The 43,130-nt window shown below is 45.9% G+C and carries 32 protein-coding genes and 2 pseudogenes; 22 read left to right on the top strand and 12 right to left on the bottom strand.

Going from position 1 to position 43,130, the window contains the following annotated elements:
* Window positions 1-213: pseudogene (locus OM95_RS15295) on the top strand (F0F1 ATP synthase subunit beta); the annotation flags it as partial.
* A gap of 58 nt (window positions 214-271) precedes the next feature.
* Entirely contained in the window at window positions 272-685 is a 414-nt protein-coding gene (gene atpC / locus OM95_RS15290; RefSeq protein WP_041875684.1) for an ATP synthase F1 subunit epsilon, read from the top strand.
* A gap of 112 nt (window positions 686-797) precedes the next feature.
* Here the strand turns inward: atpC and OM95_RS15285 are convergent, their stop codons facing one another.
* Window positions 798-1,703, bottom strand: coding sequence for a hypothetical protein (locus OM95_RS15285; protein WP_041875682.1), 906 nt, complete (start codon window positions 1,701-1,703; stop codon window positions 798-800).
* A gap of 245 nt (window positions 1,704-1,948) precedes the next feature.
* The gene (locus tag OM95_RS15280) at window positions 1,949-3,493 is read right to left on the bottom strand and encodes a glycoside hydrolase family 3 protein (protein ID WP_291516589.1); all 1,545 of its coding nucleotides are present in this window, start codon (window positions 3,491-3,493) and stop codon (window positions 1,949-1,951) included.
* Between the two features lie 181 nt (window positions 3,494-3,674).
* On the opposite strand from OM95_RS15280, the gene OM95_RS15275 reads away from it, so the two are divergent.
* Entirely contained in the window at window positions 3,675-4,403 is a 729-nt protein-coding gene (locus OM95_RS15275; RefSeq protein WP_041875680.1) for a hypothetical protein, read from the top strand.
* On the opposite strand, the gene mfd is transcribed toward OM95_RS15275, so the two are convergent.
* A complete protein-coding gene (gene mfd / locus OM95_RS15270) occupies window positions 4,400-7,924 on the bottom strand; it encodes a transcription-repair coupling factor (protein WP_041875678.1) in 3,525 nt (1,174 codons plus the stop codon). The genes OM95_RS15275 and mfd overlap by 4 nt on opposite strands.
* 121 nt (window positions 7,925-8,045) lie before the next feature.
* Between mfd and OM95_RS15265 the strand changes: the two genes are divergently transcribed.
* The 10 genes from OM95_RS15265 to OM95_RS15220 all read left to right on the top strand — a co-directional run bounded on the left by OM95_RS15265 (window position 8,046) and on the right by OM95_RS15220 (window position 19,276).
* A complete protein-coding gene (locus OM95_RS15265) occupies window positions 8,046-8,414 on the top strand; it encodes an NADH-quinone oxidoreductase subunit A (protein ID WP_041875675.1) in 369 nt (122 codons plus the stop codon).
* 3 nt (window positions 8,415-8,417) lie between these two features.
* A complete protein-coding gene (locus tag OM95_RS15260; protein WP_041875672.1) occupies window positions 8,418-9,575 on the top strand; it encodes a complex I subunit 1 family protein in 1,158 nt (385 codons plus the stop codon).
* Window positions 9,576-9,585: 10 nt separating this feature from the next.
* Window positions 9,586-10,122, top strand: a complete 537-nt coding sequence (locus OM95_RS15255) for an NADH-quinone oxidoreductase subunit J (protein WP_041875670.1) — start codon at window positions 9,586-9,588, stop codon at window positions 10,120-10,122.
* A complete protein-coding gene (gene nuoK / locus OM95_RS15250) occupies window positions 10,112-10,435 on the top strand; it encodes an NADH-quinone oxidoreductase subunit NuoK (protein ID WP_041875668.1) in 324 nt (107 codons plus the stop codon). Before OM95_RS15255 ends, nuoK begins: the two co-directional genes overlap by 11 nt.
* A gap of 28 nt (window positions 10,436-10,463) precedes the next feature.
* Complete coding sequence (nuoL, locus tag OM95_RS15245) at window positions 10,464-12,377, top strand: NADH-quinone oxidoreductase subunit L (protein WP_041875666.1); 1,914 nt, start codon at window positions 10,464-10,466, stop codon at window positions 12,375-12,377.
* A gap of 3 nt (window positions 12,378-12,380) precedes the next feature.
* Window positions 12,381-13,934, top strand: coding sequence for an NADH-quinone oxidoreductase subunit M (locus OM95_RS15240; protein WP_041875664.1), 1,554 nt, complete (start codon window positions 12,381-12,383; stop codon window positions 13,932-13,934).
* Window positions 13,934-15,394, top strand: coding sequence for an NADH-quinone oxidoreductase subunit N (locus tag OM95_RS15235; RefSeq protein WP_041875662.1), 1,461 nt, complete (start codon window positions 13,934-13,936; stop codon window positions 15,392-15,394). Before OM95_RS15240 ends, OM95_RS15235 begins: the two co-directional genes overlap by 1 nt.
* Before the next feature lie 162 nt (window positions 15,395-15,556).
* Complete coding sequence (locus tag OM95_RS15230) at window positions 15,557-16,471, top strand: AAA family ATPase (RefSeq protein ID WP_041875660.1); 915 nt, start codon at window positions 15,557-15,559, stop codon at window positions 16,469-16,471.
* On the top strand, window positions 16,407-17,351 hold the full coding sequence (locus tag OM95_RS15225; RefSeq protein WP_291516586.1) for a DUF58 domain-containing protein: 945 nt from the start codon (window positions 16,407-16,409) through the stop codon (window positions 17,349-17,351). Before OM95_RS15230 ends, OM95_RS15225 begins: the two co-directional genes overlap by 65 nt.
* On the top strand, window positions 17,348-19,276 hold the full coding sequence (locus tag OM95_RS15220) for a DUF3488 and transglutaminase-like domain-containing protein (RefSeq protein WP_041875659.1): 1,929 nt from the start codon (window positions 17,348-17,350) through the stop codon (window positions 19,274-19,276). The genes OM95_RS15225 and OM95_RS15220 overlap by 4 nt, the downstream gene beginning before the upstream one ends.
* Here the strand turns inward: OM95_RS15220 and OM95_RS15215 are convergent.
* On the bottom strand, window positions 19,273-20,472 hold the full coding sequence (locus tag OM95_RS15215) for a patatin-like phospholipase family protein (protein WP_041875657.1): 1,200 nt from the start codon (window positions 20,470-20,472) through the stop codon (window positions 19,273-19,275). The two genes, OM95_RS15220 and OM95_RS15215, sit on opposite strands and share 4 nt — an antisense overlap.
* Window positions 20,473-20,743: 271 nt before the next feature.
* Here OM95_RS15215 and OM95_RS15210 point away from each other — a divergent pair, with 271 nt between their 5' ends.
* Both OM95_RS15210 and OM95_RS15205 read left to right on the top strand, forming a co-directional pair.
* On the top strand, window positions 20,744-21,235 hold the full coding sequence (locus tag OM95_RS15210; protein ID WP_041875655.1) for a hypothetical protein: 492 nt from the start codon (window positions 20,744-20,746) through the stop codon (window positions 21,233-21,235).
* Window positions 21,236-21,338: 103 nt separating this feature from the next.
* On the top strand, window positions 21,339-21,962 hold the full coding sequence (locus OM95_RS15205; RefSeq protein WP_291516584.1) for a L,D-transpeptidase: 624 nt from the start codon (window positions 21,339-21,341) through the stop codon (window positions 21,960-21,962).
* Between the two features lie 83 nt (window positions 21,963-22,045).
* On the opposite strand, the gene lon is transcribed toward OM95_RS15205, so the two are convergent.
* From lon to hemW, 7 genes are all read right to left on the bottom strand, one after another.
* Window positions 22,046-24,451: an endopeptidase La gene (lon, locus tag OM95_RS15200; RefSeq protein ID WP_041875652.1), complete on the bottom strand. Its 2,406-nt coding sequence runs from the start codon at window positions 24,449-24,451 to the stop codon at window positions 22,046-22,048.
* Window positions 24,452-24,591: 140 nt separating this feature from the next.
* Window positions 24,592-24,963, bottom strand: a complete 372-nt coding sequence (locus OM95_RS15195; RefSeq protein ID WP_041875649.1) for a TraR/DksA family transcriptional regulator — start codon at window positions 24,961-24,963, stop codon at window positions 24,592-24,594.
* 117 nt (window positions 24,964-25,080) lie between these two features.
* Complete coding sequence (locus OM95_RS15190; protein ID WP_041875646.1) at window positions 25,081-25,452, bottom strand: TraR/DksA C4-type zinc finger protein; 372 nt, start codon at window positions 25,450-25,452, stop codon at window positions 25,081-25,083.
* Window positions 25,453-25,559: 107 nt separating this feature from the next.
* On the bottom strand, window positions 25,560-27,236 hold the full coding sequence (locus tag OM95_RS15185) for a penicillin-binding protein activator (protein WP_041875643.1): 1,677 nt from the start codon (window positions 27,234-27,236) through the stop codon (window positions 25,560-25,562).
* The gene (locus OM95_RS15180) at window positions 27,233-28,243 is read right to left on the bottom strand and encodes a DnaJ C-terminal domain-containing protein (protein ID WP_041875640.1); all 1,011 of its coding nucleotides are present in this window, start codon (window positions 28,241-28,243) and stop codon (window positions 27,233-27,235) included. Before OM95_RS15180 ends, OM95_RS15185 begins: the two co-directional genes overlap by 4 nt.
* A gap of 9 nt (window positions 28,244-28,252) precedes the next feature.
* A complete protein-coding gene (gene grpE / locus OM95_RS15175) occupies window positions 28,253-28,777 on the bottom strand; it encodes a nucleotide exchange factor GrpE (protein WP_041875637.1) in 525 nt (174 codons plus the stop codon).
* A 73-nt stretch (window positions 28,778-28,850) separates the two neighbouring features.
* Window positions 28,851-30,023 carry a radical SAM family heme chaperone HemW gene (hemW, locus tag OM95_RS15170; protein WP_041875634.1) on the bottom strand — a complete coding sequence of 391 codons (1,173 nt, stop codon included), beginning with the start codon at window positions 30,021-30,023 and terminating at the stop codon, window positions 28,851-28,853.
* Window positions 30,024-30,039: 16 nt separating this feature from the next.
* Here hemW and OM95_RS15165 point away from each other — a divergent pair, with 16 nt between their 5' ends.
* From OM95_RS15165 to OM95_RS15140, 6 genes are all read left to right on the top strand, one after another.
* Window positions 30,040-32,643 (top strand): pitrilysin family protein, encoded by a 2,604-nt coding sequence (locus tag OM95_RS15165; RefSeq protein ID WP_041875631.1) that lies wholly within the window; start codon window positions 30,040-30,042, stop codon window positions 32,641-32,643.
* A gap of 150 nt (window positions 32,644-32,793) precedes the next feature.
* On the top strand, window positions 32,794-33,429 hold the full coding sequence (locus OM95_RS15160) for a hypothetical protein (protein ID WP_041875628.1): 636 nt from the start codon (window positions 32,794-32,796) through the stop codon (window positions 33,427-33,429).
* An 18-nt stretch (window positions 33,430-33,447) separates the two neighbouring features.
* On the top strand, window positions 33,448-33,762 hold the full coding sequence (locus OM95_RS15155; RefSeq protein ID WP_041875625.1) for a twin-arginine translocase TatA/TatE family subunit: 315 nt from the start codon (window positions 33,448-33,450) through the stop codon (window positions 33,760-33,762).
* A complete protein-coding gene (gene tatC, locus OM95_RS15150; protein WP_041875622.1) occupies window positions 33,759-34,520 on the top strand; it encodes a twin-arginine translocase subunit TatC in 762 nt (253 codons plus the stop codon). Before OM95_RS15155 ends, tatC begins: the two co-directional genes overlap by 4 nt.
* 69 nt (window positions 34,521-34,589) lie before the next feature.
* Window positions 34,590-35,279, top strand: coding sequence for a hypothetical protein (locus OM95_RS15145; RefSeq protein WP_041875620.1), 690 nt, complete (start codon window positions 34,590-34,592; stop codon window positions 35,277-35,279).
* Between the two features lie 163 nt (window positions 35,280-35,442).
* On the top strand, window positions 35,443-36,351 hold the full coding sequence (locus OM95_RS15140; RefSeq protein WP_291516582.1) for a hypothetical protein: 909 nt from the start codon (window positions 35,443-35,445) through the stop codon (window positions 36,349-36,351).
* A 76-nt stretch (window positions 36,352-36,427) separates the two neighbouring features.
* Here the strand turns inward: OM95_RS15140 and OM95_RS15135 are convergent, their stop codons facing one another.
* Window positions 36,428-39,478: a hypothetical protein gene (locus OM95_RS15135; RefSeq protein WP_041875618.1), complete on the bottom strand. Its 3,051-nt coding sequence runs from the start codon at window positions 39,476-39,478 to the stop codon at window positions 36,428-36,430.
* Window positions 39,479-40,177: 699 nt separating this feature from the next.
* Between OM95_RS15135 and OM95_RS15130 the strand changes: the two are divergent.
* Window positions 40,178-43,130, top strand: a pseudogene (locus OM95_RS15130) (hypothetical protein); the annotation flags it as partial.

Here is a 43,130-nt window from a genome sequence, read left to right as displayed (position 1 = left end):
CGTTCTCGTAAAATCCAACGTTTCTTGTCTCAGCCATTCTTCGTTGCTGAGCAGTTCACTGGTTTGCCAGGTCGCTACGTTGATATCAAAGACACTGTTAAAGGTTTCCGCGAGATCCTTGATGGTAAACACGATGCTCTTCCAGAGCAGGCGTTCTACCTTGTTGGAACTATCGAAGACGTTATCGAGAAAGCGAAGAAGTTGCAGGCGTAATACCTGCGCTTCCCATCGGCAGGCTGCCTAAAGCGTCTGCCGCTTGAAAGGGCGAGATATGTTTAAATTAACGATCGTGACTCCGGAAAAGCGCATCCTCGTAGGCCAAGAGGTTGAAGAGGTCACTGTTCCTGCATTTAAGGGAGAGCTAAATATTCTTCCTGGTCACGCGCCTTTGATCACGACATTGGAAACAGGCGTGATGAAATGGAAACTAAAAGGAAAAGAACGGCAGGAACTGGCTGTTATCAGCTGGGGGTATTGCCAAGTAAGTCCTGAAGGCGTGAACATTTTAGCGAATATCGCTGATTTGCCAGAAGAAATCGACCTTGAAATGACTAAAGCATACCTTGCGGAGTCAGAGAAGAAAGTGATGAATGAACTTATCACTGACGAAGACTGGACAGAGTTCCAACGTGAGTGGGCTCGCGCAAGAGCGAAAATTGAAGTTGCTTCGCAAGCGAAGAAGTAACCAAGGTCCCAGCCTCTGTTTGCCTTAAAGGGCCGTCAGTCGCTGCCGATATTAAAAATAAAAAAGGCTCTCTGAAAAGAGGGCCTTTTTCTTTTTAGGTTGCCGCATTCGTTTATTTTTGAGGACGTGGCATTGGCGTCGGAATCCGCATTTGCGCTTCAGAAGATGGAGTGGCCGCGTCCGCAAGGTCGTCGCTACCTAAGAAGCTAGGTTTTGGTTTGGGGATAGGAACCAGCTCAGGAAGAAGTGTTTTAAACTCTTTGCTTTCGTCAATTTGTTCTTCGTCTGAATCTTCAACGGCGTTGACGTCATCATCGTCGTCATGATCCAAAATAGAATCCGGATCTTCACAAGATACGTTAAGTGCTTCGGGATTTCTAAAAAGCTTATTCTTGAAATAGGCGTAGGAATCAGGACAGTGTTTTGCCAGGAAGTCGGGATTAACGATATAAGCTTCAAAGACCTCGGCAAACTCTTCATTCAGACTTTTTCCACAATAAGTGGTAATCATACATTTTTTACCGCGCATGTGCTGTCGGTACTCATTGTAATTTTCATTGTTATTGGCGTGACCGAAGCGATGACCTAACTCGTGCATCATTCGTCCCGTAAGCTGCCCCTTTGGTGAACCACGGGGACGCTTGACCGTCACAAAACCGCGACGGGAAATTCCAGAGTTCCATGCGCCAGAGGCGTCTATCCATTGATAGTCGTATTGATAGTCACCTGGAATCGGCTTACCGAGCAGACGCTCAACCTGTGCGATACCTTTAGCTAAGGCGATTCTTTCTTGTTCAGAAGCTTTGTGAGTATCAATACCGTTTCTATCCAAAACTTGATCCGCAGACTCGACTAGGCGAGGTAAGCATTTTCCATATCCAAAAAGAGGGTTCTGATAAAGAGCAAAAACACCCGCCGGCGTCCCCTTGTTGGCGGACTTGCGGCTTTGCTTTGGAGCTGCTTCCGAAGTCCCTGCGCAGAAAACAAGTCCCGCGCAAAGAGTCAGTGCCAGAAGCAAGAAATGTCTAAAAATTCGATGTGTATGAAATGATAAGATTTGTAGTGGGTTTACAGTCACGTTACCGCCTCACTTGTTCTTAGCTAAAGACCAATGCAAGATTGAACCCAGGGTCGAGGCAGTATACTGAGTTTTAGACGACTTGATATGCTTACGACCTTGAAAAAAAGAAAGGCCTCGGGGACGAACGACAATCAAGGGCCTTCATGTCTAGAATATAGTCAGAGAAAATAAGAGACTATGATTCAACGAAGTACATAGCTATTTGAACTAGAGGCCAAAATATCATCAAGATGCTCGGCAACTCTTTGCCCAGAATCTTGGTGATTAAAATAGAGCTGTAAGACACGAAGATAACCTTTTTCACTCGAGAGAAGTTTAGGAGCTCCCAAGTTGACGACGATGACAGACTTTTTTTCCACCGAGTTCAAACGTTTAACAAGACCGGCTGTTTTGGGACCCGTGATAGCAATAACTGATAAAGGGCACTTTGAGGTTTTAATCCAAGTGGCAGCTGATTCCCGATCAAAGTCACCCGTAAGATATTTCGCCGAAACCATACGGCCCGAGGCTTTCTTAAACGACTGAATAAATAAATTCGACGGAGCTAAGACACAGACCTTTTTCAAAGAAGCCACCTTGCGTTTTTGCGGAGTCTCTTTTCCGGGAAGTGATCTTGGTAAGAGGTTGGTCCGAAGATTTTGAGCCAAAATGTTCGCTTCAACTTCTGAATAGTCTTTCGAGGTCAACGTCAATCCCTGTGTTAAAGAGGGCTGACTAGGATTTTTTCGATAGAGGTTGGCATAGGCCTTCACGGTAAGGATGCGCTGAAGTTTTTCATTTAAGTAGGACTCTTTCATCTCACCGGTCTCAACGGCTTTGCGGACGAATTCGAAAGCCTTTCCCTGATCCGCAAAGGACCACGTTAGCATGACCATGTCTGCGCCAGAAAGTAGAGCCTTCAGAGCGGCGGCCTCGGGACGTAGAAGCTGCCTTGATCCCTGCATTTGAAGATCGTCAGTAATCACTAGGCCGCGGTATTTCATCTCAGAGCGAAGCAAGTCATGCGAAATAGGTTTGGAAAAACTGGCTGGCTCTCGCGCTGGATCGAGGGCAGGATAAATTAAGTGGGAAAGCATTAAAGCTATGTTTTCACCGAGCTGTGTGTAGGCCATGAACGGCTTCAAATCAGTTCGCTTAAGATCTTCGAGGCTTGAGTTGTTCAACACGACACTGACATGAGGATCCGCTTTTAGATTTCCAGTTCCGGGAAAATGTTTTGCGGTCGGAATAACCCGCGCCTTTAGAAGGCCCTTTGAATAGGCCACGCCTAATTCACTAACAATATCGGGGTCGGCTCCGAAGGAACGAACGCCAATAAAACTGCTCACCAAAGGATCGGCAACGTCTAAAACGGGCGCAAGATTCATGTTGAAACCGACTTCCCGCAAGAACAGTCCTGTTTGATAACCCATTTCCTCTGCAAGAAGTGGTGATTGTGTTTGTCCAATGGCCAACGCATTGGGCGGGGCCGGTGTAATCGGCAGGCGCGAAACTGATCCGCCCTCTTGATCAATTGAAATGAGTGGAGGCAGTTTAGAGTATTTAAAACTGGTTCGATAAAGGGCCGTATTTAAGTCGCTGATTTGGCTGAGTGAAACAATATTTCTTTTGAAAAGAAGAAAGGAACCGGGCTTATAAGTAGCGATGAATTTTTCTAAGTCCGAAGTGACCGTCTTCTGCGGGAAGCCGACGATAAAAAGTTGTCCGACTTTTTCGTCAACGGTCATGGCGGCAATCTTTTTGTCGATTATGCGGCCGAGAGCAGGAGTTTGAGCTGGCACAAGGTAGGGAAAGAGCAAGCAGGGAAGAGTAACGCTCAAAATTCGAATTATTTCCCTGATATACTTGGTCATAGATAAAAGAATATCATTCGCCTCTTTTGAAGGTAGGCGATATTTGAGAGACGACATGAAATTGCACCTAAGTCTGATATCTAAAGTCTGCTTCATCCTTACGATCATTTGTGGTTCGTGGGTACTGGCGCAGGAAGAGTCCGCGACACTTGTTGAAGTTGAAGTCGTTCAAGACAATTTGGCGCCGTACAAAGATCGTCGCGAAACGCACGGAATGTACATCGGGGTCGACTACGAAGGCTTGGATTTAAAAAACTACATATCCACACTGGACAACTTAGGATACGCGGACCTTTTTGGGTCCGATCCGATCCCGTTGATTCGTTTCAATATCGACTACAAGTACAACTTCGCATTGGGGGCGGTGGCCTTGGGTGTGGATTATGGAATGGGCAAAATTGAGGACAATCGTTCTGGCACAGATCGTTCCCTGGAAGTCACCAAATACGGCGTCGGAATCAAATATGTAATCGACAACATAATGCCAGAGCCGTATCTAGCCCCTTACTTGGGTCTTAACATTTGGCAAATGAGTCTTGCAGAGTCTTCACCTACGGATTCTTTTTCCGCAACAACGCAAATGGGATATAACTACACGCTGGGGGTTTTGCTTCAGTTAGATTGGCTGGACTACGATACGGCAAAACAGACGACTTTCAATTGGGGCATGGAAAATACGTTTATCGATTTGTACGCCACCCAGTACGCCGCCACCTCAGCCGCAGATGATCCAGACACCACGACAGACTTCCTGTATGGCGCGGGTTTGCGTATTGAATTCTAAATAAGCTTTAGTAAATTTTCGAGTTCCTCGTGGACCGCAGACCAAGAGATATTTGCCAGCTTGATGTTCAAGCGGTTGTCTGGCGTCAGTGAATATTTCTTACTTTCGCGTACAGCCAACTGGATGACAGTCTCGGGTTTCAATTTGGTCTTTTCAGTGAAGATCAATGAGACAGATTTTAAGCCGGCGCTGATATCACGAACGCCAAGCTCTTTACACTGACGACGAATCAGCATCAGTCCCATCAAATTCACGGTTGGATCTGGAATCGGACCAAACTGGTCGCGCAATTCTTCTTCGATACGATCCAAGTCTTCATTAGATGTGATTTCTGCCAAAGCTTTGTAGTAGCTAAGACGAATGCGAATGTCAGAAATATAATTGTCCGGGATCATCGCAGGGATTCGCAAATTGATTTCCGGATCCAAATCCATATCATCAACAGATTCACCTTTGGCCTCTGCCAGAGCTTCGTTTAACAGATCCATGTACATTTCGTAGCCGACGGAATTAATATGGCCCGACTGCTCTTCACCCAAGATGTTGCCGGCACCACGAAGCTCAAGATCGTACTGAGCGATCTTGATTCCGCTTCCCAGGGCGGTGTTTTCCTGAATGATTTTTAGTCGTTCCTGCTGTTCTTTGTCGAGCTTGCGATTTCGCGGCATCATCAAATAACAGTAAGCGCGAGTCTTGCTTCGACCAACCCGGCCCCGCAATTGATAGAGCTGTGACAGACCAAACATGTGGGCAGAATCGATGAACATAGTGTTGGCGCGCGGAACATCCATGCCGGACTCAACGATCGCCGTACAGATAAGAACGTCGATTTCGTGGTGGAAAAACGCCAACATGGTTTTTTCCAACTCATGTTCTTCCATCTGTCCGTGGCCAATACGAATACGCGCTTCCGGTACGATGTTGCGAATTTCATCGGCCAGCCCGTAGATGGATTCGATACGATTGTGAATAAAATAAACCTGACCGCCGCGCGATATTTCGGCCGTGATGGCTTTGCGAATCGTCTCTTCGTCAAACTTAGTTACAAAGGTCCGTGTTGGCAAGCGATCGACGGGCGCTGTGTTGATCAAGCTGAGGTCGCGAATTCCCACTAAGGCCATATTTAAAGTTCGTGGGATGGGTGTCGCCGACAAGGTCAAGGTGTCGACGCTGACCTTCATCTTCTTGATTTTTTCTTTGTGAGTGACACCGAACTTTTGCTCTTCGTCGACAATCAAAAGACCCAGGTCTTTGTATTGAATGGCGGAACCCAAAAGTTTATGTGTACCCACGATGATATCTACTTTGCCGTCTTTTAGATCCTGCAAGGTCTTTTTAGTCTCTGACGGCGATACGAATCTGTTTAATACGCGAATATCAACCGGCCATCCTTCAAAGCGTTTCTTCAAAGTTTCGAAGTGCTGGAAAGTCAAAACAGTCGTCGGCGCCAGCAGGGCGACCTGACGTCGTGCTTGAACTGCGAAGAAAGCAGCTCGCATAGCCACTTCTGTTTTCCCGAAACCGACATCGCCGCAAACCAAACGATCCATGGGCTTTGTCGACTTCAGATCTCGCATAATATCATTAATGGCGCGCATCTGATCGTCTGTTTCCTCGTAAGGAAAGCTGTTTTCAAACATTTGAATTTCGCTCTCTTTAAAAACAAAAGGCGGACGATGAAGTTCTGCGCGCTTTGCATAAAGAGCCAGCAGATCAGCCGCAATATCACGGACGTGGGCTTTAACTTTGGCTTTGGTTTTTTCCCAGGCGGTGCCGCCCAGCTTATCAAGAATGGTGGTGTTGGCGGCGCCTGAAAACTTTTGCAGCTGGCCGACACGATAAACCGGAAGATATAGTTTATCTTTATCTTTGTAGCCGACCTGAATGTATTCAGATTCGACTCCGCCGATATTCATGATCTTAAGGCCTTCATATTGACCAACGCCATGTTTGACGTGAGCGACGAGATCGCCGGGCTTCAAATCACCGAAGGCCAGACGCTTTGCCTGCTTTTGAAAGTCTTGGGCCCCGGAAGACTCTCGGGATCTTTGTTTTTTTCCGTAAAAATCCTCATCCCTAAGGAAGATGACTTTTTCTTCTTCAAGACGAAGACTTTCACTGAGATAGCGGGGCACGACGTGGACAAGATGGCTGTCGCGCTCTTGCTCCATCAGCCACGAGTCCCAACGATATTCATCTTCGTTGGCGCGGGCGACTTTCAAGCCCAGCTTGTCGAAGATTAATTTGAGGCGTTCAATGTGCGACTGATTTTTCGTACCGATAAAAATGCGATACCCATCATCGCGCCACTTGTTCAACTTATGGGTGGCCGCCTGCAACCACATCTCAGATCCGACAGCGTTATTCAGGCTGAGATTTGTAAAGTCTTGGGTAAGAGCTGTGCGATACTCCACTCTTCCATCTTCACCGACGTCCGCATCCTCAAGATACTCTAAGGAAGAAAAATAGATTTCCCGGGAACCTGGCGGAAAACTTAGTTTTTCAAATGGCGTATAAAGTAAATCTAATTCGGGACGAATCACATGCTGAGTGCTTGAAGCATAGTCGGCTTTAATCTCGGCCCAGACTTCATCACTCCATCTAGATATTTCGATTGGATCTAGGAACCACACGTTCACCGAAGAAGAGAAATGCTCAAGGGGACTTGCCAGCTCACCATAAAAATATGGCAGTAGAAATTCAATTCCAGGAAAAGAGTTTTTAAGAACCAGTGAACGCAGGGTCTCTTCCGCCTCTGCTTTATCAACCTCGCGACCGTCAATCATGGTACGAACTCTTTGCAGAAGCCGTTCGTGATTCTCGTCCCTGAAAAGAATTTCGCGCGCGGGAGTCAGAACAAAAGAGGTAACCTCTTCAGTACTTCTTTGATCTGCAACATTGAAGTGACGGATGGATTCAATCTGATCGCCAAAAAGATCTAAGCGCACCGGCTCGTCTTCAGTAGGAGGAAACAGATCGACGATACCTCCACGCAAGGCATACTGTCCCTTGTCTTCAACCATGGGCGCAGAGACGTAACCTAAAGAATTCAAATACTCGGCGATATCTTCTGGAAGTTCGTCGCCGGATTTCAGAAGACGTGAATATTCTTTCAGAATTTTCACCGGCAAAGTTTTTTGCGTCAGCGCGTCAGAAGCAGAGATGAAGATTTCACCGGCCTTCGCTTGTTGGGCCCGGGATAGAAAACGAATGCGATCGCTGACGACCCGAGAGTTTGGATAAAGTCCCGAATAGGGTGAAACATCGAAAGCAGGCAAAATAGTGCTGTGACGAGATGGGTCAAAGAACTCCAAGAGCTGCTGAAGCTTATTGGCTTCGGAAAGACTACTAACAACAACCAAGTGCGGCAAGCTGTTGATTTTTTTAGAATAAGTCTGCGACAAAAAGTAAGCAAGCGCGAGCGGAGATGCAGCTCCGGTCACTTGAATTTTTCCGCGTGTAGTTTCGAAGGCCCTTTCCAGAATGGATTCAAGCCTTGTATGAGTCATTTCGGCTTTCATTTGGTGGGCTCATCTTGCCATGCTTATCGCCTTGTTTCCATTCATATTTCTTGGTTTTCACAGACGACACATATATAACTAATTGAAATCCAAATAATAACGACAACTTTGGAGGGGTACAGTGCCACTCGGTGGAGTCATTTTCATCGTCATCTTCATCGCTCTATTCGGAGCATTTTTAGTATGGGTCGCGTCCAAAACAGGCGGCAAACCCGTTTATAACTCTATCAAGTATGAGCCCTATGAGTGCGGTATTCCTGCTCTTGATAAGAAAGATACGAAGGTTTCAGTAAAATATTATCTTACTGCAATCCTATTCATCCTTTTCGATATCGAGATCATCTTCATGTATCCGTGGGCGACATCTTTCCGTGATTTCTTAACATCAGGACAGGGTTTGTTTGTGCTTATTTCGATGATGGTCTTCATCGGAATCTTCATCTTCGGACTTTTCTGGGAAGTTAAATCAAAAGCATTGGAATGGGACTAAGCAATGGGAATGGGTAAAGATCTTTTTGAAATTACCGTTAACGGTTTAAAACTTGTCGTCATCTTTTTGTTGATGGTTCAAGCGGTACCTATTCTTGTATGGCTAGAGCGCCGTGGTTCTGCATTCATTCAGAACCGCTTGGGGCCGAACCGCGTTGGACCTTTGGGTTTAATGCAACTTTTGGCTGACGCCGTGAAGTTCTTAACGAAGGAAAACTTTGTTCCTGATACGGCGAAACCATTTTTGTACTACGCAGCTCCTGTGTTTGCCTTGATTCCGGGTGCGGTCGCGTTTTCCGCGATTCCGATGTCGACGCCTATTCAGGTCGGAACATTTGAAATGTTCGGTTCAACTTGGGGCCCTTATACCTTCCTTGTGCAAGGTTATGACATTGGCGTGGGCATTGTGTTCATCTTGGGTATTTCCTCTTTGGCTGCTTACACATTGCTGATGGCTGGTTGGGGATCGGGAAATAAGTACTCGTTGATGGGCGCGCTTCGCGCTTCTGCGCAAACGATCTCTTATGAGCTGGCTTTGGGCCTTTCAATCGTCGGCGTGATCATGCTTTACGGTACGTTCAACCTTCAAGACATGACCGTGGCTCAACAGGGCCCACTTCAATTCGTGTTCTTTGGCCACACAGTGACAGCAAGCTGGCTTCCAAACTGGGGTATCTTCTATCAACCGTTGGCGGCCCTTTTGTTCTTCACAACGGCCTTTGCCGAATCAAATCGTCTGCCATTCGACTTGGCGGAAGGTGAGTCCGAGCTTGTTGCGGGTTTCCATACTGAATACGGCGGATTCAAGTTCAACATGTTCTTCATCGGTGAATATGGTCACATGATGATCGCATCGGGATTGATGGCTTTGTTCTTCTTCGGTGGTTACGGCATCCCGTATGTCTCTGTCGAACAAGTTCAAGAGTGGGCGGCGTCGGTCACGTCTTCAGCAGGTTGGGCAAGTGCTTTGGTAGCTCTTATCCATTTCCTTGTGTTTAATATCAAGTTTGCCTTCTTTTTGTGGGTCTTTATCTGGGTTCGTTGGACGCTTCCACGCTTCCGTTATGACCAACTTATGGACTTCGGTTGGAAGACTTTACTTCCCTGGGCGTTGGCAAACACGATTATTACAGCGCTTGTGATCTACATCGCATCTTTGTGAGGAGAATAACGTGACAGCAGATGCATTTCTTTTTTGGTTTTTAGCGATAGTCACTCTGGTCAGCGGACTAAGTGTGATTCTTTTATCCAACCCAATTTATTCGTCACTTTGTTTGGCGATGACGATGGTGGGTATCTCGGCTTTATTCGTGACGTTGAACGCTTACTTTATTGCCGGGGTTCAGCTGATTGTTTATGCCGGCGCCGTGATGGTTCTATTCGTCATGGTGATCATGCTTTTCGACTTGAAGAAAGATCTTCAAGCTTTTACGAAGGGTAAGTTTTCAGGGGCCGTGAAAATCGCCTCTGTAGGATTGCTAGCTGGCTTGGTGGTTGGGGCCATCGCAATGTCTGTAGGTCTTTTGAATGAGAAGACGACAGACAATCCAGTGACCGCAGGAACGGGGATGGAATCAACCAAGGCGTTGGGGCAGATCCTTTTCTCTAAATACATCTTCGGCTTTGAAGCATTGGGCGTTCTTTTGTTGGTGATCGCTGTCGGTGCAGTAGCATTAGCGCGCAGTAAAGGTGGAACACATGAACACTGATTTCATTAATAACATTGGCCTGACTCACTATCTGGTTTTGGCAGCACTTTTGTTCATGATGGGTATGGCGGGTGTTTTGCTTCGCCGTAACGTGATCGTTTTATTGATGTCCGTTGAATTGATGCTGAATTCAGTGAACTTGACGTTCATCGCTTTCAGTAAATACCTGGGCATTCTGGATGGTCACATCATGGTTTTCTTTGTCATGACGATTGCTGCAGCAGAAGCGGCAGTAGGCTTGGCTTTGGCCGTTTCAATCTTTAAACGCTTTAACGAAGTGAATATTCGCTTCTTTGAACACTTGAAAGGATAAGGGAGCAGCCGTGAATCATTCTCTTTTAATGGCCCTTTTGATCCTGGCTCCGTTTGTTGGCTTCTTGATTAACGGAGTTCGTTATAAAAAGCACTCGGCCAATGTGGCTGGTGTGATTGCCACTTCCGCAATTGCGATTTCTTTCATCAGCGCGATCTTGCTGGTTTTGGATGTCGTGGCGATGCCAGCGGAATCCCGCAAAATTGCCGTGAGCTTTTTTGAATGGATGGCCGTCGATAAATTCAAAGTCAACGCGGGTTTCGTCGTCGACCAAATCAGCTCTATCATGATTCTCGTAATCACGGGTGTGGGTACTTTGATCCACTTATTCTCGATCGGTTACATGCACCACGATAAGGGTGCTGCAAAGTACTTTGCTTACCTTAACCTGTTCATCTTTAATATGTTGTTGCTGGTTCTTGGTGACAGCTTGCTGGTGATGTTTGTTGGTTGGGAAGGCGTTGGTCTTTGTTCTTACTTGTTGATCGGTTTCTGGTTCACAGACAAAGAAAAAGCCGCTGCGGGCATGAAAGCCTTCATCACAAACCGTGTGGGTGATGCGGCATTCTTGCTTGGCATGTTCATCTTGTTCATCACTTTCGGAACATTGAACTTTTCTGAACTAAACGCTTTGGCTCCAACTACAGTGGAAGCTTCTTGGTTGGGCGCGGTGACCTTGGGAACTTTGTTCCTTTTCATCGGTGCTACGGGTAAATCTGCGCAGATTCCATTGTACGTTTGGCTTCCAGACGCGATGGCCGGCCCAACACCTGTGTCCGCACTTATCCATGCGGCGACGATGGTTACTGCCGGTGTTTACATGATCGTGCGTTTGAATCCGTTATTCATTATGGCTCCGAACACGATGATGGTTATTGCGATCATCGGTGCGGCGACAGCGGTTCTGGCGGCAACAATCGGTATGACCCAATGGGATATTAAAAAGGTCTTGGCGTACTCGACAGTTTCTCAACTTGGTTACATGTTCTTGGCTTGTGGTGTGGGAGCTTTTGGCGCAGCGATGTTCCACTTGATGACTCACGCATTCTTTAAAGCCTTGATGTTCTTGGGATCTGGTTCTGTGATCCATGCGATGCACGAGGAACAAGATATACGCAAGATGGGCGGCCTTAAAAAGTACATGCCGATCACGCACGTGACGTTCTTCTTGGGCTGGCTTGCGATCATCGGAATGCCGCCGTTTGCGGGCTTCTTCTCTAAGGATGAAATCTTGGCTTACGCATTTAATTCGCCACTAGGCTCTCCGATCTTGTGGGCGATGGGTGCTTTGGGTGCCACTTTAACAGCGTTCTATATGACTCGTTTAATGGCGTTGACCTTCTGGGGTAAAAGCCGCGTTCCAAGCGACGTACACCCGCATGAATCTCCAGCGCTTATGACAATTCCATTGATCGTTTTGGGCATTCTTTCGGTGATCGGTGGTTGGATTGGTATTCCGCACGTTATCGGTGAACATTTGGGTCACCTTCCTAACGTGTGGGAGCACTGGTTGCATCCTTTGATCTCTCCGATCCCAGGCTGGACGGCGATTGATGTGACGACAGAGTGGACTTTGATGGGCGTTTCTGTTGGTTTGGCTTTGATCTCTGCGATCGTGGCGTACCAATTCTATGTGAAGTCTCCAGAGACTCCGAAGAAAATCGCCGAAAGCATCAAGCCTGTGTACAACCTTGTGTATAACAAATATTTCGTTGATGAAGCTTACTTCGGATTTATCATCAATCCACTTGTTAGCATCAGCAAAAACACTTGGTACTACATCGATGTCAATTTCATCGATAAAGCGACTTACTTGGCTGGCGACTTGGTTCGCGGCATGGGTTCGTTCGTGCGCTCTATCCAAACTGGTAATATGCAACAGTACGCGATGTACATCGGTATCGGTGTTGTTGTGGCTCTTTCATTTGTGATCATGAGGTAATGTATGATCCTGAGTAGCATTGTTTTCCTACCTCTTTTGTTCGCGTTGATCGTCGCTGTATGGCCAAAGTCGAATACGATTCGTCACTTGGCCCTGGGGCTTTCTCTCGTTGAATTTGTTTTAAGCTTGGCCCTTTTCAGACAGTTTGATCCGAACTCTGCGGGCCTTCAGATGGTCGAAAAATTCATGTGGATTGAACGCTTCGGCATTCAATACTTCATGGGTATTGACGGCATCTCGTTGTGGCTGGTTCTTTTAACAACGTTCCTTACTCCGATCATTATTCTGGGTTCTTGGACGTCGATCACAGAGCGAGTTAAAGGCTTCCATGTGGCGATGTTTGTTCTGCAAACAGCCATGCTAGGAACGTTCTTAGCGATGGATGCGATCTTCTTCTATGTGTTCTGGGAGCTTTCTCTTGTGCCAATGTACTTCATGGTTGGTATCTGGGGTGGGGCTCGCCGCATCTACGCGACGGTGAAGTTCTTCATCTATACGTTTGCGGGCTCTGTGATGATGCTTGTTGCGATCATCTACATGATGTACCTGACTCAAGAAGCGACGGGCACGATGAGCGCAAGTCTTCTTGATTTCTATAAACTTAAGATTCCGTTTGTGGGTGGTACTTTCTTCAGCCTGCAAACTTTATTGTTCTTCGCCTTTGCTTTGGCTTTTGCGATCAAGGTTCCGGCCTTCCCAGTTCACACGTGGTTGCCTGATGCCCACGTTGAAGCACCAACACCTGGCTCTGTCATCCTTGCCGGTGTGATGCTTAAAATGGGTACGTACGGTTTCATGCGCTGGGTGATTCCATTATTCCCAGAGGCTTCTGAATACTGGGCGTGGTTGTTCATGTTGATCGGAACAGTCGGAATTATCTATGGTGCCTTGGTAGCGATGGTTCAGCCGGACGTAAAAAAACTGGTGGCGTACTCTTCAGTTTCGCACATGGGTTATATCCTGGTCGGCCTCTTTGCTTTCAACGCTTACGGTATGACCGGTGGTCTTTACCAAATGTTGAATCATGGTATTTCAACGGGTGCCCTGTTCTTGTTGATCGGTATGATCTACGAAAGAACGCACTCTCGCGAAATCAGCAAATACGGTGGATTGGCAGGGGTCTTGCCTTTGTTCACAATCTTCTTCTTCATCATTACATTGTCTTCAATCGCGGTTCCATTAACGAACGGATTTGTCGGCGAGTTCCTGATTCTTCTAGGCACTTACCAAGCTGAACCCGTGTTTGCGTACTTCGCAGTTTCGGGTGTGGTTTTGGGCGCTGTTTACATGTTGTGGATGTTCAAACGCGTTTTCTTTGGCGAAAAGGGAGAACTTGTTAAAGACGAGCATCACCCGCTGCATGATTTGAATGCTCGCGAAATCGCAGTTCTTGTTCCTTTAGTAATTATGGTTTTCTGGATGGGTCTGTTCCCAAATCATTTCTTGAACTACTCCAAGGCAAGTATTGATTATCTTGTGAACAACAGAAGCAACTATAACCTGACTATTGTAGAGCCTGGCGCAACTTCGACTCAGCATGCGCAAGGAGGTAACTAATGAATATGAATATCGGTCTTAGTGATATCTTGTTGATTTCTCCGATGATCGCTTTGTTCCTGGTAAGTTTGATCCCGATCACCGCAAAAGTTCTTCGCGGCAACCGCGAACAACCTCATGCCGTGACTTTGGCACAGGCGCTTATCGGTATCGTGATTGCCATCGGACTTTTGATTGTTTTCGGCGGCGGTGGAAAAACGGCCTTTAATAATGGCCTGATCTTTGACGGCGTGACCCAGTGGATGGGCGTTATTGCTTTGGGTGCCGCTGGTGCCGCGATGGTCATGATGTATGAAAATCCAGCGACGACAGGGAAGCAGTTTTCTGAGCTGATCTTCTTGGCGATGAGTTCGGCTGTCGGAATGTTGATTCTTGTCTCTGCCGTGGATCTATTGATGGTCTTCATCGGTCTAGAGATGATGTCTTTGGCATTATACCTAATGATCGCAATGAGCCACGAAGAGAAGCTTTCTAAAGAAGCGGCCCTGAAGTATTTCATCCTGGGCTCTTTCGCATCAGCACTGTTCTTATATGGTGTTGCCTTTATTTTTGGCTCAACAGGTGGAACAAACATCCTGGCATTCATGGACAGCGCTGCGGAACTAGTTCAAACAAGTCGTTTGTTCTTGTTCGGTATCACGTTTGTGATCCTGGGCTTCTGCTTTAAGGTGTCAATTGCTCCGTTTCATGCATGGACTCCGGATGTGTATCAGGGTGCTCCTACTCCGCACACGGCTTTCATGGCAACCGCGGTGAAGACTGTTTCTTTTGCGGCCTTCTTGCGTGTGATTGCAACGAAGTCTTTGATCGGTTCAGACCACTTGTTTGATATCTTGCAGTGGCTGGCAGTGATCACGATGATCTTGGGTAACACAGCCGCAATCATCCAAAATAACTTTAAACGCATGATTGCCTACTCTTCAGTAGCCCATTCAGGTTACTTGTTGATCGGAATCATCACGGCTGGCGTCAGCGACAATGGCGCCTTCGGTGCTTCAGGAGTTATCTTCTATCTTCTTAGCTACGCATTGATGACTTTGGGTGCTTTTGCTATCGCGAGCATGCTTGAAAGATCTGAAAACCATATTGTAAACGTCGACGATCTTGCCGGTTTTGCAAAACAAAGACCGATGTTGGCGCTTTGCCTGACGGTGTTCTTGTTGTCATTGGCCGGGATTCCACCAACACTAGGTTTCTTCGGTAAATTCTATTTGTTCAATGCAGCCATTGGTGAAGGTCTATTGTGGTTGGCGATCTGGGGTATGATCAGCTCTGTGATCGGCGTTTACTACTATCTGCGCCCGGTTGTTGTTATGTACATGAAAGAGGGCAATGCCGAAGTGGCAAGTCATTCTTTGAATGCGACGACTGTAACAACAGTTATCATGGCCCTTGCCATTATTGTTATGGGCTTTGTTTCTGGTCCGATCTTTTCAGCTGTAGAAAGAAGTCTATTCTAAGTTGGCTACAGTTCGATAAAATACATTTTAAGCCCTGGAGCATCTCCAGGGCTTTTTTATTTTGGGGGCCTTTTGAATTTAACTGCAAAGAACCCTAGTCTTTTATCGTGTCTTCGGGGAATAGCTACACCCGGTCTTTAAGACCTAATATTCTTATTGAGCATGAATGAAAAGTTTCACGAACTCATCAAACAAGCGTCTGCCGTTGTCTTGGATAAAAACGTCGAGATTCGTCTAGCCATGACGTGCCTGCTGGCGGGCGGTCATTTGCTGATCGAAGACTTACCTGGCGTCGGCAAGACGACGCTGGTGCAGGTTCTTGGTAAACTCACGGGGCTTAAAACTCGTCGCGTGCAATTTACAATTGATCTTCTTCCCGCGGACGTAATTGGTGGTCAGATTTATCACCCTCAAGAGCATAAATTTGTTTTTCACCAGGGTCCTTTGTTCTCTCAACTGGTGATGGCGGATGAGTTGAATCGCGCAAGCCCAAGAACACAAAGTGCTTTGTTGCAGGCGATGGAAGAAGGCGAAGTGTCTGTAGAGGGTGTCACTTGGCCATTGCCACAGCCCTTCTATGTGATCGCGACTCAGAATCCTCATCAGCAGACGGGCACATTTCCATTGCCGGAAAGTCAGCTTGATCGTTTTCTTATGAGCCTTGAGCTTCATCCGGCCTCGAAGGAAACAGAGGTGCGAATTTTACAGGGCGAAGACCCACGACTGCTTTTGCAGAAAATTCGTCCGTTATTTAACGAAGCCGAAATTGCAGAAGCTTTGCTTGAGGTCGCAAAAGTTCAGGTATCGGTCACTGTCGCCCAATATATTGCGGATCTGTTGGAAAGATCTCGTCGCGCCGGTTTTGAAGGGGCGCCTCTGTCCACGCGAGCGGGCATGGCTTTGGCGAAGGCCGCTAAAGCTTGGGCATTTTTGGAGGGCAGAAACTACATAAGGCCTGAGGATGTTCAGCAAGTACTAGTTCCTGTATTGGGTCATCGTCTTGGAGGAAATCATGGCATCAAACGCGGCCGTGAATGGGCAGGGATTTTACAAAAAAGCACGCCAGTTCCTGTCTAAGAAAAAAACGCGCACATACATTCTTCCGACAGGATTTGGCATCGCCTTTGGGTTGATGTCTTTGGTTCTGTTTTTTATGGCGGTTGGATATTCCAACAATCTTATCTACATCTTCTTCTTTTTTCTGATATCAGTCGCATTTACGGGAACTTTTATTACAAATAAAAATATCGACGGTGTCGACGTGGTGGAGGTTCATATCGATGAGGCATTTGCGGAAGAAGCCGCGTTGCTCAGTGTGACCTTAAAAAACAGATCGGGGTCGCCGTCTTACCAAGTAGAGTGCTATTGCGAAAAATATCCAGAAGTTTCCTCAAGCGTAGATATTGAGGCGGGCAAAGAAGAAGACGTCTTCACCCCATTTTCTTTCAAAAAACGGGGGCGCCACTCCCTTCCTCGGATAGGCGTTCAAAGTACATTTCCATTTTCGCTATTAAGGTCTTGGCGAGTCTTCAGGATTCAGTACGAGTTTATTGTTTATCCTGCGCGCAAGGGGACTGAGGCATTTCCGGCAGGATCTTATTCGCAGGCCGACAACGAAAAGACGGGTCTTTTTAAAGAACATCGCCGCTATCAAAATACGGATTCGATGCGAAGAATTGATTGGAAGGCGAGTGCCCGTCGACAGGAACTTTTGGTGAAAAGTTTTGAAGAGGCGGAAAAACCGTCTTTGCATTTTTCCTGGAATCAGACGGCGCACCTGAAAAACTACGAAGAGCGAATTTCGCAACTGTGCTTGTGGGTGGACCAGGCATACAGGTTGGGACACGCCTTTTCCTTAACGCTGAGAGCACAGGAAGTTCCCAGGGGCGAAGGGCTTTCGCATCGAAAAAAATGTCTTGAGATGTTGGCCTTGCTCGGCGCGGAAGAAAACACATGAGCAGAAGATTTTACGCCCAAAAAGTTTTAGCAACGTCCTTCATCATCGCCATGGTCATGGTCGCCCTCGAAGTTTCTGCCTGGATCGCCGCCTTTAGTTTGATCATGTTGTTCTGGAAGTGGGGCGTAGAGAATTTGCAGTGGAAACCTCTTTCTAGAAAGGCGACCGGATTTCTTAGTATTCTACTTTTAATCCAGGTTCTGATTCAGTTTCGCACTCTTATCGGCCAAGAGCCCGCGTACACATTTTTGCTCGCCCTTTCTTCCTTAAGAATTATGGATTATCAAAACGATCGGGATCATAAATTCGTCATTCTTCTTGGTTTTCTTTTGATTTCGGTAAAAGCGCTATTCAGTTTAGACATCTATTGGATTCTTCCTTCGGGCGTTGCCTTTATCGGTCTATGGTATTCATTGTTGCCACCAAATTTGCCAGCGCGGGCGAGGGTGCTATTTAAGATTTTCGTTTTATCGGTACCGCTGGCGGCAATTTTGTTCTTTGCGTTTCCGCGCTTCGTTTTACCCTGGGCCATGTCGCGCGGGTCTTCTCAACTGGGCGAAATTGGCTTTACAGATGAAATAAATCCGGGGATGGTGGCCGAGCTTGCCACGAATACGGCGGTGGCTTTCCGGGCAAAAATCGAACGTCTTCCGGTAAATAAATCGATCGATCTGTATTGGCGGGGATCGGTGCTTAATCAATCCCGCGGATTGAGTTGGCGACCACGAAGGCTGGGACTTCGAACGCCCGCACTAGAGGAGTATAAAAATTTACCGAGTTATGAAGTGGCAATAGAACCCACTTCACAGCTGTATCTTTTTGTCTTGGATGGAACGAGGCATGTGGACTTGGATATCAACCAAGTTTTAGCTCTGCCTCAGAGTATATACAGGTCTACTCGTCCTTTGAATAAGTCGTCAGTATATCGCGGTTACTATAAGTCGGAGTTTAAAGATGAAAGCCCCCCTCAAGACGAAGATTTACAAGTTCCTCCTGTTCAAGGGCGAGTGCGAGCTTGGGTTGATGACATCTTAAATAGAAAGCTTTCGACATCCCAAAAAGTCGACGAATTGCAGAAGCTCTTCGTTGATGGTGGCTTTGTGTATACGTTGTCGCCGGGTGTGTATGGTCCGAATGATTTAGAGACCTTTCTTTTTGTAAGAAAGCGGGGATTCTGTGAACACTTCGCGGGTGCTTATGCAACGCTTGCCAGATCCTTGGGAATTCCGGCCCGGGTCGTTGTCGGCTATCAGGGAGGGCGCTTTAACCCGTTGGGTGGCTTTTGGAAAATATCGCAAAAAGATGCGCACGCCTGGGTTGAAATTTTTCATGAAGGCTTTTGGCAAAGGGTTGACCCCACACTGTGGGTGGCCCCTTTGCGTTTGGTAATCGGTGCCGAAGAATTCTTCGGGCTTTCGGAAGAAGATCAGCGAGCCTTTGCTCGCGCGGTGGATTGGCGACCGCCCACGAAGGAGGACTTTCTTTTGTGGGACGAAATCAGCTTCTGGGTGGAAGATCTTAACTATCGATGGACTTACTTTTTAATCGATTTTGATAAAACGTCTCAGCAGAGTTTCTGGAAATCGTTCCTAAATTACAGAATTCAATCTGTATTCTTGATATTAGCAATTGCTTTCGGCCTTGTTTCTATTTTTCGCAGTCTTTTCAATAAGAAAAGAAAGCTTAACGAGGCCCAAGTTTTACTAGAAGCTGTGGAAAAGTGGGCGGAACGGAAAAATATTTCTCGGGAAGCCTCCGAGCCACCTCTGGAATTTTTCAGGAGGCTTCAGTTTGAGTTTCCCCATTTGAAATCGTCTTTGCAAGAGATCGAACTCTTCTACGATCAGCAAACTTATGCAGGCAAGTCGAGTTCGTCGGGAAAAGAAGTTCTAAGAAACTGGAAAAGACAAATGCGCAGTCGTTAAACGTCGTAATGCCGAAGAACGTTGATTGCAGATTTAAAACCGATGCGCACAATGCGCGCTAAAATTTCCGGATTTAAACTGAAGTGATCGACGAAGAACATTTCATAGTTATTCGGCCTTGGAGCAATATAGATATAGTCGACCTCAGGGCGGAAGTTCACACGATTGCGAATGATTTCAAGCAGTTTGTCTTTGTGCTCAGCGGGCAAGTTCATTTGTTTGAAATATCCGTCGACGGCATTGTAGATACCGCGAATATCATTCTTATATTGAATATGGCGCATGATTTTCTGCTGCACGACCTGGTAAAGCGCCTGATTGGCAATCAAAGGGATACCGTAGTTGTGCAATGAGCCCATCTCTTCAGTGTAGTGATAGGGCTGGATCGAAAAAGATGAAATTACCAGATCGGCACCGTAGTCGGCGGCGACATGCGTGGAAAGTGTGTCGCGAATTTCGCCATCATAGTAGTAGATCTCTTTGCCGTCCGGACGCTTAATTCCATAAGGAGCAAAAACGGGCGGCAGAGCCGTTGAACAAGCTACGGCGTCACTGATGGTGGAGTAGTTGATATACTTGGTGTTTTCCGTCTTGGAGGACTCTGGGAAATTCCCGAAGATGGCTTTGCGGGTATGGTTCAGTTGAGTCCCGATAATAAAAAGGCCCACTCCTAAACGGGCAAAGTCATTGTCCAATAGAACTTCTTTGCGAAGGTAGCCCTCGATGCCCTTTGTGGAGAAAAGACCGTTGAGCTTCAAACCATTCTTTAAAAGGGATTCCAGTCCGCCAGTGACCAGGGCCTTTTCCATCAAAGTCCGCGGGATAAACTTCAGTAAGCCGCTTGAGTTTAAGTTGAAAATATCGCGGTAGCTGATGGGTTTTAAATAACGTAGATCCGACTTATCAAAAGAGGGATGGCTGCCAGATCCGATTTGAAAGGCATTGATCAGCGATTCAATGGGGTAACCTGCGGCAAGAATCGACGCCACAAAAGCGCCAGCGCTAGATCCTACATACAAACGAATGGTAAAAGGATCGTCTTCACCGAAGTTCTGACGCACCATCTCTTTAGTGCCTCCGGCAAAGCGAAAGCCTTTTTCTTGTAAAGCTAAGCAAACCCCAATGTGAAAGGCGGCGGCTTTGATGCCTCCACCACTTAAAACCAGGGCCACTTTTTTCTTATCACGAATCCGCATAGTGTTATCTCTTAGTATGAGAGCTCTTGGACTTTCGGGCAAAGAATTCTTTGGATCTTAAGAAAATCCATGACTTAGGGTTGCTTAATCAGACGAAGGTCTAGTTGGATAGGCTAAAAAATAAGTGAATAGCCAGATCAAGGTCCTGAATTTTGTTGAATTTGGATAAGTACTCACACAAAATTTGACAGACCGAAGTCGTGTGTTAATGTTGGATACGCAAGCTGAGTAGGGCGACCACCCCGAAAAGTTTGGCTAGTAAGGAAATTAGATGAACGTAGAAGCAATTGGTTCATGGTTACCGCTAACGGACTACTCTACTAAATACAAAATTAGTGTGAGTACACTCCGCCGTCGAATCAAGGCTGACGACATCAAATTTCGTTTTGAAGACGGCAAGTACTTCATCATGGACGAACCGATGGGTACCCATCAAAGAGTACATCGCCCCTCCCAAGACAGCGACGCCTTGGTGGGTGCTCATCATGGAATGATGAAAGGTAACGACACTATGTCCGCTTCTTCAAAAGACGACCTTATTAAGGCTCAGGACCTTCAGGATAAATCGGTGAAGGCCAACAAAGACGAGCCCATTTTAACTGCGGCTAACAAACTTCTGAACGAACTCAAAAAAGCCTACACTCAGATCCTGCAAGACAAAGAAGAAACAATTCTTCAGCTCAAAGAGGAAGTCGCGGACTTAAAAACTTTGGTTCGCGTACTAGAATCTGAAAACGACCGTCTTAAGGGCTTCAAACAGTAGTTTTTCCAAGATGTGTCATGTAAGAGCAGTGCGTTCTTACAATATCTTCATTGCCAAACAGTAACGTCCCCGCTATTTCGACCTCTGACTTGAAGGGAGTCGAATGCTTAAATCTTTAGCGACAGCACTGTTTCTTATTTCTTCTTTGGCTACGACATCATTTGCGCAAACTTTGGAAGTTGCGGACAGCCAGAACGTGATGGATGAACTTAATCCTTTTGATCCAAATATTGAAAAAACTCTGGAAGAGATGGATCAGCTTTACTTTGATGAAACAGGTTCTTCTCCGTTTATTGAGAACCTGATCGGCCCAATGGGCCCTTCTTGCTATCGCAGTTCTTGTAAGGTGTGGGCGCAGGTTTCAAGATCGCAACAAAAGATGTATTTGCATATCGATGGCATTCACACATACACCTGGGCTGTTTCCACTGGAGCACCTGGCCACGGGACACCTAATTTCGATACGCATCCTAACGGTCGTATTTATGATAAATACACATCGACAAAATATCCCGGCGGAGACTATCAAGGGCTAGGCAATATGCCTTATGCCGTGTTCATTTCAGGGGGATTTGCAATTCATGGCACGGGGACAAGCAATTGGAAAAAGCTTGGTACCAAGGCGTCACATGGCTGCATTCGTGTTCACCCGGACAATGCTTATGTCTTCAACCGCCTGGTTCGCCAGCACGGAATCTATAAAACTTGGATTACAGTCCACGAATAGCTTCGGCAGTTTGCACCAAATAAAAAAGGACCGCTTAAACGGTCCTTTTTTATTTTTAGGAGGGGCGATGGGCTGGGCTACGATTAAGCAGCCAAGCTCTTCGATTTTTTTGGTTCTTTTTTTGTCGGAGCCTTTTTGTCTTGGCTTTTCGCTTCTTTGTCGAAGGCGACCGCGAACACTTCATCTAAGTTTTCAGCGAAGATGAAATTGATCTTGTCTTTGAAGACCTTGGGAATATCTGCGATATCTTTCTTACAGGCCATCGGAATAATGATGTTTGTAATACCTAGGTTCAAAGCAGCCAAACATTTCTCACGGATACCACCGACCGGAAGCACGCGACCTTGTAGTGTCACCTCACCAGTCATCGCGATATCGTGACGAACGGGAGTTCCTGTCATCAAACTTACAAGGGCAGTTGTAAGAGTGATACCTGCAGAAGGGCCATCTTTAGGGATTGCACCCGCTGGCAAGTGAACATGCACGTCATACTTTTCAAAGAAGTCTTCAGGAATACCTAATTCTTCTTGGTGAGCACGAGCGTAAGACATTGCTGCGTGAGCAGACTCTTTCATCACGTCGCCAAGCTGGCCCGTCAATGCAAGATGTCCTTTACCTTTCATTTTCAAGGCTTCGATAGTAAGAACTTCACCACCGGCTTGTGTCCAAGCAAGACCTTGCACAACACCCACTTGAGAGTCGGCAAACTTGTCGTCACGTTGGAAGCGAGGAGGTCCCAATAACTCTGGAACCGTCGCTGGAGTGATTTCTACAAAATTAGCCTCACCCATCACAACCATTTTTGCCACTTTACGGCAGACAGAACCGACTTCGCGCTCTAGGTTACGAAGACCTGCTTCACGAGTGTAACCCGCGATCAAGTATTTGATACCTTCGTCTGTGAACTTGATGTTCTCGTCAGTGATACCGTTGGCTTCAATTTGTCTTCTGATCAAATGTTTCTTCGTGATCAAAAGTTTGTCGTTCTCTGTGTAGCCAGGGATATTCAAAATTTCCATACGATCGCGAAGAGCTGGTGGGATATTCTCCAACACGTTGGCCGTTGCGATGAACAACACGTTTGAAAGGTCGAAGTCGACGTTCAAATAGTTGTCACGGAAAGTTGCATTTTGTTCTGGGTCCAAGACCTCAAGCATTGCTGCTGACGGGTCGCCACGGAAGTCCGAACCTAATTTATCAACTTCATCGAGAACGATAACGGGGTTGTTTGTCTTAGCTTGACGAAGTGCTTGGATGATTTTACCAGGCATTGCACCAACATAAGTTCTTCTGTGACCGCGGATCTCAGCTTCATCCTTCACGCCGCCAAGTGCGATACGGAAGTATTCTCGGCCCATTGCGCGAGCAATAGATTTGCCAAGAGACGTTTTACCTACTCCTGGAGGACCACCGAAGCAAAGGATTGGACCTTTCAGATTCGGCTTCAATTTTCTGACTGCCAAGAATTCCATAATACGGTCTTTGGCTTTTTCCAGTTCGTAATGATCTTCGTCCAAAATTTCTTTGGCACGTTTAAGATCGATCACGTCGTCGGATTTTTTGCTCCAAGGAAGATCCGCCATCCAGTCTAGATATGTGCGAACCATTGTTGCTTCAGACGCATCGGGATGCATACGCTCCAAACGTCCTAGCTGCTTCAAGGCTTCCGCCTCTACTTGTGGCGGCATTCCTGCGTTCACAAGTTTTTCACGAAGTTCATCCATCTCTTCAGATTTAGAATCACCTTCGCCCAACTCATTCTTTATAGCCTTCATCTGCTCACGCAAGAAGTACTCACGTTGAGATTTAGACATGTCCTCCTTGCCACCAGTGCGACCTTTTTGTTGGGTCTGCATGATTTCAAGTTCTTGAGCCAGGATTTCGTTAACAAGCTTAAGTCTTTCTGTCGCATCTGAAGTTTCAAGAACTTTTTGAGCGTCTTGAACTTTAATCCCCAGGTTAGAAGCGATAAGGTCAGCGATACGACCTGGATCAGAAACATCATCCAACACCAACAAGATGTCTGGAGAAAGAGGGCGACCGAGAGCAATGATGCGCTCGATGTGCTCTTTTGCCGTTCTGATAAGTGCTTCATTTTCAACGACAGTTTTCTGTGTTGGGATTTCTTCGATTTTTTCTACAGCCACTTCGAAAGAAGGAGATGTTTTCGTGAAATTCTTAACACGACCCTTTGCTACGCCTTGGATCAAGATTTTCACTCGACCGTCAGAAAGTTTTCTCATTCTCATGATCATCGCCACGGTACCTACCGTGTAGATGTTGTCAGGAGAAGGATTCTCTTCGGAAATGTCTTTTTGGGAAGCTAAAAAGATCAAACGATTCTTCGCCAAAGCTTCTTCCACTGAGCGGATCGAGGCATCGCGGCCAACGAACAACGGAATAATCATATAAGGAAATACAACGATGTCTCTCACAGGTAGCATGGGGAGTGTCTGTGGGATTTCTAGGACTTTATCGTCAAAACTCATACCGCTCCTCCGCGTAATGCGGGAATTTATGTTTCTAGTATGAAACTTCTCGGCATGAGACAGAGGGAGCTTAAATCAAAAAAGAAAAATTGGACTGACATCCATGTCAGTGGACCTCGTCCAATGAGTAAAACTTGAAATTATTGAAAAAGATTCGAATGGCTTTCTTGTTCTTCCATACATTCAATGCAAAGAGCGGTGAACGGTCTGGCCTGAAGTCGACGTGCGCCGATAATTTCACCGCAGGATTCGCACTGGCCATAGGTCCCGTCAGCAATTTTCGACAGAGCTCTTTCAATGGCATAAAGAGCAGTACGATCTCTTTCATGAAGATGAATGGATATATTATTTGAGATATCTTGTGACGCCACTTCAGCCTCGTCCGCAACGTTGCCGATGCTGGATTGTTCAGCTTTAAATTCGTGCGTCTTATTGAGGATCGAGCTTTTTTGGAAAAGCAACGATTCACGCAAATTTTGTAATTCTTGTTCCGTAAGTTCGGTTACGTTCATCTCACCCCCCGATATGATGATCTGGCCGAATGTGGCTTCCTTATTACGGGGGTTTGAGATCATGTCATCAAAAAAGCGCTGCGTGACGTTTTAGTAAGCAGGCCATTGGCGCAGTGCCTATCGCGCAAATTTACGACCAACTGCTTCTCGCATCTCAGCACCTTCGATACTGAGGCGTGTCCAAGGGATAGCTAACAAGCGTTCTGTCTCGATCATTTCTTCCGTCTCTTCGCAGATACCAAATGTGCCCTGTTCAATGCGCGCCAAAGCCATTTCGATTTCGACCAGTTGGTTTCGCATGCGTGCTTGAGTTACTAAAAAAGAATGTTCCGCGATGTGGGCAACGGATTGGTCGGCTTCATCGCCGCCGCGCTCTGTGTGGGCAAGTTCGCGCTGGGCCGTTCTGAATCTATTCAGGACATCCTGTTTGGCAATGAGAAGCTTTTTTCTACACTCCATCACTAAGTTTTCAGAAATACGACCCGTCATAACAACCCCCTTCTTTAGATTCTGCGACTGCGTCGTCGCTGGTGTACCTAAGACCGGCACACCGCAGAAGGGGGTTAAAAAAAAGCCATTAAATTATCTTATGGCACCTATTTAACGAGGGTTTTAAAAGGAATTACTTCGCCTTTTTCAACAGTTAGGGCTGTGACCGGACGCTCAATTTCGCGTTCAGAATTCATCGAAAGAGCCCCTAAGGCGCCAGGGAAGCGGTTTAGCTGGCTAAGCTTTTCCGTTAACTTTTCGCGACTGTCGGCGCCGGCCACGATAAGCTGGCGCAGAATAAGACCTGCATCGTACGCCTGAACTTCGATGAGTGAAGGGTCCTCATTATAGAGCGCTCTGTATTCAGCAACAAAACGTGACTTGTCCTGGGCTGTCGGTGTCAGACTGTCCACGAAAAGCAGGTTGTTAGAAAAGTTACCCGCTCTGCGTGCGACGTCTTTGGTGTTCCAAAGGTTGGTACCCATAAGCTTCACATTCTTAACATCATTATAAGAAAGCATAGCAGAGATCTGTCCCATGGCTTTCACGCTATCAGGAATAAATATCGCATCGAAGTCCGCAATGGGTGGCAGAACATTCTCTAGATTCGACTGACGCACGGATCTTTTTTTGTCACTGTGCTGAAGTTCTTTTAAACGCAAATTGAATTCATCTTGGCGAGCTTCGCCGAAGTAAGTGCCCACGAGTCTTTGAATAACAAGGCGGAAGTCTGTTTCTTTAGTGGAGTAGTTTTGCACGGCCGTGATCTGCCCGCCGCGCGCCAGGACTTCATCCCAGAAGATATTTGTGAACTCGACACCGTAGGCATCGTTTGGATAAAGGATCGCAAACTTCTTCATGCCCAAGTTTTCCATGGCGGTGCGAACTAAAGCACGAACCTGCATTCCGCTGGTTAAAGAGTTTCGAAAAACAGTCGGTCCAATTTCTGTCAGCCCTGATCTTTGTGAAAGAGCTACAGTGGGAACACCCAACTCGTCAGATTTTGCCGCCACGGCAGGGGCCGTCTTGCTTAACAAGCTACCGACAATTGCGATCACATTATCTTCTTTAACCAAACGCTCGACACCTCGGCGGGCCGAGTCCGGATTTCCTTCGCTATCCATGACAGCTAATTTGAAACCCGATCCGGGAATATGAAGACCCAGACCCATCTCAAGACCGCGCAAGGCTCGCTGTCCAACAGGAGCATTCTTGCCGCTTAAGGGAAGAATGACCCCCACGGTTTCGGTATGCACATTTTTAGAGGCATCTAACTGCTGGATCATCTCTTGCGCGCGAATGGCCTGATCTGTTCCTGGGACAAAATCATTTACCGCGGAAAAATACTTTTTTGCGGCTGAAGTGTCTTTTTTATCAAGAGCCAGTTCACCAAGACGGTACATCGCATGGGCGCGAAGATAGCCAAAGTCTGACCCGTCAGCGACTTCTTCCAGTTGATCCTCGTTCAGTTTGTTTTCGACGATATCGATGGCATGCAGGCGATTGGCATCTTGTTCTGTTTTAGTCGGCGCCTGAACGGATTTATTCACAAGGAGTTTTAAATATTCCAACGCATCTTCTGTCTTGGGCTGCTCCGGCAAAGTCAAAGCTTCGCTTTGAATTTGTTCGGGGGTTCGGCCCGCCGTCATGCCCGCCATAGACTTTGGCTTTTTTGTCGTTGAAGTCACCGGTGTAGGCTTGTAGGGAGGTCGCTTTTTTGTTGCGACCGTCGTACAGGAAGCTAAAAGGCATGCGCTTAACAAAAGTGCGAATCGAAACGTCATTTTCTGTTCCTCATGATGTGCGAGACTTTTTCCTGAAAGGCTTTTACAAGAGGCGAGGACTCTGTCGACTTCGCAAGCTCTTCAATAAGTTCTTTTTGTCGTGCTGAAATATGGTGGGGAGTATCGACAAGGACTTTGACCAACATGTCACCGGATCCAAAGCCACCTAACTTTGGAAAACCTTTTCCTTTTAGTCGGAACGTCTGGCCCGAATGAGTTCCCGGCGGAATGCGGATCATCGCCTTGCCCGTTAAAGTCGGAACCTCAATGTTTGTACCTAAAATGGCATCTGTATAAACGATCGGAAGATCCAAGATGACATCATTTTCATGTCGTTTAAATAAAGGATGTTCCTGAATGTTGATGATGACATAAAGATCACCAGCAGATGCGCCAGCCGGGGCGTCGCCTTCTCCGGCAAGTTTCAGTCTTTGACCTTCCTTGACGCCGGCAGGGACGTTGACCGAAAGCTTTGCTGTTTCTTCTTTTCCGCCTTTTTGGCGAACGAAGCTGATAACTTTTTCCGCGCCCAGCGCCGAATCTTCAAAAGAGATATTTAAAGTGTAGCGTAGATCCGTGCCCTTGGCTTGTTGACGACGGCCTCGAGCGCCAGCGCCGCCACGAGCATTTCCAAATATTTCTCCGAAAACATCCCCGAAGATATCTTGAAAGGGATCGCCACCGGAAGCTCCGCCGGCACCACCTTGATTGCCAAAGCCGCCAAATCCTCCGAAGCCACCAGCGCCACCAAACCCGCCAGGTCCGGCACCACCGCCGAAACCTTGAGCGCCCGCATGGCCGAACTGGTCGTACATTTCACGTTTTTTGGCGTCACTCAAGACATCGTAGGCCTGACTGATTTCCTTGAACTTTTCTTCAGCTTTTTTATCGCCGGGATTTTTGTCAGGATGATATTGTATCGCAAGTTTGCGATACGCCTTCTTGATCTCTTCCGCGGAAGCTGATCGAGAGACACCTAATGTGGAGTATAAGTCTTTTTTAGACAATCAACCCTCTTATTCTGGTTTCTTAGCAACCACCACTTGGCCTGGACGAATAACTTTGTCATGAAACTTATAAGGCTTTTTAAAGACACGAAGAATGTGTCCCGGCGCCACCTGTTCGGTCGGCTCGCTGCCCAGGGCTTCGTGATAATTGGGATCAAAAGCAGCACCTTGCGCGGGGATTTCGTTCACCGAATGACGTTGCAACAAAGACTTAAGTTCTTGTGCTGTCATTTCGACACCCTGACGGAACGTCGCAAAATTTTCAGCACTCACAGTGGTTTGCAATGCGCGTTCGAAATTATCAACCACTTCAAGAAGGTCACGGATAAAACGCTCGCCGCCGTACTTAACAAGATCAGAGCGTTCCTTGATGGCGTTGCGTTTATAGTTTTCGAACTCTGCTCTTAGATACAAGAAGTCGTTTTTGAACTTCTCTGCTTGTTCTTGAAGTTTCTGAATTTCAGAAGAGCCGTTTGCGGCTGCATTTTCTGGATTGGCAGAATTGGAATTTTGAGAGTTATTTTCTTCTGACATGACAGTTCCTTTCGCAATACTTAAGATTGTGTATTCGTTTAGGATTGTCAATGTCCCGAGGTGCGACAGGCCTTTAAATATCTTCAGCGAGGAAGGTTAATTCTTGAAAGACTTTATTGCTTAAAACCAAGCCTTCACGTGTAAGCGACCAATGCCCACGGCCATATTGAACCCAGCGCTTTTGAATTAAAGAGTTTAAGATTTCGCTGACTTTTTGCGCGATGTCTGACGGAAACTTTTGCGCCAGCTTTTCCTGACTGAGCCCACGCATTAAACGCATCGAAGTATGACAAAAGTCGGTGAGAGCTTGATGCATCTCCAGAATTTCGTGTTGAGCAGCAGGCAGATGCGTCGCCGGTGAAGTAAACTCTTGCCCATCAAACGCCAAAATTTGCTTTTGGTATTCATTGATAGAGTTGATGTTCCAATAGCGAGTGCCCCAAGCCGATTCCAAACTGTATGAGTGGGCGCTGAGTCCCAATCCCCAATAGGGCTCGTCCACCCAATAAAGCATATTGTGACGCGATTCGAATCCAGGTAAGGCGAAGTTGGATATTTCGTACTGCTGAAAACCGCTGGTCGTGAGTTGATCGGCAATGATGTCGAACATTTCGACCTGCTCTTCTTCCAAAGGACGGCCTTTTGACAGAGGGTGTCCATCAGGAACAGTCAAACAATAGGGGCTGATATGTTTAGCACCTTGTTCTATCGCGATTTTCACATCGTTTTTCAAGCCCGCAACTGTTTGTGAAGGCAGGGCAAATAAAATATCGAAACTGAAGTTTAAATCATGAGCCCGCAAAAGGTCCAGTGTTTCCAGGGTTTGCTTTGCCGAGTGTTCGCGGTGGACCATTTTCAACAACCGATCATCGAAAGTTTGAGCGCCAACACTGAAGCGGTTCACTCCATGATCTAAATACATTTTTAACTTGTCTTCGTTGATTGTTGCCGGATTGATTTCGATCGTAATTTCGCTATCGGGTCCAGTTGTAAATCCGTATCTACCCAGCTCTTTGATAATCGATACAATGAGAGGAGCTGGGATCAAGCTCGGTGTTCCTCCGCCAAAGTAAAGCGTGTCCAACTTTTGCGGGGTGTAATAGCGGTGCTTCTGGCGAATTTCTTTGAAAAGCAATTCGACATACTGATCCGGAGGCAAAATCTTACTTTGCTCATAAGTCGCGAAGTCACAATAAGTGCAGCGCTGAATACAGTAAGGAATGTGAACGTAGACGCCAAATGCCATGGGAGTTATCTAGAGTATGTCTAAAAAATTTCAACTAAAAAACGGTATGAAGGTCCTTTTCTTAGAGAGTCACAAGTCTCCGGTGGTCTCAGTTCAAATGTGGGTGAAAACGGGCTCGGCCGACGAAAAAAAGGGTGAAGAGGGGATTTCACATTTCATCGAGCATTTGGTCTTTAAAGGAACCCGCAAGTACAATGTCGGCGAAATTGCCGCAACGGTCGAAGGCTCTGGCGGGGAGCTTAATGCCTACACATCGTTTGACCAAACGGTTTTTTACGTGACGATCTCGAAGCAATTCTCGGATGTGGCTTTGGATGTTATCAGTGAAATGATGGGTTTTCCGACATTTGACCCGAAAGAAATTGATAACGAGCGAGAAGTCGTGATCGAAGAAATCAAACGCGGCCAGGACAGCCCGGGTCGGCGCGCAAGCCAACTGCTCTTCACCAATGTGTTTAAGAAACATCCTTACGGGCGACCCGTGATCGGCTATGATAAAGTCGTCAACACTGTTTCACCTAAGAAGATTCTGCAGTATTACCACAGTCGTTACGTACCTTCGAACATGTTCCTGGTTGTCGCGGGAGACTTTGATTCAAAAGAAATGAAGAAAAAAGTGGAAGCGCTCTTTGGCGCCTTTGCTCCTTACAAGCTGAAAAAAGTCGCGCGCACGAAAGAGCCTGCGCAAAAATCAATCCGTATCAAGGTTGAACAAGCCAAGTTCGAACAAACTACCGGATATCTGACGTGGCGTATACCCAATGTCAAACATAAGGACATCGCGGCCCTTGAAGTCCTTTCTGCAATCCTGGGGCAAGGGGACTCCTGTCGGTTGATGCAAAGCTTGCGTATTCGTGAACCTTTGACGAACTCTGTAGGTTCCTTCAGTTATTCGATGCAGGATGATGGTCTGTTTGCGATTTCGTTTAACCTGGAAAAAGAGAATCTGGGTAAAGCCCTGGCGAAGATGACGCCGGAACTTGTGAAGCTGATTGAAGAACCGCCCACGTCCTCGGAAATGCAAAAAGCCATTACAAATTTTGCAAGTCACGAAGTGTATTCGATGGAAACGGTGGATAACATTGCGAGAAAAGCGGGAAGCAACGAGTTCTATTATAATGACCATGACTACTATCGTAAGTACATGAAAGAGGTCTACGCGTTAAAGCCCGAAGACATTCAGAAGGTTGCAAAAAAATATTTCAAACCCGATACCTTCGGTCTTTCCCTGATGACCAATATGGATAAGAAAGAAGCTGAAACAATTCTTAAGTCTTTTGCGAAGGATTTAAGAAAAGCTTTGGCGAAGGCTAAGTTTTCTAAAGATATTACCAAATTCAAAGCGAAGAAGTTCAACATCAACACTGGCGCAGTTAAGCATTCTCCGACAACGGAAAAAATAACCTTGTCGTCTGGGGCGACGTTGCTAATTCGCGAACAAAAAGATACCCCCTATGTTGCGATGAAGGCGGCGTTTTTGGGTGGCGTGCGGGTTGAAGAAGAAAATCAGAATGGCTTGACGGAGCTTTTTTCGCGTAACTGGCTTTCCGGATCAAAGAACTTTACCGAAGACGATATCAATCTTAAAGTCGATGAACTGGCTGCGGGCTTAGGAGCTTTCGGTGGCAGAAATTCTGCGGGTTTGTCGATGGACTACCTGTCGCCGTTTGAAGACAAAATGCTTGAGGTCTATGCAGATTCTTTACTTCACCCGCTTTTTCCTCAGGATATTCTAGAGCGGGAAAAGGTCGTTATTAAAAATCAGATCAAAGCGCGCAACGACAACCCCGCGCAGATTTGTGTCTTAAGCTTCATGCAGGAAATCTTTAAGGGCCACCCTTATGCCAGAGACATTATTGGAACTGAGGCCAGCATTGATGCGATCAATTCCGAGCATCTGATGGCTTACTATAAAAAGATCGCTCAGGCTAAAAACCTCACTTTCTGTGTTGTTGGTGACGTCAATAAAAGCAAATGGGCGGATAAGCTTGAAGAGATCACAAAACAACTTCCCAAAGGGGAGCGTATATCCAATAAATTCCCCATTGCGGATTTGAAAAACGGCAAAAAACTTTATCACGAGCTAAAAAAAGAGCAGAGCCATATTATCGTAGGCTATCGCGGTTTGACGCTGAAAGATCCAAACCGTTTCACTCTTGAAATTATTCAGTCCATTCTGAGTGGTCAGGGTGGTCGGCTATTTATCGAACTGCGTGATAAAAATTCTTTAGCCTACTCGGTATCACCTATGCATATGGAAGGTTTGGAGTGTGGATATTTCGGTGGATACATCGGTTGTTCTCCTGAAAAATCTGAAAAAGCCATTCAGATGCTGAAGGCTGAATTTCAAAAGTTGGCCGATGTGAAGATTTCAGAAGAGGAATTGGGTCGGGCGCAAAGGTATCTGATCGGACGTCATGACATTGAATTGCAAAGAAAAAGCACCATCTGTAATGCTCTTCTTTTCGACGACATTTATGGTCTTGATTACAAAGAGACATTGGACGTCGCGGATAAATATTTTGCCGTGACTCCCGAGGCGGTTCAGGATCTGGCGCAGAAGATTTTTGCGCAACCTTCAATCATCAGCTTGGTAGGCCCTTCAGACGTCGATCTTTAAATCGCGTCTGAGGTTTGGCAGAATGGTTCGGTCGGGATGTGAAACGATTCTGTCGAAAAGCTGTATCACTTTGGGACAAATGTGACCTTGGCCCAGAATACAAAAAAACAATTAACCGTATCCCCCCTGAAATTTGTTAAACTCTTAGGTATGAGGGAAAAGCGTTCGACCGACTCAGTAGAACTTTTTGTAAGTCCTGAGGGCTATTTCCAAGAAATGGTCCAAAAGGGTTTAAGCCAAAGAAAGATCCAAACCTTTCCTTTGGTGGAAAACTATCTTGTAAATCTTTTGCAGCACTATCTGGATGCCCGCAATCTTTTTGAAAGCGAATACGCGAACGAAAGTGGGCGGAAGAATCCGACGACTTTGGCTGAAATGTATCTAACAGCACAAAACGCCGATGCCACAACGAAGGCGGAATTGCTTCGAAAGCTGGGCGATCGCACTCTTTATATCAGCGGCTTTTTCGGGGACTCTCTTTCGCGAAAAATTGTGGACGTAGATTACTATGCAGAAATCGGTGGGGCGGCTTATGCCTCTCTGGCTCACTGCACACGGGAAGATACACTGGCCAAAGTTTACAATACGTTTTCCCGCCAGTTCCTGGATTTTGTGGATGTCCTGACATATATCAGCCATCATTCATTTATTAAGAGCGATGAAAGTATTCTTCGTCTCTACGACCGCTATATGCGAACAGGGTCGGAGCTGGCGCGCGAAAAGCTCGTGGAAATGGGTGTTTTGACTCTGCCGCAAGACCAAGTAAAGCTTGGCAAGCAAGGCTGATTCCACTATGCTGTCGCCATGTTTGGCTTAGGCATGTCAGAACTCATTTTCCTTGGTGTATTGGCCCTTATTGTTATTGGGCCTAAAGAGCTTCCAGAATTAGCTCGCACCCTGGGACGTTTCATAAATGAGCTTAAAAGAAGCACCAACGTTCTGGGCGAAGAACTCAAGCAACAGGCGCGCTTTGACAGAATCGACTTCGATGAACCACCGAAAAAAAAGACGCCGCCTTCTTCTGACTCCGCAAGCCCCACACAACCATCTTCTGATCCGCAACAGATGGAACTGACCGAGCAAAAACCCACTGAAGATAAAGAGCACAAACCTTCATGAAAAGCGAAGAACTGGATTCACGAGCGCAATCATTGTATGAGCATTTGGCTGATTTGCGTAAGCGTTTGATCAACTGCGCTTTGATTTTGGTCGTGGCGACCGGAATCTGTTATGGCTTCAGCGATCAGATTTTTAATTTTGTTCGTGCACCGATTGCCCCCTATTTGCCAGGTGGCGGTCTTATCTACACGGGGCCCTTAGATAAATTCATTGCGCATTTAAAGCTGGCTTTTGTGTGCGGTATTCTCGTTTCATGTCCATTTTGGCTTCATCAAGTTTGGCTTTTTGTTGCCCCTGGTTTGTACTCTAAAGAGCGCAAGTATACTCTTGGATTCATCGTTTCAGGAACGGTTCTGTTCGTTCTTGGCGCGGCCTTTTCTTATTACATCGCATTGCCGATGGCGTTCGAGTTCCTGATGCATTTCGGGGGAGATGTCGATAAGCCGATGATCTCTATTGATCAGTACATGGGCTTTTTTACCCAGATGTGTTTGATGTTCGGCGTGGCATTTGAGTTGCCATTGGTCATTGTAGTGTTGGGAATGCTGGGCATTGTTTCCCAATCTTTTTTACGCAAGAATCGCCGTTATGCAATTATGACTATCGCGGTGATTGCGGCGATTATCACTCCACCGGATCTTTTAAGTATGGTCATGATGTTGACACCTATGTGGGTTTTATTTGAAGCAGCCGTCCTTATCGTGGGTGTCTTTGAAAAGAAAAGAGAATTCACTGAACGAGTGAACGAGCGCGAATAGTTTTATGACCAACCGCCCCCAAGGCTGACAAGTGTTCCGCCATAAGGTCAGCTATTTCCAGGGGGATCCATGTCTTTGTTGTTAAGTCTTATTTTTTCAGTAGGTATCGCGCATGCGGCAGATGAAGCCAGTTGTCCTGACTTTAGCGAACTTCGTGATGGCACAAAAATTCAACAGATATTAGCAGGTAATGGAGAATGCTTTTTCTCTGTTACTCCTGACGATGCCTGGAAAGACTTGGTCTATCGCGACCATCTTTTCACCTCTGAAGGAATGTTTATGGTGTTCAATTCGTACGGGCCTGGAGAAGAATCCAAAACCACAGCGGCTCGCGAGTTCTACATGTTTCCCCGAGTCTCGGAAACCTTTTCTTATGAGTGGAATGACGACACCCGAGAACTGACAGTCACTCATGTAACCGGGGATAAATTTGTCTTTGAATCCAAGAAGGCGCGCCTTAAAAGTATTTCCCGCGCGAACGTGTCCGTGGCTGACTATGTTGAAGCGACGAATCGCGGTGGTATCGAGATTTCGAATTTTCAAGGGCTGCTCTTGGATGGGGGCTTCAAAATGGGAAGTTCACCCACGGCTAATCCCAATGCCAACTCTGTCATGAAAGATGTTAATAATTCTGCCTGTACTTTGAAGAACACGGAAATTTTCAAATACACCACGGACGGTGAAAGCTATTTGCGTTACCGTGACCAAGCGTTGATTGCGTTTGTACAGAAACGCTGTCCAAAATTAAAAACTCCCTAAGCTCAGCAGGGCACCCCGACGAAAGTAGGGATGCCTTTCTTCTCCGAAGTCACACAGAACACTTTGAAGTCTGGTTTCATTTTTTAAGTGTTAATAAACAATCACAATTTATACCCTAGATATATTCGTGTTCTAAGAAAATCGAAAATTTATCGGGGGAACAATGTTTATAAAAGTTCTAGGTATTGTTTTGCTTGCTGGAGCTGCGCAGGCGAATTCGGGAATGGGTTATGTCACCGACAAATGTGTGTTGGCTGCGAATGGGACTGTTCAGGATGCGACTTATGGAATGGATCCTGATGGAGCCTCCTTATTTTTCGATGCCAATGGTGCCACTCAAATTTTGCGCCCGGAAAACATTGTTTCTCGTAGTAATAAAGAGGGTCTCGAAACAATCGTTTATAAGACCAAACAAATCAAAATGATTGCCGGTTCTGGTAAGCCCGAGTTTGAAACTGTTCAACGTGTTATTCATGTGAAAAGGCAAGACGGCAAAATTATTTCAGTAAAAAAAGAATTTGACCTTACTGAGCAGCGAAAGATGCGCGATCTGGCCAAGAAAAGCGGATGGAACTATCCTGTTACGAAGGCGGCCGAGACATCTTTTGAGCGCAACGGTTCGGACTGTGATATCAAGCAAAGTCTGATGTATCAAATGCCGGATGATACAAAAGTCGAAGCAAAAGTCACATACGATAAAGATTTTTGCGCAAAAATCGAACCGATGATGAAACAAATCGGCAGCCAAAACGCCAGCCAGTGTGTGGGCTTGATCTCTTCTGCGCAGATGGCCTTTGAACAAAGAAAAAAGGAGCTGGCAAAAGAGGGAAAATCTTTTGTCACTTTTGAGTGGGAAGGCAAGCCGAAGCAAGAAATTGGCGGAAGTATGGATGTTTCGGGTTTCATCACGGCGTGTGCTATGGGTGGTCAGATGGTTCCTGGAATGGGCGTTAGCTTTGGCATGGGTATGATGGTGAGCGGTGGCAGCATGATGGGGCAAGCGGGCGCCATGATGACAGGAGGCCCAAGCATCCCGGCACCTAAGGAAAAAAAATCCAACGGCACAAAATAGTCGTTGTAAAATTGTCAGACACAAGGGGCTTGCAAAGCCCCTGAATAAAGCAACACAGTTGCTCCCGCATAGATTTTTAATCGGTCAATATTAAAGGAATTGCTGCATTTTCAATGCGATAGTCTAAAGCGATGCCGACATGATTAACTGTGGGATTTTTTTCATGCCCTATGCGCCTTACATTACTACCCCAACAATACAGTTCCCCATTACTTTTTGAGGCGCAGATATTATCGTCGACGTCCACATCTGTCGGGACCCAAGAGATAGATACCGGTTTGACCAGATTAATATCGGAAGGGGAGTCGCCTAGGTATTGGCTTAAAAGGCCTGTTCCAAGATCTCCTGTCCAGGTCTCTCCCCAGCAATAGAGTTTTCCGCTCGAGGTTTTCACGCAAACTTTATTTTCGCCAACGTAAAGGTCTATCGGAGTTTCAGCAGCGGGAATCATTGAGACTTTACTTTTTGTTGGAAAGTCGGCAGCAGAGAGTCCAACATTCCCGGTCAGTCCATTGCCATTTTGACCCCGATCTCCTTTGCCGAAGCAATGTACGGAATTATCTGAAAGAAGCACGCAAGTTTTTTCTAAAGCGACACCAACCTTCAGGACAGAGGCAGAGCCAAAATCGACAGGGTTTACCGGTGTGGCGCTTTTTTGGGTTGTTCCATCGCTGGTCGCTAAGGCTCCGGTCGTACTTTTTCCCCAGCAATGAAGTGTTTGAAAGCTTGAGGCATTCGTAAATATTCCACAGGCATGAGTTGAACCTTTCCCGTTCGAGAACGAGATTAAGTCGGGAAGTGTGAAGGGAGTAATAGTGGCCATGGACCCTGGGCTACTTCCGATGCCGTAAGACTGTGTCGCCCAATCAAGACCCCAACAGGCAAGTAAATCATTCGTTTGCAGAGCGCAGTTTGCGGCCGAGGTCCAAAGTTGTTTAATTGTTGAGGGAAGATTGAGGAAGCTATTGCGGCTCTCTGTGGTCAAGCCATTCCCATAGGTATCAGTGTTGTCGTAACCAGTCTGCCCATTTGAGTTTTCTCCCCAACATTTTACCTGATCAGTATTTGTAATTGCGCAATAGGAGCTCGAGCTTCCGCTGATAGATTTAAATGTCAAGCTTGCCCCAAGATCCAGAAAAGAAGAGGCGACGATAGAACCAACTGTTTCACCGATTGCGGAATTTGTTGCTGGGGTGTCTCCCATTGAGCCGGCATCCTGGGTTCCCCAGCATTTGATTTTGCCATTATTTAGAATGGCACATTTATTAAGCTTATTTGTGGCAAAAACGCGATCAGTTGCATTCGCTGGAGAAAGCAAAGGTAAGCCAAGAGGGATTTTACCAGAGGCTTCGACGGAGTTAATACCATCTATATTGTGGGGACTATTGTAGCCTAAATTACCGCGATTCTGAGTTCCTATGCACTGAACAGAATCATCTGTGTATCGAATGCAGATATGTGTATCCCCATGAGCGATTTGATTTGGAATTTTTCCGCCAGGTAAAGTGAGCGCAGAGGACGAAGCCACTGAGCCGGCCTGTGAGCCCACTGTGCCTATCACATCAGTTTTTCCCCAGCAGCGAACACTGTTATTATCAAAAATAGCGCAAGACCGAGACCTGCCTGAAAATAGTTTCGTCACTTTTGTTGTTGTGCCGAAGTCTATGGTGTTTAACGTCGCCATCGATCCTGTCGTATGACCTATATTCGAAGTGGTTCCTAGCCCTAATTGACCCACATCGTTTCGCCCCCAACATTTAACCGTACCAGCCTCGAGAAGGGCGCAAGAAAAATAGATTCCAGCGCTGATGTCGACAACTTTATCGCTTGCTGAAAGCTGAACTGCTGTTGTGGGATTTCCACTGACCCAAACAGAGTTGTTAATGCCCAGCTCACCGTAGGAGTTTTCCCCCCAGCACATGACTTGGCCATCATCGATGAGGGCGCAGTTGTGAGTGTTCCCGCTCGCTATGCGCAGTGCTTTTTTTCCTGCACCAAAATCCAAAATGTGTAACGTGCTCATGCTGCCTACGGTGGACCCCTTTGAGGTTCCACCATTTCCAAGTTGCCCCCAGCCGCCCCAGCCCCAGCAACGTACTTTACCGGTGATGCTTAATGAGCATGTGTGAAAGTCACCTGCACTTAATTGAACCATCGGCTCGGGAAGTGAGACATCGGCTAGATTTTGCAGTTCGTTCGGCTGATCGCCAAGGTCGTTGGTGTTTTCATAACCCAGTTGACCATCTGCCGATCTTCCCCAACATTTGACCTTACCACTTTCTGTAAGGATGCAGTTGTGCTGATTTCCCGAGGTGACCTGAACAATCTTATCACTGCCGAAGCTGAGTCCATTGACAGTTGCCATTTCATTTGGGTCGTCTCCAATGTTATCGGCATGTCCCAAACCTAGATTTCCGTAGGGATTGTTGCCCCAGCATTTTACTTTTGTATTTGATCTGGAAATTGCGCAGTTGTGAGCGTAACCGGCACTAAGGACACCAGAGGATCGCGGATTAATAAGTCGCTTTATGTTTGTGCTGCTGTTGCCAGCCTTATCGATGGTTTTAAATTCAAAAACATAACTGCTATGTTGCCAATTGGCAGAATTGAACAAAGTTCCTATGCCAGGATTTTCGATATCAATCCAGTCGTTTATAACTTCGGATGTTATTTCATTTACAACACGGATCTGATTTTTTCTAACGCCGCTGAGTGTGTCTGAACCAGACACAAAGCTAACAAGAGGCTGGGTGTAAGGATTTGCAATGGAGGCGCCTGACGGCGCGGAGGGAGCTGTCACATCCAAGATGATACTCTGGGAGCTACAGCCAGAAATTGCGCCATCAGCCTTTCTAAATCGTGCAGAAAGGACTTTGCGGCCCTCGGCAGTGTCTGTTAGTGAGAAAGTCCGCGCATTGTTGAATACTTCCCAGGAGCCACCGTCAGAGCAGGTACTTCCTTCCGTTATTTGCATTTCGGTATAGCCAGATACATTCAGTTGAAGGGAGAGAGAGGTTTTGTTCGTAAACTCAGCACCATTTTCGATGACAAATGTTTCAGGTGACGTCGATGGCAGGTCTGTCGCATTTTTCGTAAGAAGACTTACATCAAGTGAGCATCCCGACATTGCGATTCCGAATACAGCCGCAACTATACGGGGACTGAAAGAACTCAACATTAGAACACCACCGAAAGTGAGTTATACAAATCAAACTATATGAATTTAATCGGAATTTTTTTAGAGAGCTTTATAATGCGAGCCCTATAATAAGCATGAAATAATTCTCAGATTTTTAGCGAACACTACGAACACCAGGATGAACTTTAAGGTGCGATGATATCGCGCACGTCACGCGTCCTGTGAAATGGCACTATTAAAAATGGGAGACCCTTTGTGGGGACCCCCATCTTAGAACTACTTTAAAAAACCTTAGTTAGCGCCAAGAATATTTAGGACATTTTTAAGTTTCCATGGGACTGCCACCTGAAGACTTATTGTAAAGTTTTTGGTATTCTTGCATCATGTTCCATTTTTCATTTGGGTTCACGTATGAAACTTGAGCGCGAAGAGTTTCGAGCGCGCCATTACTCCAAGCCGTAAGATATTTTTTGTATTCATGAGAAAGTCTATAGATTATAAAATAGAAAAGGGCTTCATTGCCCCTTTCTATTTTAGAAATCTTTCCGGTAAAAAGCTGTCAAGTCCAGAAAGACGAATTAGTCGTTGCGCAAATAAAACATTATTTGTTTATATAAACTCAAATCCATTTGCTGAGCAAAGAGCTATCAATTACCGTAAATACTATCTAAGTCTTACGAGGTAGCCATGAAAATTTTGTTTTCCATTGTTTTAGGACTTCACATTTCGCTGATGGCCTCTGCGAAATCCGTCAATACAAAACCCTTATCGTTCGCTGCTACACAAGTTTCATCTAAGCTGGCGACGGAATATTTCTATTTTCAGACAGTCTACATTGGAAATAGCAGCGAAGCTGGCGGGGAGCTAAGAAATACCGGCAGTGTTCCATATTCGGTGAGTTGGAGTACGGTAACGGCAAACTCGGATATTACTGTACTTAGCAATACCTGTGCAGGAGGAGTTACTCTTAACCCAGGTCAATCATGCTCATTCACGCTAAGGTTTAAGCCACTGAGTCCTCAAAACTCCATTTCAAAGTATAAAATAGCTATGAGCTGGTTGGATGAGAACGGCGTTGAACAAAATGCAAGTATTGACATGATATTTGAGGGTACAGCCTTGGGATATAGCGAACCCATTGGTGAAGGTAACGAACGCTATGCATGCGGATCGATTATCAATATAGGAGATCTTACCGTAGGAGAGTCGGTGCCGATTTCAGGCACTCCGTTTAAGTGGTATTATTCGTCGGCGAATGCAACGGGCTTCTTTAATCTAACATCAAACCCTAACCGAGTCCCATCGTTCAATCCGTATGGTTGGAGCATGAACGTAGTACATCGGTATAATAAACAGGATCAGAGAATCTTTTTTGGTGACGGACGCTCAGCCGTAAAAAAACATTTAGACTTGGGTGATGGGTATGACTCGGTGCTGAGTGAAAGTGAGTTGTATGTATTTGACGCTTTCGGCAGACACGTAAAAACACGTAGTCAGCTTACCGGCTATACCAAATATACTTTTTCTTATGACTCTAACGATCGTTTAAATAAAATCACCGATCCTTATGGCAATGAAACAACGGTCGTATATTCTGGAACCACAGTTCTTATAACCTCCCCTTATGGTCAAGAGACTCGCCTTCAAATAGGTACGAACGGACTTATAGCTTCTTTCAAAAATCCAAATAATGAGCAACATAAGATAGAATACTATTCGGGCAATGACCTTTTATATAAATTCTATCGTCCGAACGGCCATCATTCAACGATGACATATTCAGAAGCCGGAAAGCTTACAGAAGACAGACACAGTTCCGGATCTTCTTGGAAATTAACATTGGGACAAAGTTTTAATGATAACTTGGTTGAAAAGAAGTCAGCTATGGGGCGTATTTCAACTTATCGTTTTGGTAACGGAAATGACGGAAATGCTTTCTATCAAACCGCCGAAACCAAGCCCTCTGGCGAATTTAATAGCATGAACTCATACGAAGACGGTTCGCTTACATATAATAGTACATCGAACTACGGAAATAGTAAGTACGTAAATCTGGTCACCACCGATGACATCCGATTCGGTGACGCACGAAAAGTGACTTCAAGACTAGAGCAATCTGAAATGGGTAAGGGGCTAATCAAAAATATTCTATATTCAGTGCAGCCTACATCATTATCAAATCCATTTTCATTTACAGAGCTAAAAGAACTACACGAGATTTTTAGTGAAGGCATGCTTCTGACCCAGGAAACAAAATATACCGCCGCGACAAAAAAGTTGACGATCAAAGGTTCCGACGGGGTAGTCGTTTCAGAAACTCTCGACAACTATGAAAGACCAAGTAGCTATCAGTATGCTACAGATATTCCTTGGAGTCTTTCCTACGACATTCGGGGAAGATTAAGTCAGGTAATGCAAGGTACTCGAAAAACCTTCGATTATACATATAACTCCAAAGGACTAATTGAAAAGGTAACAAATATTCGGGGGGAGGAGACCCTTTATCAATATGATCTTGCTGACCGAGTAATTAAACGTGTTAATCCAGACCTGTCGGAAATTGATTTTGAGTATGATAGTAACGGCAATCTTATAAGTATTAAACCTTCAGGAAAAGAAAAGCACAGATTTTCATATGGACTAAATAATTCCCTCGCTTCATATAGTCCTCCGATGTTAAGTGGGAATCGAACGGATACTCAGTATATTTATAATCAAGATGGGCAGATTAAGAGCGTTCAAAGGCCTGATGGAAAAAGGATCTCTTTTTCATATGATCTAAGTTCTGGACTGCTATTGAAAGTTGAGGGTGGTTCGGAAGCGATAAACTATTCCTATTATCCAGAAAGCGATAAAATTAAATCTCTAATTACGTCTAATTATGTTCGAAGTGACTTTTCCTATGAAGGGAACTTTGTAAAGCATTCGACTCTATATTTAGGGCCCTCGGTCTCACGAATATCTTTTGATCGAGATGAGCTCTGGCGGCCTAAAAGAAGAACGATATTAGCCGACTATATGTCACATCCAAGCGTCATCGATTACAGCTATGGGCTAAACACTAAGCTTTCGAGTTTAGGGCCGATGAGTCTTTCTTATGATTCCTCTTCCGCTCGATTGACAGAAACGACACTGAACGGAGTTGTGGATGAAAGAATATATGATGTATACGGAGATCTGAAGTCTTATACCTCAAATTTCTCCTCTTCTGGAATCCCGCCAAAACAGCTGTTTTCTTATGACTTAACACGTGATTCAGCCGGCAGGATAATTAGAAAAGTAGAGACGGTACTAGGCAATACGAATAGCTTCGATTACTTTTACGACGATATCGGTCGTTTAGTGGAAGTGAAAAAGAATGATCGTACAATAAGTACGTATTCATATGATACCAATGGAAACAGAGTTAGTAGTGTTATCGGGGGGAAAACATATAACGCAAACTTTGATAGCCAAGATAGATTGCTCACGTATGGAAACAGTTCATTTGAATACAACAAAAACGGTGAGCTTCTTTCAAAACAAGTCGGAGTTCTACCTAAGACCTTCTTTTCTTATGACATTTTCGGAAGACTACGAAGTGTAAAGAACGGAAGTGGAAGCAGCATAGAAATCACCACCGACGGAATGGGCCGTCCTA

The organism is Bdellovibrio sp. ArHS (assembly GCF_000786105.1).
GTDB lineage: Bacteria > Bdellovibrionota > Bdellovibrionia > Bdellovibrionales > Bdellovibrionaceae > Bdellovibrio.
The sequence above is the reverse complement of the archived record's forward strand: the minus strand, read 5'-3'. Positions and strand labels throughout refer to the sequence as shown.

Bases quoted from the DNA above. Each gene is read 5' to 3' on its own strand.
- atpC (WP_041875684.1), top strand. From the start codon at position 272: ATGTTTAAATTAACGATCGTGACTCCGGAAAAGCGCATCCTCGTAGGC.
- OM95_RS15280 (WP_291516589.1), bottom strand. From the start codon at position 3,493: ATGACCGTTGACGAAAAAGTCGGACAACTTTTTATCGTCGGCTTCCCG.
- OM95_RS15275 (WP_041875680.1), top strand. From the start codon at position 3,675: ATGAAATTGCACCTAAGTCTGATATCTAAAGTCTGCTTCATCCTTACG.
- mfd (WP_041875678.1), bottom strand. From the start codon at position 7,924: ATGAAAGCCGAAATGACTCATACAAGGCTTGAATCCATTCTGGAAAGG.
- OM95_RS15260 (WP_041875672.1), top strand. From the start codon at position 8,418: ATGGGAATGGGTAAAGATCTTTTTGAAATTACCGTTAACGGTTTAAAA.
- nuoK (WP_041875668.1), top strand. From the start codon at position 10,112: ATGAACACTGATTTCATTAATAACATTGGCCTGACTCACTATCTGGTT.
- nuoL (WP_041875666.1), top strand. From the start codon at position 10,464: ATGGCCCTTTTGATCCTGGCTCCGTTTGTTGGCTTCTTGATTAACGGA.
- OM95_RS15240 (WP_041875664.1), top strand. From the start codon at position 12,381: ATGATCCTGAGTAGCATTGTTTTCCTACCTCTTTTGTTCGCGTTGATC.
- OM95_RS15235 (WP_041875662.1), top strand. From the start codon at position 13,934: ATGAATATGAATATCGGTCTTAGTGATATCTTGTTGATTTCTCCGATG.
- OM95_RS15230 (WP_041875660.1), top strand. From the start codon at position 15,557: ATGAATGAAAAGTTTCACGAACTCATCAAACAAGCGTCTGCCGTTGTC.
- OM95_RS15225 (WP_291516586.1), top strand. From the start codon at position 16,407: ATGGCATCAAACGCGGCCGTGAATGGGCAGGGATTTTACAAAAAAGCA.
- OM95_RS15220 (WP_041875659.1), top strand. From the start codon at position 17,348: ATGAGCAGAAGATTTTACGCCCAAAAAGTTTTAGCAACGTCCTTCATC.
- OM95_RS15215 (WP_041875657.1), bottom strand. From the start codon at position 20,472: ATGCGGATTCGTGATAAGAAAAAAGTGGCCCTGGTTTTAAGTGGTGGA.
- OM95_RS15210 (WP_041875655.1), top strand. From the start codon at position 20,744: ATGAACGTAGAAGCAATTGGTTCATGGTTACCGCTAACGGACTACTCT.
- OM95_RS15205 (WP_291516584.1), top strand. From the start codon at position 21,339: ATGCTTAAATCTTTAGCGACAGCACTGTTTCTTATTTCTTCTTTGGCT.
- lon (WP_041875652.1), bottom strand. From the start codon at position 24,451: ATGAGTTTTGACGATAAAGTCCTAGAAATCCCACAGACACTCCCCATG.
- OM95_RS15195 (WP_041875649.1), bottom strand. From the start codon at position 24,963: ATGAACGTAACCGAACTTACGGAACAAGAATTACAAAATTTGCGTGAA.
- OM95_RS15190 (WP_041875646.1), bottom strand. From the start codon at position 25,452: ATGACGGGTCGTATTTCTGAAAACTTAGTGATGGAGTGTAGAAAAAAG.
- OM95_RS15185 (WP_041875643.1), bottom strand. From the start codon at position 27,236: ATGACGTTTCGATTCGCACTTTTGTTAAGCGCATGCCTTTTAGCTTCC.
- grpE (WP_041875637.1), bottom strand. From the start codon at position 28,777: ATGTCAGAAGAAAATAACTCTCAAAATTCCAATTCTGCCAATCCAGAA.
- hemW (WP_041875634.1), bottom strand. From the start codon at position 30,023: ATGGCATTTGGCGTCTACGTTCACATTCCTTACTGTATTCAGCGCTGC.
- OM95_RS15165 (WP_041875631.1), top strand. From the start codon at position 30,040: ATGTCTAAAAAATTTCAACTAAAAAACGGTATGAAGGTCCTTTTCTTA.
- OM95_RS15160 (WP_041875628.1), top strand. From the start codon at position 32,794: ATGAGGGAAAAGCGTTCGACCGACTCAGTAGAACTTTTTGTAAGTCCT.
- OM95_RS15155 (WP_041875625.1), top strand. From the start codon at position 33,448: ATGTTTGGCTTAGGCATGTCAGAACTCATTTTCCTTGGTGTATTGGCC.
- tatC (WP_041875622.1), top strand. From the start codon at position 33,759: ATGAAAAGCGAAGAACTGGATTCACGAGCGCAATCATTGTATGAGCAT.
- OM95_RS15145 (WP_041875620.1), top strand. From the start codon at position 34,590: ATGTCTTTGTTGTTAAGTCTTATTTTTTCAGTAGGTATCGCGCATGCG.
- OM95_RS15140 (WP_291516582.1), top strand. From the start codon at position 35,443: ATGTTTATAAAAGTTCTAGGTATTGTTTTGCTTGCTGGAGCTGCGCAG.
- OM95_RS15135 (WP_041875618.1), bottom strand. From the start codon at position 39,478: ATGTCGGGATGCTCACTTGATGTAAGTCTTCTTACGAAAAATGCGACA.